The organism is Thalassovita mangrovi (assembly GCF_009857745.1).
In the GTDB taxonomy this organism is placed as follows: Bacteria; Pseudomonadota; Alphaproteobacteria; order Rhodobacterales; family Rhodobacteraceae; genus Thalassobius; species Thalassobius mangrovi.
Window position 1 is genome coordinate 1 of record NZ_WWEN01000008.1, and the last position, 57,671, is coordinate 57,671.

49 protein-coding genes and 3 pseudogenes (1 of these 52 running past the window's edge) are annotated in these 57,671 nt (G+C 62.9%); 33 read left to right on the forward strand and 19 right to left on the reverse strand.

The annotated features are described in order from the left end of the window. Positions 1 to 194: 194 nt before the first annotated feature. Both GR167_RS16020 and GR167_RS16025 read right to left on the reverse strand, forming a co-directional pair. Positions 195 to 2,510 (reverse strand): penicillin acylase family protein, encoded by a 2,316-nt coding sequence (locus GR167_RS16020; protein ID WP_160974737.1) that lies wholly within the window; start codon positions 2,508 to 2,510, stop codon positions 195 to 197. Between the two features lie 16 nt (positions 2,511 to 2,526). Beyond that, on the reverse strand, positions 2,527 to 3,339 hold the full coding sequence (locus tag GR167_RS16025; RefSeq protein ID WP_160974738.1) for an IclR family transcriptional regulator: 813 nt from the start codon (positions 3,337 to 3,339) through the stop codon (positions 2,527 to 2,529). Positions 3,340 to 3,462: 123 nt separating this feature from the next. Between GR167_RS16025 and GR167_RS16030 the strand changes: the two genes are divergently transcribed. The 8 genes from GR167_RS16030 to GR167_RS16065 all read left to right on the forward strand — a co-directional run bounded on the left by GR167_RS16030 (position 3,463) and on the right by GR167_RS16065 (position 14,004). Continuing rightward, positions 3,463 to 4,989 carry a M81 family metallopeptidase gene (locus GR167_RS16030; RefSeq protein ID WP_160974739.1) on the forward strand — a complete coding sequence of 509 codons (1,527 nt, stop codon included), beginning with the start codon at positions 3,463 to 3,465 and terminating at the stop codon, positions 4,987 to 4,989. Between the two features lie 144 nt (positions 4,990 to 5,133). After that, a complete protein-coding gene (locus GR167_RS16035; RefSeq protein ID WP_370741332.1) occupies positions 5,134 to 6,693 on the forward strand; it encodes an ABC transporter substrate-binding protein in 1,560 nt (519 codons plus the stop codon). Between the two features lie 113 nt (positions 6,694 to 6,806). After that, entirely contained in the window at positions 6,807 to 7,751 is a 945-nt protein-coding gene (locus tag GR167_RS16040; RefSeq protein WP_160974741.1) for an ABC transporter permease, read from the forward strand. Then, entirely contained in the window at positions 7,751 to 8,638 is an 888-nt protein-coding gene (locus GR167_RS16045; RefSeq protein WP_160974742.1) for an ABC transporter permease, read from the forward strand. The genes GR167_RS16040 and GR167_RS16045 overlap by 1 nt, the downstream gene beginning before the upstream one ends. 4 nt (positions 8,639 to 8,642) lie before the next feature. Further along, positions 8,643 to 10,304: an ABC transporter ATP-binding protein gene (locus tag GR167_RS16050; protein ID WP_160974743.1), complete on the forward strand. Its 1,662-nt coding sequence runs from the start codon at positions 8,643 to 8,645 to the stop codon at positions 10,302 to 10,304. A gap of 38 nt (positions 10,305 to 10,342) precedes the next feature. Further along, entirely contained in the window at positions 10,343 to 11,533 is a 1,191-nt protein-coding gene (locus tag GR167_RS16055) for a M20 aminoacylase family protein (RefSeq protein WP_160974744.1), read from the forward strand. Beyond that, positions 11,530 to 12,663, forward strand: a complete 1,134-nt coding sequence (locus GR167_RS16060) for a M20/M25/M40 family metallo-hydrolase (protein ID WP_160974745.1) — start codon at positions 11,530 to 11,532, stop codon at positions 12,661 to 12,663. Before GR167_RS16055 ends, GR167_RS16060 begins: the two co-directional genes overlap by 4 nt. Before the next feature lie 321 nt (positions 12,664 to 12,984). Next, on the forward strand, positions 12,985 to 14,004 hold the full coding sequence (locus GR167_RS16065; protein ID WP_160974746.1) for an alpha/beta fold hydrolase: 1,020 nt from the start codon (positions 12,985 to 12,987) through the stop codon (positions 14,002 to 14,004). Between the two features lie 220 nt (positions 14,005 to 14,224). Here the strand turns inward: GR167_RS16065 and GR167_RS16070 are convergent, their stop codons facing one another. From GR167_RS16070 to GR167_RS16085, 4 genes are all read right to left on the reverse strand, one after another. Continuing rightward, on the reverse strand, positions 14,225 to 14,983 hold the full coding sequence (locus GR167_RS16070; protein ID WP_160974747.1) for a DeoR/GlpR family DNA-binding transcription regulator: 759 nt from the start codon (positions 14,981 to 14,983) through the stop codon (positions 14,225 to 14,227). Between the two features lie 3 nt (positions 14,984 to 14,986). Next, complete coding sequence (locus GR167_RS16075; RefSeq protein WP_160974748.1) at positions 14,987 to 16,678, reverse strand: ABC transporter permease subunit; 1,692 nt, start codon at positions 16,676 to 16,678, stop codon at positions 14,987 to 14,989. Further along, positions 16,675 to 17,703: an ABC transporter ATP-binding protein gene (locus tag GR167_RS16080; protein WP_160974749.1), complete on the reverse strand. Its 1,029-nt coding sequence runs from the start codon at positions 17,701 to 17,703 to the stop codon at positions 16,675 to 16,677. Before GR167_RS16080 ends, GR167_RS16075 begins: the two co-directional genes overlap by 4 nt. A 111-nt stretch (positions 17,704 to 17,814) precedes the next feature. After that, positions 17,815 to 18,822, reverse strand: coding sequence for an ABC transporter substrate-binding protein (locus GR167_RS16085; RefSeq protein WP_212770010.1), 1,008 nt, complete (start codon positions 18,820 to 18,822; stop codon positions 17,815 to 17,817). A gap of 223 nt (positions 18,823 to 19,045) precedes the next feature. On the opposite strand from GR167_RS16085, the gene hisN reads away from it, so the two are divergent. Next, on the forward strand, positions 19,046 to 19,840 hold the full coding sequence (gene hisN, locus GR167_RS16090; protein ID WP_160974750.1) for a histidinol-phosphatase: 795 nt from the start codon (positions 19,046 to 19,048) through the stop codon (positions 19,838 to 19,840). Positions 19,841 to 19,921: 81 nt separating this feature from the next. On the opposite strand, the gene GR167_RS16095 is transcribed toward hisN, so the two are convergent. From GR167_RS16095 to GR167_RS16125, 7 genes and pseudogenes are all read right to left on the reverse strand, one after another. Further along, positions 19,922 to 20,749 carry an ABC transporter permease gene (locus GR167_RS16095; protein ID WP_160974751.1) on the reverse strand — a complete coding sequence of 276 codons (828 nt, stop codon included), beginning with the start codon at positions 20,747 to 20,749 and terminating at the stop codon, positions 19,922 to 19,924. Next, a complete protein-coding gene (locus GR167_RS16100; protein WP_160974752.1) occupies positions 20,742 to 21,509 on the reverse strand; it encodes an ABC transporter ATP-binding protein in 768 nt (255 codons plus the stop codon). The genes GR167_RS16095 and GR167_RS16100 overlap by 8 nt, the downstream gene beginning before the upstream one ends. 57 nt (positions 21,510 to 21,566) lie before the next feature. Continuing rightward, positions 21,567 to 22,574, reverse strand: a complete 1,008-nt coding sequence (locus GR167_RS16105) for an ABC transporter substrate-binding protein (RefSeq protein ID WP_160974753.1) — start codon at positions 22,572 to 22,574, stop codon at positions 21,567 to 21,569. Positions 22,575 to 22,595: 21 nt separating this feature from the next. Next, a complete protein-coding gene (locus tag GR167_RS16110; RefSeq protein WP_160974754.1) occupies positions 22,596 to 23,258 on the reverse strand; it encodes a GntR family transcriptional regulator in 663 nt (220 codons plus the stop codon). A 115-nt stretch (positions 23,259 to 23,373) separates the two neighbouring features. Beyond that, positions 23,374 to 23,475, reverse strand: a pseudogene (locus GR167_RS16115) (IS5/IS1182 family transposase); the annotation flags it as partial. Beyond that, positions 23,450 to 23,592 (reverse strand): annotated as a pseudogene (locus GR167_RS16120) (transposase); the annotation flags it as partial. The pseudogenes GR167_RS16120 and GR167_RS16115, both read right to left, overlap by 26 nt. A gap of 120 nt (positions 23,593 to 23,712) precedes the next feature. Next, positions 23,713 to 29,175, reverse strand: coding sequence for a S8 family serine peptidase (locus GR167_RS16125; protein ID WP_160974755.1), 5,463 nt, complete (start codon positions 29,173 to 29,175; stop codon positions 23,713 to 23,715). 344 nt (positions 29,176 to 29,519) lie between these two features. On the opposite strand from GR167_RS16125, the gene GR167_RS16130 reads away from it, so the two are divergent. Both GR167_RS16130 and GR167_RS16135 read left to right on the forward strand, forming a co-directional pair. Continuing rightward, positions 29,520 to 29,720, forward strand: coding sequence for a DUF5818 domain-containing protein (locus tag GR167_RS16130; RefSeq protein ID WP_160974756.1), 201 nt, complete (start codon positions 29,520 to 29,522; stop codon positions 29,718 to 29,720). Positions 29,721 to 29,880: 160 nt separating this feature from the next. Then, positions 29,881 to 30,030: pseudogene (locus tag GR167_RS16135) on the forward strand (IS3 family transposase); the annotation flags it as partial. Between the two features lie 181 nt (positions 30,031 to 30,211). Here GR167_RS16135 and GR167_RS16140 read toward each other — a convergent pair. Further along, the gene (locus tag GR167_RS16140) at positions 30,212 to 31,003 is read right to left on the reverse strand and encodes a crotonase/enoyl-CoA hydratase family protein (protein WP_160974757.1); all 792 of its coding nucleotides are present in this window, start codon (positions 31,001 to 31,003) and stop codon (positions 30,212 to 30,214) included. 76 nt (positions 31,004 to 31,079) lie between these two features. Between GR167_RS16140 and GR167_RS16145 the strand changes: the two genes are divergently transcribed. Next, positions 31,080 to 31,679, forward strand: a complete 600-nt coding sequence (locus GR167_RS16145) for a TetR/AcrR family transcriptional regulator (RefSeq protein ID WP_160974758.1) — start codon at positions 31,080 to 31,082, stop codon at positions 31,677 to 31,679. Between the two features lie 309 nt (positions 31,680 to 31,988). On the opposite strand, the gene GR167_RS16150 is transcribed toward GR167_RS16145, so the two are convergent. Both GR167_RS16150 and GR167_RS16155 read right to left on the reverse strand, forming a co-directional pair. Next, a complete protein-coding gene (locus tag GR167_RS16150; RefSeq protein ID WP_160974759.1) occupies positions 31,989 to 32,648 on the reverse strand; it encodes a pyroglutamyl-peptidase I in 660 nt (219 codons plus the stop codon). Between the two features lie 106 nt (positions 32,649 to 32,754). Beyond that, complete coding sequence (locus GR167_RS16155) at positions 32,755 to 33,708, reverse strand: helix-turn-helix domain-containing protein (protein WP_160974760.1); 954 nt, start codon at positions 33,706 to 33,708, stop codon at positions 32,755 to 32,757. A gap of 672 nt (positions 33,709 to 34,380) precedes the next feature. Here GR167_RS16155 and GR167_RS16160 point away from each other — a divergent pair. The 11 genes from GR167_RS16160 (at position 34,381) to GR167_RS16210 (ending at position 45,120) form a co-directional block, all read left to right on the forward strand. After that, entirely contained in the window at positions 34,381 to 35,571 is a 1,191-nt protein-coding gene (locus GR167_RS16160; protein WP_235915993.1) for an urea ABC transporter substrate-binding protein, read from the forward strand. A 10-nt stretch (positions 35,572 to 35,581) separates the two neighbouring features. Continuing rightward, positions 35,582 to 36,448: a branched-chain amino acid ABC transporter permease gene (locus GR167_RS16165; protein WP_160974762.1), complete on the forward strand. Its 867-nt coding sequence runs from the start codon at positions 35,582 to 35,584 to the stop codon at positions 36,446 to 36,448. Then, on the forward strand, positions 36,448 to 37,479 hold the full coding sequence (locus GR167_RS16170; RefSeq protein WP_160974763.1) for a branched-chain amino acid ABC transporter permease: 1,032 nt from the start codon (positions 36,448 to 36,450) through the stop codon (positions 37,477 to 37,479). Before GR167_RS16165 ends, GR167_RS16170 begins: the two co-directional genes overlap by 1 nt. Continuing rightward, positions 37,476 to 38,201 (forward strand): ATP-binding cassette domain-containing protein, encoded by a 726-nt coding sequence (locus tag GR167_RS16175; RefSeq protein WP_160974764.1) that lies wholly within the window; start codon positions 37,476 to 37,478, stop codon positions 38,199 to 38,201. The genes GR167_RS16170 and GR167_RS16175 overlap by 4 nt, the downstream gene beginning before the upstream one ends. Next, positions 38,198 to 38,905 carry an ABC transporter ATP-binding protein gene (locus tag GR167_RS20320; protein ID WP_160974765.1) on the forward strand — a complete coding sequence of 236 codons (708 nt, stop codon included), beginning with the start codon at positions 38,198 to 38,200 and terminating at the stop codon, positions 38,903 to 38,905. Before GR167_RS16175 ends, GR167_RS20320 begins: the two co-directional genes overlap by 4 nt. An 82-nt stretch (positions 38,906 to 38,987) precedes the next feature. Further along, positions 38,988 to 40,535, forward strand: coding sequence for an amidase (locus tag GR167_RS16185; protein ID WP_160974766.1), 1,548 nt, complete (start codon positions 38,988 to 38,990; stop codon positions 40,533 to 40,535). 67 nt (positions 40,536 to 40,602) lie between these two features. Continuing rightward, complete coding sequence (locus GR167_RS16190; RefSeq protein ID WP_160974767.1) at positions 40,603 to 40,899, forward strand: putative quinol monooxygenase; 297 nt, start codon at positions 40,603 to 40,605, stop codon at positions 40,897 to 40,899. A gap of 391 nt (positions 40,900 to 41,290) precedes the next feature. After that, the gene (locus tag GR167_RS16195) at positions 41,291 to 42,157 is read left to right on the forward strand and encodes an FAD binding domain-containing protein (RefSeq protein ID WP_160974768.1); all 867 of its coding nucleotides are present in this window, start codon (positions 41,291 to 41,293) and stop codon (positions 42,155 to 42,157) included. Then, positions 42,154 to 42,633, forward strand: coding sequence for a (2Fe-2S)-binding protein (locus GR167_RS16200; protein ID WP_160974769.1), 480 nt, complete (start codon positions 42,154 to 42,156; stop codon positions 42,631 to 42,633). Before GR167_RS16195 ends, GR167_RS16200 begins: the two co-directional genes overlap by 4 nt. Further along, entirely contained in the window at positions 42,633 to 44,882 is a 2,250-nt protein-coding gene (locus GR167_RS16205) for a xanthine dehydrogenase family protein molybdopterin-binding subunit (RefSeq protein WP_160974770.1), read from the forward strand. The genes GR167_RS16200 and GR167_RS16205 overlap by 1 nt, the downstream gene beginning before the upstream one ends. Next, positions 44,875 to 45,120, forward strand: coding sequence for a MoaD/ThiS family protein (locus GR167_RS16210; RefSeq protein WP_160974771.1), 246 nt, complete (start codon positions 44,875 to 44,877; stop codon positions 45,118 to 45,120). The genes GR167_RS16205 and GR167_RS16210 overlap by 8 nt, the downstream gene beginning before the upstream one ends. A 27-nt stretch (positions 45,121 to 45,147) precedes the next feature. Here the strand turns inward: GR167_RS16210 and speB are convergent, their stop codons facing one another. Both speB and GR167_RS16220 read right to left on the reverse strand, forming a co-directional pair. Continuing rightward, positions 45,148 to 46,095: an agmatinase gene (gene speB, locus GR167_RS16215; RefSeq protein ID WP_160974772.1), complete on the reverse strand. Its 948-nt coding sequence runs from the start codon at positions 46,093 to 46,095 to the stop codon at positions 45,148 to 45,150. Next, positions 46,092 to 46,724, reverse strand: a complete 633-nt coding sequence (locus tag GR167_RS16220) for a TetR/AcrR family transcriptional regulator (protein WP_306419576.1) — start codon at positions 46,722 to 46,724, stop codon at positions 46,092 to 46,094. The genes speB and GR167_RS16220 overlap by 4 nt, the downstream gene beginning before the upstream one ends. A 122-nt stretch (positions 46,725 to 46,846) precedes the next feature. On the opposite strand from GR167_RS16220, the gene GR167_RS16225 reads away from it, so the two are divergent. From GR167_RS16225 to glpD, 10 genes are all read left to right on the forward strand, one after another. Next, entirely contained in the window at positions 46,847 to 47,902 is a 1,056-nt protein-coding gene (locus GR167_RS16225) for a polyamine ABC transporter substrate-binding protein (protein WP_160974773.1), read from the forward strand. Continuing rightward, complete coding sequence (locus tag GR167_RS16230) at positions 47,899 to 48,750, forward strand: ABC transporter permease (RefSeq protein ID WP_160974774.1); 852 nt, start codon at positions 47,899 to 47,901, stop codon at positions 48,748 to 48,750. The genes GR167_RS16225 and GR167_RS16230 overlap by 4 nt, the downstream gene beginning before the upstream one ends. After that, positions 48,747 to 49,517, forward strand: coding sequence for an ABC transporter permease (locus GR167_RS16235; protein WP_160974775.1), 771 nt, complete (start codon positions 48,747 to 48,749; stop codon positions 49,515 to 49,517). Before GR167_RS16230 ends, GR167_RS16235 begins: the two co-directional genes overlap by 4 nt. Further along, positions 49,514 to 50,554, forward strand: coding sequence for an ABC transporter ATP-binding protein (locus GR167_RS16240; protein ID WP_160974776.1), 1,041 nt, complete (start codon positions 49,514 to 49,516; stop codon positions 50,552 to 50,554). Before GR167_RS16235 ends, GR167_RS16240 begins: the two co-directional genes overlap by 4 nt. A gap of 2 nt (positions 50,555 to 50,556) precedes the next feature. Then, positions 50,557 to 51,288 (forward strand): MBL fold metallo-hydrolase, encoded by a 732-nt coding sequence (locus tag GR167_RS16245; RefSeq protein WP_160974777.1) that lies wholly within the window; start codon positions 50,557 to 50,559, stop codon positions 51,286 to 51,288. Between the two features lie 390 nt (positions 51,289 to 51,678). Next, positions 51,679 to 52,758 (forward strand): extracellular solute-binding protein, encoded by a 1,080-nt coding sequence (locus GR167_RS16250; RefSeq protein WP_160974778.1) that lies wholly within the window; start codon positions 51,679 to 51,681, stop codon positions 52,756 to 52,758. 79 nt (positions 52,759 to 52,837) lie between these two features. Further along, positions 52,838 to 53,956, forward strand: a complete 1,119-nt coding sequence (locus tag GR167_RS16255; protein WP_160974779.1) for an ABC transporter ATP-binding protein — start codon at positions 52,838 to 52,840, stop codon at positions 53,954 to 53,956. Then, positions 53,956 to 54,813, forward strand: a complete 858-nt coding sequence (locus GR167_RS16260) for an ABC transporter permease (protein WP_160974780.1) — start codon at positions 53,956 to 53,958, stop codon at positions 54,811 to 54,813. The genes GR167_RS16255 and GR167_RS16260 overlap by 1 nt, the downstream gene beginning before the upstream one ends. 3 nt (positions 54,814 to 54,816) lie before the next feature. Continuing rightward, entirely contained in the window at positions 54,817 to 55,668 is an 852-nt protein-coding gene (locus GR167_RS16265) for an ABC transporter permease (RefSeq protein ID WP_160974781.1), read from the forward strand. Between the two features lie 111 nt (positions 55,669 to 55,779). Then, positions 55,780 to 57,381 carry a glycerol-3-phosphate dehydrogenase gene (gene glpD, locus GR167_RS16270; RefSeq protein WP_160974782.1) on the forward strand — a complete coding sequence of 534 codons (1,602 nt, stop codon included), beginning with the start codon at positions 55,780 to 55,782 and terminating at the stop codon, positions 57,379 to 57,381. 15 nt (positions 57,382 to 57,396) lie between these two features. Here the strand turns inward: glpD and GR167_RS16275 are convergent, their stop codons facing one another. Next, positions 57,397 to 57,671: the final stretch of an ABC transporter permease gene (locus GR167_RS16275; protein WP_160974783.1), read on the reverse strand. Its footprint extends 838 nt past the window's final position; only the last 275 of its 1,113 coding nucleotides appear in the window; the start codon falls outside the window, past its right edge; the stop codon is at positions 57,397 to 57,399.

The following is a 57,671-nucleotide window of genomic DNA, read 5'->3' on the forward strand; positions in this document are numbered from 1 at the left end:
GAGCAGCCCGGTAGCTCGTCAGGCTCATAACCTGAAGGTCGCAGGTTCAAATCCTGCCCCCGCAACCAAAACTGTCGAACAAGCCGCCTCAGGGCGGCTTTCGTCGTTTTTAGAGCCACTTTGGCGCCGATCCCGTCCACTGAATTGGCTTTCCCGAATAGTAAAAAAACGGAGAATAAAGCGACACGGGGTGATTAGTTTTGAGCAGGCCTTAAAACAACGGTTCTTACGGTAACTTCGTTGATCACATTTTCGGAATAGGCCAGCGGAACATAATCCCCTTTGGCCCAAAGTGGGGCAAGATCCTGCACATGCTGTGAGGCCTGCATTCCCGATTGCCCAGGCGCGTTGATCCATACGCTTTTGTCCCAATCGCCCACGTCGATCACCATCCGTACGGAGGCCCCGATCTTCACGCGGTAATCCGAAGCCTCGTGGTGAGCCAGCATGATCGACGTATTGCCGCCCCCCTTGGCCCACGGCCCAAGGTCAAACCCGGCCTTCACCGGGGTAAGTGCATGATCGAACCAGCCGTGATGAAGATCGCCCCAGTGCCAGTTTTCAGGTGCACCGAAACGGTCTGTCGCTTCCTGCAAGGCGGCGGCCAGCGTGTCGCGCATAAGCGCGTCTCGCGCGCCCTGTTTGTCGAGCTGAGCGCGGTGGCTCAGCGCCGGGTGCAAGCCTTCGAGAATCTCGGTCACGACGGGAATATTGCCCGGCGCCAGGAAGCGCCGCAAATCCGGATCGGGCGCGATCAAGGCCAGCAGGGCGGGGCGCAGGTGCGACGACAGCCAGAGTTCGTACAGCAGGGCAGGGGCCGATTCCGCATCTGAACGGCAATCCCACAGGCGCAGAAGGTCGGCCCCCGGCACATCCTCCGGAAGCAGGGCAATCAAACGCGGCGCAAAGGGCGAAAACGTATCGGTCTGAAGCGCGGTCGAACTGTCCAGATCGTGGTCGTCCCGGGCAGCCAGAGCGTCTGCGATCCGCGCGGCGCGCTGATCCTCGAACCATTCGTGGCCGATGGCGGGACCGGTCTGTGCCTCGGGAGGAAGGTTCATTTCATTGGCGGAATGGACGTAGCCCTGCGCCGGGTTGTCCAGATAGGGCAAGTCGCGCGAGGTCAGGTAGCCTTGCCATTCGAACCGCCCGTCCCCCGCGACCGGGACCAGCCCGCGCCAGCCGTCGCGGCGCGGTACGTAGCCCGCCGCTTGCCAGCCGAAATCGCCCGTCACATCGCCGTAAACCAGGTTGACCGAAGGCGCGCCCCATGTCCCAGCGTCTTGCCGGAACGCGGCAAAGCTGGTGGCGCGCATGGTTTTCAGGCTGGTCATGTAGGGGGCGGTGCCGGGGTTGGTGAACACGGTGCGCAGCGCCAGCGCGCGGTTGCTGTCGGCATCCTGCCAGACGACGGGGCCATGACGGGTGAAATGCAGGTCCAAGTCCTGATCGGGATGACCGCGCACGGCGAACCGTTCGGAAACGGTTTCCATTTCTTCCCAGCCGTCCTTGTAGCGGTAGCGCAGGGCGTCGGCGGGATCTGTGTCATAGACCATGACGTCTTCCTGATCCGCACAGAAAATTGTCAGGCTGAAGGCCGCGTGGCCGTTATGCCCCGCCATGATGCCGGGGCTGCTGGGTTCGCCCGCGCCGATCACGTTGAGCCCCGGTGCGGTCAGGTGTACCATGTAGCGCAGCGACGGCGCTGCGTGGGCGCGATGCGGGTCGCTGGCCATGATGGGCCGGCCCGACGCGGTGCGCTGGCCGGAAACGACCCAGTTGTTCGATCCCTCCATCGACGGGGCCTGCACCACGGTCTTGGCCTTATCGACGCGCGACCAGCATGCGGCATCTTCCAGCGTGACCGATAGACGCTCGGGCGAGAAAGTGACCGGCGCCGTTGCCAGTTCAAACACCGAAAGCGCATGGGCAGGCAGCCCTGCACCCGCGTTCACCGCCCACTCTGAGGCATCCACCGGTGGATTCAGCGGCGCGCGCAAAAGGTCGGTTTCCGGATCGGCCAGCGCCAGGACCTGCGCCCGGGCGAGTTCCGAACCCGCATTGCGCGTCAGGCAATGGGTGCGAATGCGCACCACGTCTTCGGGGTGCCAATGGGCCGGGGTGGTTCCGAGAACGGAAAATTCTTCTGGCATGGGCATGTTCCCCGCCAGAACCTGGTCCACAGCGGCATTGATCCCGTTGGCGAAGGCGGTACAGATCATTTCCGCGTCGTCGCCATAGGCGGCCCATTCCGGTTCCATGTCGCCGCGATACAGGAACAGCCGCGCGGCGCGGTCCTGCATCAGGTAGCCGGGGCCGAAATCGGCGGCCAGCAGGCCCAGTCCCCGTTTGCGCCACAGATCGATTTGCCACAGCCTGTCCCGGGCGGCGTTGAAACCCTGGGCAAAGAACAGATCGGGCAGGTTTTCCGCCTTGATGTGGGGCAGGCCCCAGCGGTCGATCTTCATGGTGACGGGGGCAGACAGGCCGGGCAGTTCATATTCAGTCATGATGAAACGTCTCGGGTCAGTAATGATTGATCGCACGGGCCGCTTCCAAGGCCAGGGGCGCCATGCGGGTGCTGAATTCTTCGGGGGTCCATTCAGACAAGGAGCCTGCCACGTGGATCGCCCCCAATGGCCGACCTTGCGGGTTGGTGATCGCGACGCCGATCGCGACCTCTCCGAGCAGGATCTGTTCGACGGCAAGGCTATAGCCGCGCGCGCGGGTCCGGCGCACTTCTTCGATAATTTCGCCGGGGTCAGTCAGAGTGCGCGGGGTGAAGGGGCTGCGGTCCGAATTTTCGATGATATCCATCGCTTCTTCATCGCTCAGCCGCGCCATGATCGCCCATCCCCCGGAAGAGCTGAAGGTGGGGACGCTGTGCCCCACCAGCGTGGCATAAAAGGATTCCCGCTTGCTTTGCATGCGGGCCGCGTAGACGACTCGCTGCCCGTCGAACAGCGACAAGTCCACCCGTTCCTGCACGTTGCGGCGCAGTTCGAGCAGCACCGGAGTTGCGCGCTGGATCAACGGGTTCAGCCGCAGGTAATCCAAAGTGTGATCCATGATGCGGATACCGGGCAGGAAACCGCGGTCTTCGGCATCGCGCTGGATATAGCCAAGGCTGCGCAGCGTGTGAACGATACGCTGCGCGCCGCTGCGGTCTACTCCGGCGCGCTCCGCAATGTCTGACAGAGATAACGGGCGGTCCGCATCGTGGAATGCAGCCAATACCTGCATCGCCCGTGCAATGGAGTTGATGAACAAAGGGTCGGCCCGTTGCTCACTGCTTAAAAAAGGGACGCCGGATTCAGCACGAAGAGTGTTTCGGAGCATTATTCTCGCAATCCTTGTTGACCCAGCGGAAAGCATTCGCCTACGCTTATAATACGATGCAAGTGTATTGCAATGCAATACATTGAAATCGGGAAAAGAAGCGTGGATGGGGTGATCTGGACTATGGCGAAACGTGTGGCTTTGGCCGGTTTCCTTCACGAAACGAATACTTTTGCGCCCAGTCCGGCGACTTTTGACAGCTTCGTTCAGGGTGGCGGTTACATGCCTTTGGCGCGCGGGCCGCTGATGATGGAATCGGCGCGCGGCATCAATCTGGGCATCGGTGGCGCGGTTGCATTCGGCGAGGATGCGGGTTGGGACATGGTTCCGGTCATGTGGTGCGGCGCGATCCCGTCGGCTGCGGTCGAGCGGGATGCCTATACCCGGATCACCGACGAAATCGTTGAAGGAATCCGCGCGGCCTTGCCCCTGGATGGCGTGTTCCTTGACCTGCACGGCGCTATGGTCGCCGAACATGTCGAAGATGGCGAAGGCGAATTGCTGGCCCGGGTGCGGCAGGTCGTCGGGCCGGACGTGTTTATTGCCGCAGCTTTGGACCTGCATGGAAATATCACCGACCAAATGGTTCAGGCCGCCGATGTGCTGGTCGGGTTCCGCACCTATCCGCATGTCGACATGGCCGAGACCGGATACCGCGCGGCGGAGCAGCTGGACCGGTTGATGTCGCGCGGCACCCCATTCGCCAAGGCGTTCCGCCGGCTGGATTTCCTGATCCCGATTGCATGGCAAAGCACCGTGACCGAACCGGCGCAGGGCATTTATGCCCGAGCGGCCGGCCGCGAAGGCGGCGACCTGTCCAGCCTTTCCTTCTTCTTCGGCTTTCCGGCGGCGGATTTCCCGGAATGCGGACCGACTGTGGTGTCCTATGGCGCGACCCAGGCGGCGGCGGATGCCGCGGCCGACGCCGTGTTGGAAGATGTTTGTGCGGCCGAGCCAGCATTCGCAGGTATCTCCTACGATCCCGACGCGGGGGTGGCCGAGGCCGTTCGACTGGCCGCCGCGGCCACCAGACCCATCGTGATCGCGGATACGCAGGACAATCCCGGGGCGGGGGGCGATTCCAATACGACCGGCATGTTGCGTGCGCTGGTGAAGGCCGGTGCGCAACGCGCCGCTTTGGGCCTGATGGTCGATCCCGCCGCGGCCGCTGCGGCGCATGCGGCTGGGCAAGGGGCCGAGATCGACATCGAATTGGGCGGGTTTTCAAATCTGCCCGGCGACAGCCCGTTCGCGGGACGGTTCGTGGTGGAAACGCTCGCGGACGGAAAATTTGTGGCGTCCGGTCCCTATTACGGTGGTGCTCCGATGGATCTCGGGCCGTCGGCGTGTTTGCGGATCGGCGATGTGCGGGTGGTTGTCACCACCAACAAGGCGCAGATGGCCGACCAGGAAATGTACCGTTTCGTCGGGATCGAACCCACCGAGCAGGACATTCTGGTCAACAAAAGCTCGGTCCATTTCCGTGCGGATTTCGATCCGATCGCGGAAACCATTCTGGTGTGTACGGCCCCCGGTCCGATGCCGCTCAGCCCTGCCAGCCTGCCGTGGACGCGGCTGGCGGCGGGCATGAAGCTGGAACCGATGGGCGTACGCTTTGACCCGCCACTGACAACACAGGAGGAAAGCTGACCCCGATCAGGCGTGACCATTTACCACCGAAGAACCTGCGAAAAACGCAGGCCTGCAGAACAACCAACAAAGATACAACAGAGAGAGAAGAATATGAGTTTTCATTCCTTCCGATCCCGGAGTACTTCAAGCATCCGCAGCCTGGTGGCTGGTGCGCTGCTGGCGACCACCGCAATGGCGACTGCCGGTGCCGCATGGGCTGAAACGACCATCACCGCAGTGATGCATTCGGGTCTGCGGGTTCTGGATCCGGTGATTACCACGGCCCACATCACGCGGAACCACGCCTACATGATCTATGATGTGCTGGTTGCCGTGGATGGCGATTTTAAACCGCAGCCGCAAATGGCGGATTGGACCGTTTCGGACGATGGTCTGACCTATACGTTTACCCTGCGCGACGGTTTGAAATTCCACGATGGTGCCCCGGTCACCATGGCAGATGCAGAAGCCTCGCTGAAGCGTTGGGCCAAGCGCGATGCGGGTGGCCAACTGATCATGGATGTCACCGAAAGCCTGACCGCGACCGATGACAAGACGCTGGTTTGGAAGCTGACCAAACCGTTCGGCCCGCTGTTGGATACCATCGGCAAGCAGTCCGCGCTGCCGCCCTTCATCATGCCGGCGCGGATTGCCGCAACCCCTTCGGATACGGCGATCACCGAACATATCGGTTCCGGCCCTTTCAAGTTCGTCGTGGATGAATTCCAGCCCGGCGTCAGCGTGACCTACGTGAAGAACGAGGATTACCTTCCCCGTTCCGAACCGGCCGACAACATGGCGGGTGGTAAGGTCGTCAACGTGGACAAGGTCGTCTGGACCACCATGCCCGATGTGCAGACGTCCATGAACGCGCTTCTGGCCGGTGAAATCGACTATATCGAGGCGCTGCAGGTCGACCTGCTGCCGCTGCTGGACGGTGACCCGGACGTTGTCTACGAAAAACGCGAACCGATGGGCTATCAGACCATTGGCCGGATGAACTTCAAGTATCCGCCGTTCAACGACATCAAGGTGCGTCAGGCCGCACAAATGGCCCTTTCGCAGGAGGCCGTTCTTGCCACGCTGGTCGGCAACCCCGACTACTACGAAGTCTGCGGCGCCATTTTCGGCTGCGGCACGCCGCTGGCCGATGCCACGGGTTCGGAAACGCTGACCTCGGGCGGCGATATCGAAGGTGCCAAGAAACTGCTGGCTGAAAGCAGCTATGACGGCACTCCGCTGGTTCTGATGGCACCGACCGACGTTGTCACGCTGGCCGCCCAGCCGGTCGTCGCCGCGCAGGCCCTGCGCAACGCCGGCTTCAACGTGGACATGCAGCCGATGGACTGGCAGACGCTGGTGACCCGCCGCGCCAGCCAGAACCCGCCCGCAGAAGGGGGCTGGAACCTGTTCTTCACCAACTGGCTGGTGCCCGAAATCAGCAGCCCGCTGGTGTCGCCGATGCTGAATGGCCGCGGCGACAAGGCATGGTTCGGCTGGCCGGATGATCCGGTTGTCGAAGAGCTGAAAGCGGCCTTCGTCGATGCCGGTTCGCTGGAAGAACAGCAGGCAATCGCCAAGAAAATCCAGGCCCATACGCTGGAGCAAGTCCTGTACATCCCGCTGGGCCAGTACATCAACCCGCAGGCGCGGCGCAGCAATATCGTGGATATGCTGCCCTCGCCCGTCCCGGTGTTCTGGAACATCAAGAAGGAAGGCTGATTTCAGCCTGACGTGCTCGGCGCTTGATCTCCCGGCGCCGGGCACGAATTGGTGGCATCGCTTTTTGCCGTCTGAATATCCCGAGACTTCCCCAACGAAAGGCTTCCTTGTCGATGCTGGGCTACATTATCCGACGCATTCTGGCGATCATTCCCGTCATGCTGATCGTCGCCATTTTCGTCTTCCTGCTGCTGCGGCTGACGCCCGGCGATCCCGCCGCGATCATCGCCGGCGATATGGCGACCCCCGAACAACTGGACCGTATCCGCGAGGCGATGGGATTGAACGATCCGCTGCTGACGCAGTTCATGACGTGGATCGGGCAGCTGTTGAAGGGTGACCTAGGCGTGTCCCTGATCTCTGGCACCGAGGTGACGGAAATGATCGGGCAACGCATCTTCCCTACGCTCAACATGGCGCTTCTGACCATCGTGATCGCCGTTCTGATCGCCGTGCCGATGGGGGTAATCGCCGCGTGGAGGCATCGTTCCTGGATCGATTACGCGGTGATGAGCTTTTCCGTCCTGGGGTTTTCGGTGCCGGTATTCGTCATCGGCTACCTGTTCATACTGGTCTTTTCCATCACGCTGGGCTGGCTGCCGGTGCAGGGCTATGCCTCTCCCAGCGAAAAGGGAATGCTGGCTTTCCTTGACCGGGCGATCCTGCCCGCACTGACGCTGGCCACGATCTACGTGGCCCTGATCGCGCGGATGACGCGGGCCTCGATGCTCGAGGTGCTGGGCGAGGATTATATCCGCACCGCCCGCGCCAAGGGCGTCCGCGAAAGCAAGGTGTTGTTCCGGCACGCATTGCGCAATGCATCGGTGCCGATCCTGACCGTGATCGGCACCGGCTTTGCCTTGCTCATTTCCGGCGTGGTTGTCACCGAGAGCGTGTTCAATATCCCCGGTATCGGGCGATTGACCGTCGATGCCATCCTGGCCCGTGATTACCCGGTCATCCAGGCGATGATCCTGATCACAAGCGGCACCTATGTCGTCGTGAACCTGCTGATCGACATTTCCTACACGATTTTCGACCCGAGGATACGCTACTGATGTCTGAGAATAATGTACCCCCGGCGGCGGCCACGCAATCGGTGCTGCGGTTGTTTTCCATCCCCGGTTTGGCAAAGCTGGGCGTGGGGCCGTTGATCGCCGGTGTAATCCTGTTGGCGATTGTCGTGGTGACCCTGCTCTCGCCCTGGCTGGCGCCGCATGACCCGCTGGAAATGCAGCCCATGCTGCGCCTGAAAGGGCCGATGCCGGATTACCCTCTGGGAACCGACCCTTATGGCCGCGACCTTTATTCGCGTGTGCTGATCGGGGGGCGGGTATCGCTTTTCATCGGCATCGGGGCTGCCATCGTATCGGTGCTGATCGGTCTGGTGATCGGTCTGATTGCCGGTTTCTTCCGCATGATGGACACGGTGATCATGCGCGTAATGGATAGTCTGATGGCGATCCCGTCGATCCTTCTGGCGATTGCGCTGGTCGCGCTCAACGGTCCCTCGATCACCTCGGTGATCATGGCGATCACCATCCCTGAAATCCCGCGGGTGGTGCGTCTGGTCCGTTCGGTCGTGCTGAGTGCGCGCGAAGAACCCTATGTCGAGGCCGCTATCGCACTGGGGTCTTCGATGCCGAAGATCCTGTTCCGGCACCTGATGCCCAACACCATGGCGCCGCTGATCGTGCAGGGCACCTATATCGTGGCGTCCGCAATCCTGACCGAGGCGATCCTGTCCTTCCTGGGTGCGGGCGTGTCCACCGAAATCCCGACCTGGGGGAACATCATGGCCGAGGGGCGGCAATATTTCCGGATCAAACCGGAACTGATCCTGTGGCCGGGCCTGATGCTGTCGCTGTGCATCCTGTCCATCAACCTTCTGGGCGACGCCGCGCGCGACATGCTGGACCCACGCCTTAAGAAACGGGGGGAATAATCCGATGCTCTTCAAATCACGCAATTTCGATGAGGCGAAAACAGTGCTCCGGATCGAGGATCTGGTTGTCAGCCTGCCCCCCGCCGCCAAGGTCAAACCGGTCCTGAACGGCATCAGCCTGAACATCCGGCAGGGGGAAACCGTCTGTCTGGTGGGCGAAAGCGGGTCGGGGAAATCGGTGACATCGCTGGCGGTGATGGGGCTTCTGCCCAAGAACGCGCTGATGGTCACCGGCGGCAGCATCACCCTGTCGGACACGGACCTTCTGGCGCAATCGGCCGGCGCGATGCAGGATATTCGCGCCCGCCGCGTCGCGATGATCTTCCAGGAACCGATGACGGCGCTGAATCCCGTGCTGCGGGTGGGCGACCAGATCGAGGAAGTTCTGGAAAGCCATACCAAGCTGCCGGCTGACGAACGCCGCCGACGGGTCATCGACATCATGGAACAGGTCCATCTGCCGGATGTGGAGCGGATTTATCGCAGCTATCCGCACCAATTGTCCGGCGGGCAGCGGCAGCGGATCATGATCGCCATGGCGCTGGTTCTGGAACCGGAACTGCTGATCGCCGACGAACCGACCACGGCTCTCGACGTCACCACGCAAAAGCAGATCCTGTCGCTGATCGCGGAACTGCAGGAAAAGCATGGCACCGCGGTTCTGTTCATCACCCACGACATGGGCGTCGTCGCGGAAATCGCGGATACGGTTTACGTGATGAATCACGGCGACATGGTGGAAAGCGCCCCGATCGAAACCCTGCTGAGCAATCCGCAAGAGGACTATTCCCGCAAACTGCTGGCGGCCGTGCCCAGCCTGACCCCGCGCGTCCCGCGCCCGGCCCCGGAAGGTGCCCCGGTGCTGAAGGTGAGAAGGCTGAACAAGATTTATGGCGGCGGGGGCTTGTTCGTGCGTCGCCCGGACACCCACGCCGCCAAGGAGGTCAGCTTTGACGTGGCGCGCGGGCGTACCTTGGGGATCGTCGGCGAAAGCGGCTCGGGCAAGTCCACCGTGGCGCGCTGCATCATGCGGCTGATCGAGCCGACCAATGGCACGATCCGCCTGCGGGACGCCAATATCGCGCATCTGAGCCGGAAGGAGCTGAAGCCGCACCGCAAGCATTTGCAGGTGGTGTTTCAGGATCCGTTCCGGTCGCTCAACCCGCGCTGGACCGTGGGGCGCAGCCTGATCGAGGGGCCGGTGAACTATGGCCAGTCGCCGAAGCAGGCGCTGAAACGCGCCGCCGAACTGATGGAAATCGTCGGCCTGCCGCGCGACAGTCTGGACCGCTACCCGCACCAGTTCTCGGGCGGGCAGCGTCAGCGGATCGCGATCGCCCGCGCCGTGGCTATGCAGCCCGATGTCTTGGTCGCGGACGAAGCGGTGTCGGCACTGGATGTGTCGGTGCAGGCGCAGGTTCTCGAGCTTTTGGATGACCTGCAGGAAAAGCTGGGCATCACCATCGTGTTCATCACCCATGATTTGCGCGTGGCCGCTCAAATCTGTGACGACGTTCTGGTGATGCAGCGTGGCGAGGTGGTGGAACACGGTCCCGCCGGCGAAGTCCTGGGCAACCCGCAACACGCCTATACCCGATCCCTGATCGAGGCCGCTCCGGGCCGAAGCTGGGATTTCGCGAATTTCAGGGCACTCGGTGCGGCCTGAGCGCCGACCATTGCCGACAGACACTTGGGAGACAGAGAATGAATATCCTACCCGTGATCGAGGCCAGCACCGACGAGCTGACCGATATTTTCAAGGACCTGCATACCTTTCCCGAGATCGGGATGGAGGAGGAACGCACCAGCGCCATCGTCGCTGAGAAGCTGAAGGCCTATGGCGTGGACGAAGTGCATACCGGCATCGGCAATACCGGCGTCGTCGGCATCGTCCACGGCAAGGGCAAGGGCGGCAAGCGCATCGGCCTGCGGGCCGATATGGACGCGCTGCCGATCGACGAGCAGACCAACCTGCCGTATTCCTCGAAAAATTCGGGGAAAATGCATGCCTGCGGCCATGACGGCCACACCACGATGCTGCTGGGCGCGGCCAAGCACCTTGCCGAGACCCGCAATTTCGACGGCACCGCGGTTCTGATCTTCCAGCCCGCCGAAGAAGGCTTGGGCGGTGCGCGCGGGATGCTGGCGGACGGGCTTTTCGACCGCTTCCCTTGCGACGAGGTCTACGGGATGCACAATTCGCCCAATGGCGAACCGGGCACCGTGGGCATCTGCAAGGGCGCGGCGATGGCGGGGGCGTCGTTCTTCGACATCACCGTGACCGGGCGCGGCAGCCATGCCGCGATGCCGCAGCAATCGCGTGATGCGCTGGTGATCGCCTCGTCCCTTGTCGGGCAGCTGCAGACCATCGTCAGCCGCAATGTCGCGCCGCTGGATTCCTGCGTGTTGTCGGTGACCCAGATCCATGCGGGCAGCGCCTATAACGTAGTGCCGGAAACCGCGCATCTGTGCGGCACGATCCGCTATTTCAAGGACGAGGTCTATGAGACCGCCGAACGCCGCGTGAAGGAACTCTGCGAAGGCATGGCGCATGCCTACGGGGTGGAAATCACCGCCGATCTGCGCAACGTCTTCGACGTGCTGATGAACGACGCGGACCTGTCGGACGCCTATATGGACGCCGCCCGCGATATCGTGGGCGACGAGATGATCAGCCGCAACGACGAGCCCGCCACCGGGTCCGAGGATTTCGCCGACATGCTGAAGGTCGTCCCCGGCGCCTATTGCCGGGTGGGCCATACCGGCACCGTGCCGTTGCACAATCCCGGTTTCGTGCTGGGGACCGAAATCCTGCCCGTCGGTGCCTCGATCATGGCACGGGTGGTGGAACGGCGGATGCCGCTGTCAGACAACGTGGCGGAGGCCGCCGGATGAACCCACTGGACCTGAAATTCGACACCGACGATATGCTGGAGCGCCTGCGCCCCTGGATCGAATGCGAAAGCCCCACCTATGACGCGGCGGCGGTCGACCGGATGATGGATATCGCCGCCTATGACCTGACCGTGGCCGGGGCCATCGTCGACCGCATCCCGGGCCGGATGGGCTTTGGCGGTTCGGTTCGGGCGCGTTTCCCGCATCCCGATTTCGGCAAACCGGGCATCCTGATTTCCGGCCACCTGGACACGGTGCATCCGATCGGAACGCTGGAAAAGCTTCCCTTCAAACGCGAAGGCGACATCTGCTACGGCCCCGGCATCATGGACATGAAGGGCGGCAATTTCGTCAGCCTCGAAGCCATCAAGGCGCTGGCCGCTGCAGGGATGCAATCGCCTCTGCCGGTCACGGTACTGTTTACCCCGGACGAAGAGGTGGGCACCCCTTCGACCCGTGACCTGATCGAGGCGGAGGCGGCGAAGAACAAATACGTGCTGGTCCCCGAACCTGCCCGGCCCGATGGCGGCGCGGTGATCGGGCGCTATGCGATCGCGCGTTTCAACCTGACCACGCGCGGCAAGCCTTCCCATGCCGGTTGGGCCCTATCCGAAGGCCGTTCGGCCATCGCGGCCATGTCCCGCAAGATCCTCGAGATCGAGGCGATGACATCCGATGACTGCACCTTCTCGGTCGGCGTCATCCATGCCGGCCAATGGGTGAACTGCGTGTCTTCGAGCTGCGAGGCGCAGGCGCTGACCATGGCCAAGACGCAGGAAGATCTGGACAAGGGTGTCGCCGCCATGATGGCCCTGCAGGGCGAAGAAAATGGCGTGATCTTCGAGGTGACGCGCGGGGTGACCCGCCCGGTCTGGGAACCCGATCAACCCGGCACCATGGCGATGTTCGACCTGGCCAAGGAGCTGTGTTCGGAACTCGGATTCGAACTGACCGGGGAAAGTTCCGGTGGCGGTTCGGACGGCAATTTCACCGGGTACATGGGGATTCCCACGCTGGATTCCATCGGTGTGCGCGGCAAGGGGTTGCATACGCTTGGCGAACATATCGAAGTGGCCAGCCTTGCGGAGCGCGCGAAGCTGATAGCCGGTCTTCTGATGCGGCTGGAATGATCAACGCGTGCCCTTAGGGTGAAAAGAAAGACGTGCTAAACGGGAACGGTTGCCGCTGGTGAATGAAACCTGATCGGCGATCCGTTCCCGGAACGCATGCCGCCCTGGCAAAGGAAAGCATGATTAAGAATATCGTCGTGACAGGCGGCAGCGGCAAAGCGGGGCGCAACGCTGATGGCCGAGGTGATCCCCGGTATCGAAATCCGTTCCATGCTTTGCGAACACGAAACCCTGCTGTCGATTGACTAGCCCCGCAATATGCAGGGCTTCGATCCGGAATTTTCCTGGCGCAAGGGCAGGTAACCAGCCTCAGGAGGCAACATGACAACTTCTGACTATAACGTCTTCGAAATCGAGAACTTCAGGCTTCAGCGCGGGATCACCCTGCCAAGCGCCAAGCTGGCCTACAAGACATATGGGCGCCTTGCGGAGGACAAGTCCAATGTCATCCTCTACCCGACATCCTACGGGGCGCAGCATTACGATACCGAGTGGCTGATCGGTCCGGGTAAGATTCTCGACCCGAGCGAGTGGTTCATCGTCGTCCCGAACATGTTCGGCAATGGCCTGTCATCGTCCCCTTCGAACCTCGACGCGCCCTTCGGCACGGACCGCTATCCGGTCTTCACGCATTGGGACAACGTCCACGCGCAGCGCCGCCTGCTGAACGAAGTCTTCGGGGTCGACCGTCTGGCTATGGCCTATGGCTGGTCGATGGGGGCGCAGCAGGCGCTGCATTGGGGTGCGATCTTTCCCGATAAGGTCGCCCGCATCTGTGCCGTCTGCGGGTCTGCACGCACGTCGATCCACAACCGGGTATTCCTCGAAGGTGTGCGCGTGACGCTGACTGGCGACCCGCACTGGCAAGGCGATCATTTCGCCGACCACCCCAAGCGCGGTTTGCGCGCGATGGGGCGTGTCTACGCGGGCTGGGCCATGTCGCAGGCCTTCTATCGTGAAAAGCTCTACGAACAGGTGGGGTATTCGTCGCTCGAAGACTTCCTCGTGCGGTCGTGGGAAGCGAACTTCCTGCGCCGCGATGCGCATGATCTTCTGGCAGGCCTCGACACGTGGATGGCGTCGGACATTTCCGACAATGAAATCTATCAGGGAGATCTGCCCCGAGCGCTGGGGGCGATTTCCGCCCGTTCCTTCATCATGCCATCGCGCACAGATCTTTATTTCACGCCGGAAGACAGCAGGCTGGAAGCGGAGATGATGCAGAACGCCGAATTCCGTCCGATTGAATCGATCTGGGGGCACAGGGCAGGCAATCCGGCGCTCAGCCCCGCTGACGCGGCATTTCTGCGCGAGGCGGTCTCCGATCTGCTCGGTCGATAGGTGGCTGAATGCCCGCGAGGGCTATGTATGCCGCATCAGTTGTTTTGACATAGCCTGGGGCCTGCAGGGATCAAATAGTGTCCAAATCCTGCCCCCACAACCAATAAACACAAACATAACAGTATGTTACAAGCCGCCTAAGGGCGGTTGTTTGCGTTGGTAAATCCGCACTGGAAGCAGCGTGGAAGCAATAGGTGCAAGTTGAAGTCGCGCCCTCGGCTCAGGCAATGATCCTCATGTCGGTTTCGCGAAATGGCTGCAGGGCGTCGGGTGGGGCGTTCTTGTCGGTGACAAGGGTATCGATCTTTGATGCTTCGCAGGACAGAACGCGGCTGGTTTCGCCCAGCTTGGTGTGATCGACCAGGATCACGGTCTCTCCCGCCTGTTCGACCATTGCCGAGGCGATTTCCGCCTCTTGCAGGTCGAAGGAAAAGGCGCCTTTTTCGGGGTGCAGCGCAACCGGCGCGATGAAGGCCATGTCGACGTTGAAGCGGCGAATTTCGGCAAGGGTCAATTCGCCCAGCGTGGCGGGCACGTCGGACACCACGCGGCCGCCCAGAAGCAGCAGCTCGATATCGGCGCCGGCGCCCTGAATCGTCGTTGCGATGTCGATCGAATTGGTGATCACCATGATGCCCGACAGCTTCGCCAGTTCCTGGGCGAAGATCGACGTGGTGGTCCCGGCATCGACCAGGATCGACTGGCCGGGGCGCAGCAGCGACGCGGCCTTTCGGGCGATGTCGCGCTTGGCCCGGATCTGTTCGCCCATCCGTTTCTGGAACGGTTCCTCGCCGCGGGGCTGGGGCAGGACCGCGCCGCCATGCACCCGGTCCACCCGGCCGTCGCGTTCCAGATCGACAAGATCGCGGCGCACGGTTTCGCGCGACACGCCCAGCAGTTCCGCCACGTCGTTGGCGCTGACCTGCCCGTTCGCTTCCAGCATGGACAGGATGCGCTGATGCCGTTCCTTGGACCACATGGCTTAGTCTGCCCTTCCCCTTGCGCTGCGCCGGCTCAGATAGGCGAGGACCGCCTTCATCCCCAGCAGGGCTATGCAGACCACAGCCATGACGCAAGTGGAAAAGGCCGCCGCCTGCGATGTCAGCCCGGCATCGTCCAGCCGCATGATGGTGACGGCGGCGACGCTCAGATGCGGCGTGGTCAGGAACACCACCGCCGACAGGGTCACCATCGAGCGCATGAACAGGAAGAAGAACACCGACACCAGCATCGGCGCGACGAAAGGCGCGATGATGTTGACCGCGATCCGGCCCATCCCCGCGCCAAGGCTGCCCGCCGCTTCCTCGAGCGCGGGGGGCAGTTGCCGGAACCCGGTCATCACGGTCAGGAAGGACTGGGTGTGATAGTGGTAGAAATTGACGATCGCGATCAGCGCCGCCGTGCCGTAGAGCAGGTAAAGCGGCGTCGCGGTGGAATTGAAGGTCAGGATATAGGCGAGGCCCAGAACCATGCCCGGCACCGCGGCGGGCATCGCCGCCAACAGCTGGATCGGCTGCATCAGCGCCTTCGGCAGCCGGCGCAGCCCGATCCCCAGCAGGAACACCGCCAGGGTGCCCCCCGCCGCCGCCATCAGTGAAATCACGATGGTGATCCAGAGCGACGAATACCCCCCCGCCAGTGTGATGTCGTAATGGCGCGGGGTCAGCGACAGGTTGTAGGGCCACAGCCGCACGAAGCTGGCATAGACCACGATGCCGATGACCGCGACGATCATCGCGCAGATGGCAAGGCAGAGCGCCGCCATCGGCAGATCGCGCAGCGCGGTGAATTGCGGCACGAAGGGCTGGGCGTTGGTGGCCTGCTGGCCCTGCTGGCGCTTCATCGCCTGCCGTTCGATGTAATAGGACAGCACGGTCGGAAGCAGCAGCATGATGCCGACAACCGCGCCCATGTTGAAATTGCGCAGCCCGATGACCTGGGAATAGATTTCGGTGGCGAGAACCGAATAATCGCCGCCGATCACCGCGGCGTTGCCGAAATCGGTGATGGTGATGGTGAAGGTGACGAAGGCGGCGTTCAGGATGCCGAACCGCGCCGCGGGCAGTGTCAGGTCGCGGAACTGCCGCGCGGGCGATGCGCCCATGACCTCGGCCGCCTCGTAGGTTCGGGCATCCAGCAGGACCAGCGCCGCGCCGATGATCATCACCGCCTGCGGCAGCGCGTAAAGCGTGTTGGCGATCAGCAGACCCCAGAACCCGTAGATGTCGATTTCCAGCCCGAAGAAGCGGTTCAGCAGCCCGTTGCGCCCCAGCAGGAAGATCAGCCCAAGCGCCTGCACCAGCGACGGCGCCAGCAGCGGCAGCACGATCACCGCGCGGATCAGCCATTTGCCGCGAAAGGCGCAGCGGTACAGCCCATGCGCGATGACGAAGCCCAGCACCACGCTCAGAACCGTGGTGGCGCCGCCCATGAGCAGCGAATGCCGCGTGGCGCGCCAGAACCCGGTAGAGCCCAGAACCTCGGCATAGTTGCCCAGCCCGTAAGACCCGTCCGCCGTGGTCAGCGACCGCAGGAACACGATCGCCATCGGGTAGAGGAAGAACAGCAACAGCCCGATCAGCGGCAGGCCGACGCAGACAAGCGTCAGCAGCTTGTCGCTGTCGATGCCCTGCCGGGTGGACGCGGCGCGCGCGGGCTGGGCGGCCCCGGTCATACCGCGCCCTCCGCCGTGTCATTGGCGACCCAGGTGCAGGCCTCGGGCGTGATCGTCAGCTGCACGGACTGGCCTTCGCGGCAATCGATGGCGCCGTGGGTTTCGACGACAAGCGGGCCGAAGGGGCTGTCCAGCTCGATCCGCCGCAGATTGCCGAGGAAGCCGATCGTGCGCACGGTGGCAGGGCCATCCTCGGCCGGGGTCAGGGCGATCTGTTCGGGGCGGATACAGGCGATATAGGCGTCGTCCGCGCCCTCGGGGCGGTGGGTCAGCAGGTCGGGCTGCACGTCCCGGATGGTCCCAGTGTCGATCAGGTTGCTGATGCCCATGAAATCCGCCACGAAGCGCGTGGCGGGCTTGTGATAAAGCTCTTCCGGGCTGCCTGCCTGCACCACGGTGCCGTGGTTCATGCAGATAATCTTGTCGGCCAGCGCCAGCGCCTCTTCCTGGTCGTGGGTCACCATCAGCGTGGGGATGCCAAGGCTTCTTTGCAGCTGGCGGATTTCGCTGCGCAGGTCGGCGCGGACCTTCGCATCCAGCGCCGAAAGCGGTTCATCGAGCAGAAGGACACGCGGGTCCACTGCGATGGCGCGGGCCAGCGCGATGCGCTGCTGCTGCCCGCCCGACAGTTGCCCGGGGAAATTGTCGGCCAGATGCGGCAGCTTGATGAGGTCCAGAAGTTCCCGAACACGTGCCGCGATATCCCCGGCCGGAACATTGCGGATCTTCAGCCCGTAACCGATGTTTTCGGCCACCGTCATGTTGGGGAACAGCGAATAGGACTGGAACACGATGCCGAAGCCGCGCTTGCGGGCGGGCAGGGCGGACAGCGGTTCGTTTTCCAGCAGGATTTCGCCCGCGTCGAGATCGGTCAGCCCCGCGATCAGCCGCAACAGCGTGGTCTTGCCACAGCCCGACGGCCCCAGAAGGCAGACGAATTCGCCCTGTTCGATCGAGATGGACACATCGTCCAGCGCGGTGAAGGTTCCGTAAGTCTTGGTTGCGTTGCGGACGGTCAGATACATGTGGCGGTGTCTCGGTTGGGCGCAGTATTCAAGGACCGCGGCGACCCGAAGGCCGCCGCGGGGGGAGGCGGCGATGGTGCCGAGGGGACCATCGCCGCACCGGGCCGGCAATCAACGGCCCAGCTTATCCTTCCAGGTTTGCTTGACGGCGATCTGGTTCTGGGCGGATTTGGCGAAATCGACCTTTGCCAGGACGGTGCTGATATCCGACGGCAGACCAGCCTTTTCGGACGCGGCCGAGGCTTTCACGCCCGGTACGGTGATCAGCGCCTTGTACTGGCCGTAAAGCGCGATCGCCTCGTCCGACATCGTCCAGTCGAGGAACTTCTTCGCGTCGTCCTTGTTGCCGCTGCTGGCCATCAGGCCGGAGGCTTCCAGTTCATAGCCGACGCCGCCTTCGGGGAAGACCATCGCCAGCGGGTAGCCTTCCTCGATCGAGGACATCGCGGTGAAGGCCAGCGAGATGCCCACCGTGTATTCGCCGACGCGCGCCGCCTTGCAGGGTTTCGACCCCGAGGAGGTATATTGCGCCATGTTGGGATCGACCGCTTCCAGCTGGGCCCAGCCGGCCTCTTCGCCCATGTTCTGCAGCACGGCGTTCACGTGCAGGTAGCCGGTGCCCGAGGAATTCGGATCGGGCATCAGCACCTCGCCCTTGAAGGCGGGGTCTTCCAGGTCCTTCCAGCTTTTCGGCATCGGCAGACCCTTCTGTTCCAGCCGCGCGGTGTTCACGCAGAACGCGCCCATGTACCCGATCGGCGCGAACCAGCGGTCATCGGGATCACGGAAGGAATCGGCCAGCACGTCGACGCCCTTGGCCTTGTAGGGTTCCAGCATGCCGAGGATGCGCGGGTCCATCATCGCGGTGACGGCCCAGCCCCAGATCACGTCGGCCTGCGGGTTGTCCGCTTCGGCCAGGATGCGGGCGCCCAGCTTGCCGGTGGACAGCCGCAAAACGTTGATGTCGAGATCGGGCATCGACGCTTCGGCAGCGGCGATGTATCCGGCGATTTCTTCCTCTTCCAGGGCGGTATAGACGGTGATCGATCCCGCCGAGGCCGCCGTCGCCGCGCCGAGCGCAAGAAGGGAAGTGGTTAATTTCGAAATCCAGCTTTTCAAAGTTCGTCTCCTTGTTGGCAGGTGCCCCGGCGCGCCGGTATTTGCGGTGCTGGGGCAGGGTGGGTTTGTTTTTTGACCCGTTTTGTTGCCTCCCCCGTACTGGCCGCAATTCCGCCCGGATGAGGATATTTGTGTAGTCTTGCATTTTTTTGCGTTTTGTCTACTGCTATTTCTCAAACGCGGTCCGCAGCGGCGTGACCAGTCATTCAATTGAGGAAAATCTATGCACAGTCTGAAGGAAACGCCGGAAGCCGAGGCCCTGGTCGCGTTCGCATGTGGTCTTGCCGACCTGGCCGCTCCGATGTCGCTGGACTATTTCCGCACGCCGCTGGACGTTGAAAGAAAGGCGGACCTGTCGCCGGTGACCCTCGCCGACAGGGCGGTCGAGGCGGCGATGCGCGAGAGAATTGGCGCAACCTATCCCGGCCACGGGATCTATGGCGAAGAGCACGGCAACGCCAATATCGACAGCGCCCATGTCTGGGTTCTCGACCCGATTGACGGCACCAAGAGCTTCGTCACGGGGATGCCGACCTTCGGCACTCTGATCGCCCATCTTGAAGACGGCGTTCCGACGCTCGGCATCATTTCCATTCCCGCCACCGCCGAACGCTGGGTGGGGCGCGCGGGGGCTGCGACGCAATTTGGCGGCGCGGCCTGCCGGGCCAGCGGTTGCACCCGGTTAAGCGATGCCAATGTCTACACCACCTCGCCCGACATCTTCGACGAACATGGGCTGCGGGTTTTCGAAAATGTCACCGCCGGGGCGGCGATGCGCCGCTTCGGCGGCGATTGCTACAGCTACGGTCTGCTTGCTTCCGGCCATGTGGACGCGGTGATCGAGATGAGCCTGCAACCCTACGACTTCCTGGCACTGGTTCCGGTCATCGAGGGCGCCGGCGGCGTCATCACCGATTGGGAAGGCCGGCCACTGGGCCTTGGCTCCGACGGGCGTGTCATCGCCGCGGCGACGGCGGAATTGCATGCCGAAATACTCGAGATCATCGCCCGGACGTGAGGCTTGGCGGCCGGTGGGCGCCGACACCGCCTGCACCGCCGCCCGCGACGATCACGTCATAGGCGCTGTCGGGTTTGCGGCTCATGACCGCCAACCCAGCAGCCGCCGTTCGATCAGACCGATGACGCCCGAGGTAATCACGCCGAGAAGCGACAGGATCACGACGCCGGCAAAGAGCCGTTCCAGATCGTAGAGCGACCCGGCTTCGAGGATGTAGGCACCGATCCCGTATTCCGCGCCCAGCATTTCGGCGGCGACCAGCAGGATGATCGCGATGGCCAGCGAAATGCGCATGCCCGACAGGATGCCCGGCATCGCGCCGGGCAGGACGATCTTGCGCACGATGGAAAACCAGGACAGGCCGAAGCTCTGGCCCATGCGGATAAGCGAACGGTCCACGTTGTCCACCGCCCCATAGGTTGCCACGACCGTCGGGGTGAAGGTGCCGAAGGCAATCAGCGCGTATTTCGACCCTTCGCCGATGCCGAACCAGATCACGAACAGCGGCAGAAGCGCGATTTTCGGGATCGGGAAGATCGCTGCCACAAGCGGCACGAGGCCGGAGCGGATATAGGAAAACAGCCCGATCAGGATACCGACGGAGATGCCCAGGCTGACCCCGATGATGGCGCCGATCGCGAGCCGCGACAGCGACGGCCCAAGGTGTTTGAACAGAAGCCCGCTGGTATAGAGTTCCTTAAAGGTTTCGAGCACGTCAGAAGGCTTGGGCAGGGTCAGGGATGAAATCCAGCCCGTCCGCGTGCCCCATTCGGCGATGAGGATCAGGAACACGAAAACCGCGGCGCCGACCCATCGGTGCGATTTCGGCGCGAAGCCGCCGCCTCGGAAGGCGACCGTCCGGCCCTTGCCGGCGGTTTCGGCGGGGGTGGAGATGGTGGTGTCAGACATTGATCAGCTCCGCATCGGCCGCACGCGCTTCGTCGCGCATCAATTCCCACAGGTGTTTTTGCTGTGCGTCCAGTTCCGGGTCGCCGAAATTCCTTTCCTGCAAGGGCTTGTCGATTTCCACGACTTCGCGGATTTGCCCCGGACGCCGCGACAACACGACGACCTTGTGTCCGAGCCGCACCGCCTCGGCGAGGTTGTGGGTCACGTAGACCGCGGTGAACGGTTGGCGTACCCAAAGATCCACCAGGTCGTCCATGAGAAGTTCGCGGGTCTGCGCGTCGAGTGCCGAAAGCGGTTCGTCCATCAGCATCACCGCCGGATTGACGGCAAGCGCGCGGGCGATGGCGACACGTTGCTTCATGCCGCCCGAAAGCTGCTTGGGCAGGGCATTGCCGAATTCGGAAAGCTTGGTCCGCGCCAGAACATCGTCGATGATGCCCTTGGCCCTGGCGCCGCGAATGCCGTGGTCTTCCAAGACGAGAGAGATGTTGCCCGCCACGCTGCGCCACGGCAGCAGGGCGAAATCCTGAAAGATATAAGTCAGCGGGTTCAGGCAGCCCTCGGGCGGTTCGCCAAGCTGGTACACACGCCCCTTGGACGGGCGTTCCAACCCGCCGATGAAGCGCAGCAGCGTGGATTTGCCGCATCCGGAAGGCCCGACGATACAGACGATCTGCCCGCTTTCGATGTGGAGCGAAATGTCCCGCATCACTTCGAAATCGTCATAGGAATGGCTGATGCCATCAAGACGGATGTCCATGAATCCCCCTGCTGCCGTAAGGGCGGGATGGGGGTGCCCCATCCCGCCAAGGTCTCGTTAACCGCCGATGGTTTCGACGTAGGAACTGTCGACCAGTTGCTCGATCTTGATGTCGGCATCCACCAGCCCTTCGGACTGGAACCAGCTCAGCTGATCCTGGACCGACGCCATGTTGAGCGCCGCGTTCTTGTTGAGCCGCATCGTGCCGTTGATGATCGACGGCGCCGCCTTTTCGAGCGGGCGGTCGTTGTAGACGTATTTGTGGATCAGACCGACCATCGCATCCTGATCGGCCGTCTTGTCGATCATCGCCGCCGCGTAATCGTCGACGCCTTTCGAATACCCTTGCAGGAAGCTTTCGGTCAGGCCGCGTTCGTCAGCGGCGTTTTTCGACGACGTGAAGACCGTGGTGACCTGATAGTCGGGGATGTAATCCGAGACATTGCCGATGATATGCACCGCGCCCGAACCCGCCAGCGGCTTGGCGATATGCGGCACGATGGACCAGCCGTCGACCTGACCGGATTTCATCGCCCCGATGATCGCGCCCACCTTCTGCAGCGGCGTGAAGTGCATCTCGATGCCCTCGGCCGCCGCCATCTTCGCCCCCATGTAGTGGAACGACGAACCCGCCTGGGTGATGGCGAATTTCTTGCCAGCCAGACCCTTGGGCGTTTTGACACCCGCCTGGAAGGCCGCGTCCGATGCCAGGAATTTCTGGCCGTCGATGCCGTCCTCTTCGGACAGGGCACCGCCGATCACCTTGATCGCGCCCTTCTGGGCAAGGCTGATCAGGCCGCCGGAAATCGCGGTCACGGCGAAGTCGACATCCCCCGACGCGATGGCCACGGCCATGGGTTGCGCGGCCTGGAAGAATTCGAATTCCACGTCTAGCCCGGCTTCGGCGAAATAGCCACGTTCAAAGGCAACGAAGCTGCCCGAATGCGAGGTGAAGCGCAGCGCCCCCACCTTGATTTTCCTGTTCGCGGCGATCGCGGGCGCTGCCAGCCCCGAGGCCGCCGCCGCGCCCATAAGGGCCAGTGTTTGGCGTCTGTTGAGTTTCATGTCTTCCTCCCTTGGTTTAATTCAGGTCAAGTCCGCCCGGATATCCTCCTCCAGCAGCTTGAGCGCTGCTTGTTCGTCGCGGGCGACAGTTGCGTTTTTAAGGTTCTCCCGGCGCGCGGCCCGTGCGGCGAAATCGATCCGTCCCTCGCGCAGTTGCGCCAGCCTGAAGCGGCGCGACTGGTCGTAAAAGCGGCCGGCCATCTCGATCAGCCGGGGCGATCCGCATGCGCTGATCAACGTGATCGCGAACATCCGGCAGGCCTCATCCCATTGCAGGGCCGTCACATCGTCCGGGTTGGTCTGAACGGCCGCCTCCGCATGGGCAAGCTGGTGCTGCGCGGCAATCACCGAGGCTTCCCACTCGACCCCGCCCTGCGTCAGAGACCACGCCAGACCCAGCTTTTCGATCTCCATCCGCATCGACAGGATGTCGCGCAGGTCCTCTTCGGTGGCCGAGGTCACGCGGAAGCCGCGCTGGTTCGTCGCCTCGACCATGCCTTCGGCGACCAGCGTCCGCAGGGTTTCCCGCATCGAATGGTTGGAACCGCCATAGCGCTGGCGCAATGCTTCGATCTTGAGCTTCTCATCGGGGCGCAGCACACCAAACGAGATGTCGCGTCGGAGGGCGGAGGCCAGCATTTCGACCACCGTATCGTCTTCGGCTTGTTTCCGAGGGAAGAGCATTTGATCCCTGATTTTTCAAAATGTTGGATATTTTTAATTTTCGTTGCATGATTTCGTCAACGACCAATTTCTTAAAACGGGACCTGCCCAGGCAAGTCACTGGGCTCAAGACACATCACCAGAACATGACGGTTGCGGCGAGAGCGCCGACAGAGAGGAAGGCTTCTGGGCTGCGGTCGTATCGTGTGGCAATCCGTCGCCAGCCCTTCGAAGATCCGGGCGAACCTGCCGATCTCACTCCAACGCCCCATTGATTGAAGAACGTCTCCGGCTGGCCGTATTCCTTCGGTGCATCACACCGGCGCAAGCCAATGCGATTGATGAAGACGATACCTTCAGCCGATGGCATCGCTGAACTGCCCCCTCCCGTTGTCTCGCAAAGCTCTTGGAGCCCGGAAATTGTGAGGTGCTACCCAACGTACCCTCGGCCTTTGTCAGAGCTTCCGCATTTTGATCAGGCCAGCAGATCGTATTCGATGCCTCCAACCCTCAGGCTGATGTGCTCTTGGGCTTCGCCATCGACCAGGGCCCACAGGACTTGGCCGGTCGGACGATAGATCACGAAAGCTTCCGCGACACCGGCCTCGCCCGCATTAGCGGTATCTGCAAAGTTTACTTGGAACTGATCCCGCGTCGCCGCGCCACCAAAGACCAAAACGTCACCTTCGGCGGCATCGTAATCCTGCACCCAGTCCAAGCCATGCCCTTCGACCCCATGGTGATAGAACCGATCCGCCCCGGCCCCACCGTTCACACGGTCATTGCCGAAACCGCCGTTGATGAAGTCGTTGCCGTCCCCGCCAAACAGCATGTCGCTCCATGCCTGTCCCGTCAGAACATCGTCACCATCACCGCCAATGAGAGTATCGGCGCCATAGCCGCCAATCAGGGTATCGTTTCCGGAATCCCCACGCAGCTCATCGTTGCCATAGCCGCCATCAGCCGAGTCGTTGCCATTCCCGCCATAGATCACATCGCGCAGGTCGTCCTCGCTATCGCCGCCGGACAGGCTGTCGTCTCCATCGTCTCCAATCAGGGTGTCCTGCCCATCACCGGCGCGCAGGGTGTCATTGCCGGTATAGCCACGCAGTATATCGTCGCCAGGGGTGCCGAACAGCTCGAGGTCAGCAGGCTCAACCTCTTCTGTGGCATCCGAGGTGATGCTTTCATCGGTCCCATAGGCGTCGGTGTAGCTAACGGTAACACTGATCACGGCCCCTACATCATCCCGGCCCAGGGTGTAGATCGATTCCATAGCTTCAGAGATTTCAGCCCCATCCCGCAGCCATTGGTAGCTAAACTCACCCAGACCATCTTCGTCGGACAAACCAGAGATGTCTGCCGTCAAGATTTGATCTTCACTGGCCGTGCCGGTGACAACGACGGAGCCCACAGGATCATCATTAACGTTGGCCACGGCACCGGTCGCACCACTGGTCACGCTTTCCATGGTCCCCTGGCCATCGATGTAGGACGCCCGAACCGTGATCGCGGCCCCGACGTCGGCCTGGGTCAGGGTATAGGTCGCACTGGTGGCACCGGAAATGTTCCCGCCATCGCGCTGCCACTGATAGCTGACAGTGCCGAGGCCATCCTCGTCGGCGAGCGTGTTGCTCGCGGTCAGCACCTGGTCCTCAGTCGCGATGCCGGAGATGCTGACCGATCCGGTGGGCGCATCGTTGACGTTGGTGACCGCTGCCGTCGCCGCGCTGGTCACGCTCTCCGCGGTGCCGCCGCCGTCGGTATAGCTGGTGGTGACGGTGATCGCGGCCCCGACGTCGGCCTGGGTCAGGGTATAGCTCGCACTGGTGGCGCCGGAAATGTTCACGCCATCGCGCTGCCATTGATAGCTGATGGTGCCGAGGCCATCCTCGTCGGCGAGCGTGTTGCTCGCGGTCAGCATCCCACCCTCGGTCACGCTGCCGGAGATGGTGACCACGCCAGTGGGCGCATCGTTGACGTTGGTGACCGCTGCCGTCGCCGCGCTGGTCACGCTCTCCGCGGTGCCCTGACCATCGATGTAGGACGCCCGAACCGTGATCGCGGCTCCGACATCGGCCTGGGTCAGGGTATAGGTTCCCCCCGTGGCACCGGAAATGTTCCCGCCATCGCGCTGCCATTGATAGCTGATGGTGCCGAGACCATCCTCATCGGCGAGCGTGTTGCTCGCGGTCAGCATCCCGCCCTCGGTCACGCTGCCGGAGATGCTGACCACGCCGGTGGGCGCATCGTTGACGTTGGTGACCGCTGCGGTTGCCGCGCTGGTCACGCTCTCCGCGGTGCCCTGACCATCGGTGTAGGACGCCCGAACCGTGATCGCGGCGCCGACGTCAGCCTGGGTCAGGGTATAGGTCGCACTGGTGGCGCCGGAAATGTTCCCGCCATCGCGCTGCCACTGATAGCTGACAGTGCCGAGGCCATCCTCGTCGGCGAGCGTGTTGCTCGCGGTCAGCACCTGGTCCTCAGTCGCGATGCCGGAGATGCTGACCGATCCGGTGGGCGCATCGTTGACGTTGGTGACCGCTGCCGTCGCCGCGCTGGTCACGCTCTCCGCGGTGCCGCCGCCGTCGGTATAGCTGGCGGTGACGGTGATCGCGGCCCCAACGTCGGCCTGGGTCAGGGTATAGGTCGCACTGGTGGCGCCGGAAATGTTCCCGCCATCGCGCTGCCACTGATAGCTGACAGTGCCGAGGCCATCCTCGTCGGCGAGCGTGTTGCTCGCGGTCAGTACCTGATCCTCTGTCGCGGTGCCGGAGATGGTGACCGATCCGGTGGGCGCGCGATTGACGATCGCAGCGGCGATTTCATCGGAATTCATCGTGCCGCCGCCAAGGAAGACGATCGTTTCGAGCCCGCCGCCGTCCAGCTGCGCGTCAACCGAAATCATTGCGTCGTCGGACAGAAGAATTTCGAGCGTGCCGCCATGGCGGTAAAAGGTCACGTCCTCGCGCGCGAGGTCTTCGAACCGCAACACATCGGTGCCGGCCGCGCCGATAGCTTCGACTATCCGGTCGCTGCCGTCGCCGAAACGATAGCGGTAGCTGTCCCCGCCGTCGCCGCCGGTAAGGGTGTCGTCACCGGCCGCGCCATCGACGGTATCGTCGCCCCCACCGCCCTCGATTGCATCGCTCACGGAGGAACCGATCAGATTCTGCGCGGCTGCACCGCCGACCAGTTCCAGCCCATGATCCGCCGGCCGCCAGTTCCGGAAGGTCAGGCCCGCCAGCGTGGCATCGCCAGTGGCGAGGAACCGCACGACATTCGCCAGACCGGACGTTTCGTAGGCATCGATCACGAGCGCATTGGCGACAAGGCCGGTCGAGGCAACCGAGGCAGCAAAACTCGCCACCTGGTCGTTGGCGGTGTTGAACCTGATCTCCTCTATGCCGGTGACCGTCGAGCTGGAGAAATCAAAGCTGCCGCCACCGTTGATCTGCAGGATATCGCCGGTCCCGTCGCCGCCATCATAGGTCTCGCCCGAAACGACGTGTCCCTGATCGCTCACGCGAAGCGTGTCGTTGTCGGCACCGCCACGTACCTCGTCAAGGCCCGCGCCACCCTCGAGCGTATCGCCGCCCGAACCACCGAGCAGCGTTTCATTTCCAGAGCCGCCGGTGATGGCGTCATTCCCGCGCATCCCGCTCAGCAACTCGGTTTCCGCGTTCCCGATGATCGAGTCGGCCCCATCACCGCCATAGACAATCGTGAAATTCGCAAGCGTAACGCCCACCCCGTCTATGATTCCGTTCCCGGCAGACAGGTCGATTGTCGAATCCGAGGTCACCGCAGCGGCGTTGAGTGTCCCTCTGTTGATGCCGGCGTCGAGTGCGGTGGAGTGGCTCGAGGCGCCGGCGTAATCCGAGAATTCATCGGTGAGAATGAAGCGGTTGTCGGCATCGTTGCCGGTGGAGCTGTCGCCCCAGACATTGACCTGGAGATCCGTGACCGTCCAGGTGTCATTGGTGTAATCATCGGTCAACGTAACCGTCCAGGTGCCGCTGGTGCTTTCTCCCCAGAATGCATTCGTCGACCATGTATAGGTCTCGTTGGTCAGGGTGGTGCTGCCGCCGTACCCGCTCTTGATCAAGTGGATCGAGGTTCCCGTCGGCGAGGTCAGAACGATGTCCATGTCGCCGATCCAGGTGTGGGAATATGTCAGCTGCACTTCGACCGTTTCGGCGAGGAAATCGTTCGGCGTGAAGTTGTAGCTGGCAGAGGTCCCCAACAGTTCGACCGTCGAATTGATCAGATCGACGGTATAGAGCGCGTCATTGGCGCTGGTCTGCGCGGTCCCGCCCCAGGTTTCCGCCAGCCGCACCGCGGCATGGGCATCGACCAGGCCGAAGCCGTAATCCCTGGAGAAATGGAGCCCGCCGCCGTTCCAGTTCTCGGCGCCGTTGAAGAACCAGGCATTTTCTTCCGCACCCGCCAAACCGGCCCCGACTGCGGAACCGACATGTCGGGCGGAGTAGGCCAGGATGTCCTGCACGTCGCGCCAGCCGAGGTTCGGGTTGGCTTCGAGTATCAGTGCGATCACCCCCGACACCATCGGCGCCGCTGCGGAGGTGCCGTTGAAGCCGAACGTGTAGTCGGGATTTGTGCCGCTGTTATAGCCCTCGGCGCCAAGCCGGTCGGTTGTTACCACTTCGCCTGGCGTCCCGAACGCAGAGACGAACAGGTTCGCGCCCTCGGTGGAATAAGAGGAGACGAACCCGTTCTGGTCGACCGCGGCGACCGATATCGTGTAGCGTGACGCGTTCCACGCCGAGCCATTGGCATCATGATCCAACCCGCGGCCATTGCCGGCAGATTTGACAAAGATCGTGCCGAGCCCGCCACGGCCGTTTTCCGCCCCGTACTCGAACGCGGACACCAGGCTGTCGGGCAGTGTCTGTGTCGGAACGTCTTTGTCGTAGTAATTGGAGCCGATCTGTGTGCCGAGCGACATGTTGACCACGTCGGCCGTACGGTCGATCCCTCCGGCCTGGGCCTCGCCGCTGGCATTCTGCACTGCCGCGCGCAACTGACCCAGGAATGCGTCGTAAAGTGCAGGAAGCGTCCCTGATGTCTGGACTCGGAAGCCGAAAATCGTCGCGCCATATGCCACGCCCACGGTCCCGGTGCCGTCGTTTTCTGAGGCGATGATGCCGGCCACGGCGGTCCCGTGGTTGTTGCCGTCCACGCCCCCGGCATCGGCGTCGTTATCGAAGAAATCCCAATCAAGCGCCGTGCTGTAATTGCCGTCCAGATCGTGATGGGATCCGACGACCGCATCATCGATCACCGCCACTGCGACGCCGGCGCCGGTATAGGTCTGTCCGGTGCCGTCCCAAACTTCGGTCACGTTCAGGTCAAGCAGCCCGGCGGTATTGTTCTGCAGGTGCCATTGTTGCGAGAACAGATCATCAGTCGGCAGTGCCATGCTGAGCGAGATGGCCTCGTCGCCATATTCGAAGGGCACCGTTTCGGTGCGGTCGCGTTCAGCAGGAGGAGTACTGATCCCCGAGAGCAGGGCCTCTAGCGACGTGCTGCCGAAAAGCTGGGCGAAAATGGTTCCTGTGCGCAGAGCCATTTCAGGCAAGCTGAATTGTGTTTCGGGCGTCGCGGCTTGTGCTGCCTCAGAGACCGCTGCGATCTGTCGCCCGCTCCCCGGTTTCTGGAAGCTCTGGAAGGTATGGGGCGTTTCGGGTGCGGCCTCTGCGGTATCGATCTCCGTCAACGGCGCTTCGCCGACCAGCTCATGTCCGGCGCCCGGGGCTCCAGTGCCAATATCCGGGTATGCAGCAGAGCCGTCAGAGGAAGCTTGGAATCCGAAATCCGGCGTGTGGTCCGAAATCCTTGTTCGCAAATCGATGAAACCTTCGCTGTCGAAGGTGTTCAGGTTCCAAATTGAGTTCAGGTCGAAAAAAGCTTTCATAACATCAAATCTCTTACTCTGGCACTCGACCTGCGTCAGAAGATCAAGACCTTAACGGAAGCAAAGAAAACGGAGAATTCGAACATTGGTTTCAATAAGAAACGTTGCCTGGATGGTAGTGTCTCCGAACCGTAGTCTGCAAGAATTATGTGGAAAAGTTGGACCTTGCATCCTTGGAAAGGGGATGCCAGCCTTTGGAAAAGGCCAAATGTAAACGCTTTGAGCACCTCTTTGGGAGAGGTTGGATGGATCGCCGCGATGATCGAGCATGGGGGAATAGACGGCGCTCAAGGCCCCGCTCCGCTGCAACTGGCAGCGTTTTGGTGCTTTCCATGTGCGCTGTGATGCTGACCGGAACATTGGTGCCCGGCGTGGAGTGCCCCACCTTGCGAACCGATGATGGCAAGACCATTGCCTTGTCTCACCTTCCCGGCGCGGCGTTCGCAATCGGCGATCGTGTCACCGTGACTGGTTCAGGGTATGGCGCCTCTATGTCCTGCCAACAGGAAGTGCTTCTGGTGACGAAAGTCGAAGCTGCGAAGTAAGCGCATTGGTGGGCTCGCGCCAGCGTGCGGTTTGGGCGCAGGACCCGTTAATCGGCTTGCGGCTGGCTTGGTCGCGTGATTCACGTGCCTCCCAAAAATTGGGGCATCATGAGCAATCCATTCTGGTTGAGCGATGCCCTGAAGGGCAAGGGGATCAGGCCCTGCATCCCGGGCCGACGAAGCGCGGCTGGTCGCGGACATGATTGAGCTGGCACGCCGGTTCGGCCGTTGCGGCCATCGTCGCTTCGCGGCTTTACTGAGTGATGCGGGCTGGGAAGTGAACGACAAGCGCGTCGAGCGCCTCCCCCGCAGCGCAGCCCGTCGAAGGAGACATTAGCCGCAACTGCGAACGCCTTGGGTCCGGATGACCGATGCGCCGAAAGGGGGGCCTTGTGTGCCGCAAGGCAGATGTGGCCTTGCGGCAAGTCGCAGCCGCCTGATCACTTGGCATGACAATCCGAATACAAGGTCAGGTGGCTGCGCCGGGGCGATCACGTGCCGGTATAGACAGGAGTACGCCTGTCGATCCATGCCGACAGGCCCTCGCCGATGTCACGGGTGGCAGCCATGCGGCCAAACTGTTCGCGTTCAATTGCAAGGCCCTCCGTGATGGAGGCGTTCAGACCGCGCGTCACGGCGGTGATGATCCGTGCGGCCGCCAAGGGCGAATGACGCAAAATACGCTCGGCCAACCCAAATGCGGCGGGCATGAGATCGTCGTGCGGAACGACCCGGTTGACCAGGCCAAGCTCGTAGGCACGATCCGGCCCGAACGGATCCCCCGTAAGCAGAAGCTCAAGCGCACGCTTGCGCCCGGCAAGCCGCGGCAGACGTTGGGTTCCTCCAAAGGTCGGCGGGATGCCGATATTGATCTCGGGCTTTGCGAACATGGCCTTGTCGGAGCTCACGGCAAGATGAACCGCCTCGGTGATTTCACAGCCGCCACCGAAGGCGATCCCGTTCACGGCAGCGATGATCGGTTTACCGAAGGCCTCCAGACGCCGCGTCATGCTCTGCCCCCGGCGCACGAACTGCTTGATCGCGATATCCGGACCCATCTTCACGCTTCCGGTAAATTCATGGATATCCCCGCCGGCCGAGAAAGCGCGATCCCCTGCGCCGGTCAGAATGACAGCGCGCACAGTGCTGTCGTCCTCGATCACGTCCAGAAGTTCGATCAGCCGATCATTCATCTGATAGTTCAGCGCGTTGAGCTTGTCGGGCCTGTTGAGCGTCAGGACGGCGATCGCGCCCTCGCGTTCCATCAATACAGTTTCAGTCATGATGCTACCTCCATCGATTGCATTGACAGAACTCTGCGAACCGGGGATGTCTAAGTAAACTCACTGGGTAGTATACATGGCACGACCATCTGCCGAGACCACGCGCGACAGGATTCTTACAGCGGCCAACAAGCTGTTTTACGGCGAAGGCATTCGCGCGGTGAGCGTCGATGCCATCGCGGAAAAGGCCGGGCTGACCAAGCGCTCGCTCTACTATCATTTCCGCAGCAAGGATGAGCTGATCGAGGCCTATCTTGTGTCCCGGGACCAGCCGAATCTCGCTGCATTCGAGGGATGGTTCGACGCCGCGGAAGGGTCGGTGGCCGACAAGACGTCAGCCATCTTTTTGAACGTCGCACGGAACGCCCGGCATCCCAAATGGAAGGGCTGCGGTTTCCTGCGAACCGTAGCGGAGCTTGCGAACATGCCGGGGCATCCGGCGGTGGCGGTGGGGGCCGCCCACAAGAAGAAGTTCGAGGCCTGGTTGGCGGGGCGGTTTTCCGCGGCCGGCATCGGCGGCTCCGATGTCCTGGCCCGGCAGGTGTCCGTGCTGATGGACGGGGCGTTCGCGGCCATGCTGACGCATCGCGATCCCGGCTATGCCGAGGCCGCCGCGACGGCTGCGCGAGAACTCGTTCATCACAGGCTCGGAACTGCTGACAGCAGTCATTCCTGATCTTCGCAACACCGGTCAGTCCGGAATCGGAACCGACCTGGGATGCAGCGCGGCATGGAGCATTGAGCCGACCTTCGCTGCGCCAACCATGGGTGACCGTGATGCGCAGTTAGCGACCTTTGCAAAATCACGGTATCGAGCGGCGCTGACCGGCAAGTTCCCCTACCAGTTCTATCGCCAGATCAACCGTCTTCGGGGAGAAGCCGGATCTCCGACAACAGGCTGCGAATGATGGACGTCGCCTTGGCCCTGATTGCTGGATCGTGCAAGGCAATAGACAGGTTCACGACGCCCGATTGAGGATCAGCGTCATGTCGTTTCGGCCTCGATAACGGTTTCGGTGATCACGCTTTGAATGGCGGCGATCATCATGTCCAGTGACATCGAGGCCAGGTCGGCGCGTTGGTGCAGTTCCAACCGCGCTTCATCGGCCAGCGATGTCAGCAGTTCGGCCACCTGTTCGGGCAGGTAGGGCAGGTGGACGAAGCCGCAGCGTGTCGTCGCGCCGGTCCGGGCGCAATGATCCAGCGCGGTGAACAACAGGGCGTTGCACAGAAATGCCCCCGCCGTGTCCGAGATCCGGGACGGAATGCCCTCGGCGCGCAGCGCATCGCGGATTTTCGGCAGCGGCAGGCCACTGCGATGGGCTGCCGGGGCATCGGGATCGATGACGCCACTCAGCAGGTTGCCGACCTGGTCGGCGATTTCGAAATCGAGCGTGTTGGCACCCATCCGTTCCAGCCGGATCACCGCTTCGCCCGGCCAGAGGCCGAGAGAGATCATGGCCACCGGCGCATACGTGTCGATCAGCGCGGGGACACGTTTGCGGACCTCGGCATAATCCACCGGCAGCACGACGCCGCGGACCTCGTGCCCGGCGATCGTCGTGCCGTCCAGCGCCTGTGCCACCTGCTGGGATGGATTGGCGCCGCGCCCGCCATAGCCTTCGTATCCGGTAATCAGAATCATCGCCAAACCAGTCTTCTGTTTCGTTTCGTATCGGGTTTTCCAAACCGCACCGGCGGTTCTGGAAATGTGCGACCTGCCGGCGCCTTGCGATCGATTGAACGCTCCATCATTTTCGCAGCAGCACCGCGCTTGGAGACCGCCCGAATTCCCGTTTGAAGGCCCGGCTGAAATGGGAAACATCCCTGAAACCGTAATCAAAGGCGATGTTTGTAATGGAAACGGGCTGTCCTTGGGCGATCACCTTGTAGGAGGCTTCCAGCCTTTGCTTCCACAGCCACCGCATCGGTGTCATTCCCTCGGAACTGAACAGGCGGTTCAACGATCTGGGCGACACGCCCTGCATTGCGCAGACCCGGTCGATGCTCAGATCGGTATCTTGGAGGTTGTCGAGCATATAGCGTTTGATCTTGTTCAGCTGTCCCTGCCTGTGCCCCTGGAACTGTGCGGCGTCGGGAAGGAAACACTGTTCGACGCTGCTGAACATCAGATCGAGCGCCGAGGATTCCAGCTTCGGTGAAAAATCGGCGGCATCCGCGTCTGCCGATGACTGCAGCTCCGACAGGATGGACCGGAAAAATCTGGCTGCATAGGACGCGCTCGGAAGGCGCCGGGCTGTGAAATCGGCCACCTGTTCAAGCCGCGAAACGGCTTGGTGTCTGGGGACCGCCACGATCAGGCTTCGGGCATTCCCCATGTAATTCACCGTGAAGGGGTTCGCCTGATCATACAGAACGATGTCCCCGGGTTTCGCCGTGGTATTCCGATCCGCCTGCAGGAAGCCTATTTCACCGCTCTGGATCAGTACCAGCATGATATGGTCGCGGGGATCGCGGCGGATATCCTGCGCGCTTCTGACCAGCGGCAAGTGTACGCCGCCTGTTCTGGCCGAGACATCGCCGAAATGAAGCGCCCCGAAGCTCCAGGACTTTACCTCTCCGTTAAAGTTCGGTTCGTTCGGGATGTCGCATTCGGTTGTCGAAAACTGCCGGCACGTCATGTCGTGCCAGTGTTCAAACCCCGCGCCGTAGTTCCCCCTGTTTATATAGCTCTGTTGTTGCATGGCTTCCCCTGAAACCCAAAGTCATCCCTCGCGACCAGAGTGATAGGTTTACGTTACGGCACAAGTTTTTTGACCAAAGCCGATAATGCCAGACCCCATCCCCCTTCTGGCAGTTTCAGCACATAAGCTGGCACGGACGATCAAGCGTATGTCCATTTGTGAATTCAATAATCCTTAAGAGTTCATGAAAAAGGAGCCGCTCCGCGAACCGATGAAACCCGCAGGTTTCCAGCCGTTCGCCGTTAAAAAAATGACAAACAGTCGCTCAACAAATAAGCACTCTGGGGGCATCTTCGAAGCGATCTGCGAAAAAGCGCAAAGCAAAATGCGCCTGCCTTCGATCGCTTTCGATACATCCCGGGGCAGCGTCTGCAGCCGCCCCCGGGGCAAGAGGCCCGGCCGGAAAGCCATGATACGACCTCATGTGCCGTGCCGTCATCCAAACATGACAAGACGTGCCAACCGGATCGGGACCTGCGGGTCCGGAGCGGCGCAGAGCAGCTAATTCACGACTTTCGACACCGTTCGAACCGGCCGGAACACGGCCATCAAAAGAAGTGATCCGAAGAGATCAACAACAAGTCCCGACCTACACGGGACATTCCAACAGAAAGGTAAATACCGATGACACTCTCACGTCGAAATTTTCTCCGGAATACCGCTGCCGGGGGCATGACGCTCGCGGCGCCTTCGCTGATCGGCACCATGGCCAAGGCCGCTGACGGCCCGATCAAGATCGGCAGCCTGCATGACCTCGCAGGACCGCTGGCCGCGACCGGCGAACCGATGGTCTATGCCATCCAGCTGGCGGTCGAGGAACTGAACGCCGCCGGTGGCCTGCTCGGCCGCGAACTTGAGTTGGTCAATTACGACACCCAGTCCAACATCCAGCTCTATTCGCAATATGCCCAGCAGCTGGCGGTCCGCGACAAGGTCGACGTGATCCACGGCGGCATCACCTCGGCGTCGCGCGAAGCGATCCGGCCGATCTTCGACCGGTTCCGCACGCTCTATTTCTACAACACCCTGTACGAAGGCGGCGTCTGCGACCGCAACACCTTCAACACCGGCACCACGCCCGCCCAGACGGTCGAGAAACTGGTGCCCTACGCGATGAACCTGTGGGGCAAGAAGGCCTATATCATCGCCGCCGACTACAACTACGGTCAGATCACCGCCAAGTGGATGAAGAAATACGTCCAGGACAATGGCGGCGAGGTGGTCGAGATCGACTTCTTCCCGCTGGATGTCACCAACTTCGGCCCGTCGATTTCGCGCATCCAGGCGGCCAAGCCCGACCTGCTGCTGTCGGCCATGGTGGGCGGCAACCACACCGCGTTCTATCGCCAATGGGCCGCCGCCGGTCTGAAGGGCGAGATTCCGATCGCCTCCACCACGTTCGGCCTGGTCAACGAACCGGCGACGCTGGAACCGGAGGAAAGCAACGGCGTCATCGGCAGCTACGGCTATTTCGAGGAACTGCAGACGCCCGCGAGCCTTGCCTTCGTCAAGGCGATCAAGGACCGGCACGGGGCGCAGACACCCTATATCAGCGAACTGGCCGCGGCGAGCTATGAGGGTGTGTACCTGTGGGCGGAAGGCGTCAAGCTGGCCGGCACGACCGAACGCATGGCGGTGATCGAGGCGCTTGAAACCGGTATCTCGGTCGATGGGCCCAGCGGCAAGGTGGTGATCGATCCCAAGACCCACCACGTGACCCGCAACGCCTTCCTCGCGGAAGTTGAGAACAAGTCCTGGAAAGTGCTGGAGACCTTCGAACAGCAGGCGCCGCTCGATACGGCGGCGGTCTGCGACCTCGAAGCGAACCCGAACGATACCACCCAGTACGAAATCAACATCTGAGGCTAGGCACATGGACATCGCGATCATCGTAGGTCTGGACGTCATCAGTGGTATCGCTTCACTCGTGCTGATCAGCGCCGGACTTGCGGTGATCTTCGGCATGATGAAGATCATCAACCTCGCGCATGGGGAATTCCTCATGCTCGGGGCCTATGCCACGGTGCTGTCCGTTTCGGCGGGGGTGAATATCTGGCTGGCCATGCTGGTCATCGCCCCCGTCTTCGTCGGGCTGGTCGGCGTCATCGTCGAACGTTGCCTGATCCAGTTCCTGTACGGCCGGCTGGTCGACACGATGCTGGCGACATGGGGTTTGAGCCTCGTGATCGTCGGCGGCACGACCATGCTGTTCGGCAACACCATCGTCGGGGTGGCGTCGCCGCTGGGCGGCTTCTCCGTCGGGGAATACCAATCGAGCCTCTACACGCCGTTCCTCGCGGTCATGGCAATCCTCGTCATGACGGGGGTGTGGGCGGTGATGCGTTACACCCGCGCTGGGCTGATCGCCCGTGCCGTGATGCAGAATCCGGACATGGCGGCGACGCTGGGGGTCAACCCGGCCAGGGTCTACATGGCCACCTTCGGCGCCGGGGCGGCCATTTCCGGGCTTGCCGGGGGGCTTCTGGCCCCGGTGGCGGGCGTCGTGCCGACAATGGGCGCGGCCTATATCGCCAAGGCCTTCATCACCGTCGTCGGTGGCGGCACCTCGATCCTGTGGGGGCTGATCACGGCCTCGGGGCTGTTCGGTTTCATCAATCAGATCGCCGCCTTCTTTACCACGCCGGTCTTCGGTGAGGTGATCCTGTTCATCGCGGCCGTGGTTCTGATCCGCATGCTGCCGACCGGGATTTCCGGCAAGTTTTTCAAAGGACGTCTCTGATGCAGAAACTCAATGAAATGCGCGTGGCGCTGATCTGTGCGGTCATCGCAGCGGCAGGTGTCATCGCGGCCCCTTACTATATCGACCTGTTCCAGATCATGCAGCTGACGGTCTTCGCCGCGATGGCGGTGCTGGCGCTGAGCCTCGGGTTCATCTGGGGCTATGGCGGCATCCTCAGCTTCGGGCAGACCTCGTTCTTCGGCCTCGGCGCCTATGCCTATGCCGTCGCCGCGATCAACTTCGGCGACAGCACCGGGGCGATTGTCATGGCGATCCTGATCCCGGTGATCTTCGCCGCGCTGCTGGGGTATTTCATGATCTACGGCGGCGTCAGCGACGTCTATCTCGGGGTCATCACCCTGACGGTGTCGCTGATCCTGTTCAACCTGGTCAATTCGACCGCCGGGGATTTCTACAAGATCGGCGATGCCCGCTTGGGCGGGTTCAACGGGATGCCGGCGATACCGACCTTCAACATGCCGGGCGATCCCGGTTACATCCTGAGCCCGGAACAGGCCTGGACGGTGACCGGGCTGGCGCTGATCGTCGTCTATATCGGCCTGCGCGTCCTGATCGCCAGCACCTTCGGCCGGATCATCATCGCGATCCGCGAAAACGAAACCCGCGCCGCGCTGCTGGGCTACGACCCGCGCTTCTACAAGCTGCTCACCTTCATGATCGGCGGCGCCATCGCCGGTTTCGCCGGGGCGCTTTACGTGAACTGGGGCGCCTTCGTCAGCCCGACCATCTTCGCGCTCGGCCTGTCGGCGCAGATCATCATCTGGGTCATCATCGGCGGGCGCGGCACCCTGATCGGGCCGGTCATCGGTTGCCTGCTGATGCAGTGGATGGTCACCGCCATCGGCGGGCAGCAGGCGCTGGATGCCAATTTCATCCTGGGTGCGATCCTGATCGTCTTCGTCCTGCTGGTGCCCAAGGGCATCGCGCCGACGGTCGTCGACCTCGTGAAATCCCGCCTGCCGAAAGCGAAATCCGACACAGCCAACAGCAACGCAAAGGTGAAGGCATGACGACACCCCCGCTTCTGGAAACCAGCAACCTGACCATCCGTTTCGGCGGGGTCACCGCGGTCAACTCGGTCGATTTCAGCCTGAAGGAAACCGAACTGCGCTGCCTGATCGGGCCGAACGGCGCCGGGAAATCCACCTTCTTCAAGCTCCTGACCGGGCAGCTTCGGCCCTCCGAAGGCCATGTGAAACTGCGCGGCGAGGATATTTCCGGGTCGCTGCCGCACGAAATCGCCCGGCGCGGCGTGGGGATCAAGACCCAGGTGCCCAACGTGTTCAACGCGATGACGGTGGAGGAAAACCTCTGGATCGCGGCGCGCCACAAGCACACGCCGGCCTTTGCATCCGACCTGGCCGAGGAAATCCTGACGCAGCTGCGCCTGACCGGCATCGCGAAACGGGAAGTCGGCCAGCTTGCCCACGGGCAGCGGCAATGGGTCGAAATCGGAACCGTCCTGGCCGGAGAGCCGGAGTTGATCCTGCTCGACGAACCGGCCGCCGGGATGACCCATGAAGAGGTCGAACGGACGGCGGAGCTGATCCTTGAAATCAACCGCAAGCGCGCGCTGATCGTGGTCGAACACGACATGCAGTTCATCAAGATGATCGCCAAGACGGTCACAGTGCTGCACCAGGGGTCGGTTCTGATCGAAGAAGACGTGGCCACGGTTCTGCAGGACCCGCGGGTCCGCGATGTCTATCTCGGAAAGGGGCTGGCAGCATGATCCTCGAAGTTGACAATCTCCAGTCCGGCTATGGCCGGATCCCGATCCTGATGGGCGTGACGATGGGCGTGGCCGAAGGCGAATTCCTTGGCATTCTGGGCCATAACGGCATGGGTAAGACGACCCTGATGAACACGCTGATGGGGCATCTGCCGACCACCGGCGGGTCCATCCGGTTCGATGGGCAGGACATCGCGCAACTGCCGCCGCACAAGCGGTCGCGCGCCGGGCTCGGGCTGGTGCCGCAGGGGCGGCAGATCTTCCCCGATCTCAGCGTGCATGAAAACCTGCGCATGGGCATGGCGGGCGGATCGTCCGAGGACCTCGACTTCCTCGATGAAATCCTGACGCTGTTCCCGCGCCTGCAGCGCCTGCTGGACCGTCGCGGCGGCGCGCTGTCGGGTGGTGAACAGCAGCTTCTCGCGCTGGCGCGCTGCCTGTGCGGCCGTCCCAAGATGATGCTGCTGGACGAACCGACCGAAGGCATCCAGCCCTCGATCCTCGAGGAAATCGTCGACACGCTCAAGGTTCTCAGAACCCGTGGCCTGTCGCTGGTCCTGGTGGAACAGAACCTCGATTTCATCGCCGCGCTGTCCGACCGCGTGCTGACCATCCAGAAGGGGGTGATCACCGGGCAGATGGCGCCGGAAGACCTGAAGAACCCCGAATTGGTTTCCGAATTCGTCGGCATGACGACGGCCTGACCGGGCGGCCCTTCTGGGCCGGCCAGAACGCCCGGTGCAACGGGCGTCACACCAAATCCAACAGTCCCAGAGGAGTAGATCCATGACCATCACAAGACCCAGTGCAGACCAGCTGATCGAAATCGGCAAAGGTCTGGGGATGACCCTGAGCCCCGCGGAAGCGGCAGAATACCTGGAGCTGATGCAGCCCAATCTCGACGCCTATGACGTCGTCGATACCGAACCCGACTTCATGCCCGAGGTCAAATATCCCCGCACCACCGGCTACACCCCGGACCTGGCGGACAATCCCTACGGGGCATGGGCCCGCAAGGTCACGGTTCAGGGCGCGGCCGAGGGCAAGCTCAAGGGCAAGACCGTCGCGCTGAAGGATAACGTGGCGCTGGCCGGTGTGCCGATGTCCAACGGCGCATCGACGCTGGCCGGTTTCATCCCGGCGGCCGATGCGACCATCGTGACCCGGATGCTGGATGAGGGGGCGACGATCGAGGGCAAGGCGGTCTGCGAATATTTCTGCCTGTCGGGCGGCAGCCACACCTCGCAGCCGAACATGGTCCACAATCCGCGCAAGGCCGGCTATTCGGCGGGCGGATCGTCCTCGGGCTCCGCGGCGCTGGTCGGCGGCGGCCTCGTCGACATGGCGATCGGTGGCGACCAGGGCGGTTCGATCCGCATTCCCTCGGCCTTCTGCGGCACCGCCGGGATGAAGCCGACCCACGGTCTGGTGCCCTATACCGGCGTCATGCCGATCGAAAGCACCATCGACCATACCGGTCCGATCACCGCGACCGTGGCCGATAACGCGCTGCTGCTCGAAGTGCTGGCCGGGGCGGACGGGCTCGACCCGCGCCAATATGCGCCGAAGGTCGACGCCTATACCGAGGCGCTGGACAAGGGCGTGAAGGGCATGAAGATCGCCGTGGTGGAGGAAGGCTTCGCCGCCGCCAACCTGATGCCCGGCGTGGCCGACGCGGTGAAGGAAGCCGCGGAAGCCTATCGCAGCCTCGGCGCCATCGTCGAAGAGGTGTCGATCCCCGATCACTTGCTGGCCGCCGCCGTTTGGGGCCCGGTCGCCATCGAGGGCCTGCAGTGGCAGATGATGCAGGGCAACGGCATGGGCATGAACTGGAAAGGCGCCTATGACGTGGGTCTTCTCGATTACCACGCTGGCTGGCGCGAAAAGGCCGACGATCTGTCCGAAAGTCTCAAGATCTGCATGCTGCTGGGGCAATATGCGATCGACCACTATAACGGCCGCTACTACGCCAAGGCGCAGAACCTCGCGCGCAAGGTCAAGGCAAGCTACGACGCGGCCTTCGCCACCTACGATCTGCTGCTGATGCCGACCCTGCCGATCACCGCATCGAAGCTGCCGGAACCCGGCGCGTCCATCACCGAAGTCATCACCCGCGCCTTCGAGATGATCGCCAACACCTCGCAATTCGACGTGACCGGCCATCCCTCGATGTCGATCCCGTGCGGCGAGGTGGACGGGCTTCCGGTCGGCCTGATGCTGACCGGCGCGGATTATTCGGAAAGCACGATCTATGCCGCCGCAGCGGCTTATGAGGCCACTGTGGGCACTGCGTCCCCGGCCAAGGCGAGCGCCGATCTGACGCCGGCACAGTAACCGGCAACACAGCAGGCCGGCCGCGTTCGGGCCGGCCTGCACATCCAACCGGGCAGGGGAAAGCTTCATGATCACGATTACGGCCGTCATCCGGGCCAAACCCGCTCAGGCGGACGCCCTTCAAGAGGCGCTTTGCGCCGTTGCGGACTATGTCGCGGCAAATGAACCGGGCACTGTCGGGTTTCATATCTCGCAAGACCTGTCGGACCCATCCGTTTTCACGACATTCGAACGGTTCACCTCCGAAGACGCGAAAGACAGGCATAATTCCTCGCCCGCCGTTGCCGCGTTTTTCGGAAAGGCCGACGCCCTGATCGACGGGCCGGTTATCCTGCATACCTGCAGAGAAGTCTCTGAGAAATAGTCGTTATTCTTGTGCGCTGATCCTCGTCATCTGTCATCAGACGGTTTGTGTGGGATGCGGTGTTCTCAACATATCGATGACTTTTGGGGCGCAAAACGGAGCCAATTGCGATGTCCTTTCGGCGCTGGAAGCCATAGGGGCGAATGGCAAAGCCCTCCGTGCGGAGGGCATGTTCGCGTCGATGCATTAGATGGGAAATTGGGCGTTCGGAGCGTAGTTCCGGATGATGTTCGGATGATGCCGCCCCCATCTCTTGACATCGGTTTGCAGATGGTGCCGGACGCTTCCAGCAATAAAGGCAGTGATGAAAAAGGCGGTTCAGAATGCCGCCATCGACTTGTGAGCGGCAGCCGTTACTGCTTTCATGGCGACAAACAAACAAGGAAGCATGATGCACTATCATACACCTGCGACATTCGAAGATGCCGTGAAAATCGCTGCGGCTTGCGGTGGCGTGACGCGTTTCCTGGCGGGCGGCACCGACGTCCTGGTTCAGATGCGCGCGGGCGCGGTGATCCCCGATGACCTGATCGATCTCAAACATATCCCGGGCGTGCGCGACATCACCCGCACGCCGGAGGGCGGCTGGCGCATCGGCATTGCCGTTGCGGGGGCCGAACTGGGCGCACATGACGCGCTGTGCCGCGACTGGCCGGGCGTGGTCGAAGGCATGGAACTGGTCGGATCGACCCAGGTGCAGGGGCGCGCGACCCTCGTGGGCAACCTGTGCAACGGATCGCCCGCGGCCGACAGCGTGCCGGGGCTGGTCGCGGCAGGTGCAACCGTGACGGTGACCGGCGTGAATGGCAGCCGCGAGGTTCCGGTGGCCGAAATTCCGGCCGGGCCGGGCCGCACGGTTCTGCAGCCGGGCGAAGTGATTTCCGCCATTTCCCTGCCGCCGCGCGGGGAAAACGGCGGCGATGCCTATCTGCGTTTCATCCCGCGCACGGAAATGGATATCGCCGTGGTGGGCTGCGCAGTGAACCTGCGCCTGGACGGCGACACGATCAGCGAAGCGCGCGTCGCGCTTGGCGCGGTCGCCCCCACGGTGATCACGGTGCAGGCGGCGGCGGATGCCATCATCGGCACCACGCTGGACGACGCCGCGCTCGAGGCGCTGGCCGATGCCGCCCGCGCGGCGGCCACCCCGATCAGCGACAAACGAGGTACGGCAGAGTTCCGCACCCATGTTTCAGGCGTGATGGCGCAACGAGTTGCGCGCCTCGCCTATACCCGCGCGAAAGGAGCCGGGAAATGAGCAAGATCCACGTCACCACCACCGTGAACGGCGACACGGTCGAATTCCTCGCCGATCCGCGCGAAACGCTGCTGGATTGCCTGCGCGACCGCCTTGGTCTGACCGGGTCGAAGGAAGGCTGCGGCACCGGCGATTGCGGCGCCTGTTCGGTCATGCTCGACGGGCGGCTGGTCAGTTCCTGCCTCGTGCTCGGGGTCGAAGCCGAGGGCAAGACCGTCGACACCATCGAAGGGATGGCCCGCGGCGACGACCTGCATCCGCTGCAGCGCAAGTTCATCGAACATGCGGCGCTGCAATGCGGGTTCTGCACCCCCGGCATCCTGGTCGCGGCCAAGGCGTTGCTGGACCAGAACCCGGATCCGAGCGAAAGCGAGGTGCGCTACTGGCTGGCGGGCAATCTGTGCCGCTGCACCGGCTATGACAAGATCGTAAACGCCGTGATGGACGCGGCGGCGGAAATGCGGGGGGCGGCCTGATGGCGAAGGACGAGTTCAACACCGAATTCAAACTGGTCGGCACCCGGCCCAACCGTCCCGACGGGCTCGACAAGGTCACCGGGCGGGCGCGCTATGGCGCGGATATGACGATGCCGGGGATGCTGTGGGGGGCGGTGGTCCGTTCGCCCCACGCCCATGCGCGGATCAAGAAGATCGATGCCTCCAAGGCGCTGGCGCTCGAAGGGGTCAAGGCGGTGGTCACCCGGGCAGATTTCCCGACCGGGCTGACCGGCGAGGACTGGAACCTGCAGGAAAACAGCATGGCGGGGGACGTGGCGCTCTATGACGGCCATGCGGTCGCCGCCGTCGCCGCGACTTCGGCGTTGCTGGCGCAGGACGCCGCCGCGCTGATCGAGGTCGAATACGAACTCCTGCCGCATGTCATCGACGTGGATGACGCGATCAAGCCTGATGCCCCGGCGATCCGCCCGGGATCGGCCGATCATTCGGTGCCCGAAGGCTTCCCGCCCAACGTAGTGCGCTATATCGATTACGGCCACGGCGATCTCGACGCCGGGTTCGCCGCCGCCGATCTGGTGATGGAAAAGACCTACCTCACCGAGGCCACCCACCAGGGCTATATCGAACCGCAGGCCTGCGTCGGCCAGCTGGGCGCCGACGGCAAGGGCGAGATGTGGGTCTGCACCCAGGGGCATTGGTTCATCCGCCAGATGTGTTCGGCCGTGCTGGGGCTTGAGGTCGCGCAGCTGCGCGTAACCGCGTCGGAAATCGGTGGCGGTTTCGGCGGCAAGACCATGGTGTTCATGGAACCGCTGTCGCTGGCGCTGAGCAAGAAGGCAGGGGGACGTCCGGTCAAGCTGGTGATGAACCGCGCCGAGGTTCTGCGCGCCACCGGGCCGACCGCCTCGGCCTCGATGGATGTGAAAATCGGCATGACCAAAGACGGGAAAATGACCGCGGGCAAGGCGGTGTTCCGGATGCAGGGCGGGGCCTTCCCCGGCGCGCCGGTGGATTCGGCGCTTGATTGCGCCTTCGCCAATTACGATATGCCCGCGGTTTATCACGAAGGCTTCGACGTGCTGGCCAACCGGCCGAAAGCCGCGGCCTACCGCGCGCCCGGGTCGCCGATGGCGGCCTTCGCGGTGGAAAGCCTGGTCGATGAAATGTGCCGCGAACTGGGGCTCGACCCGGTCGAGGTGAGGCTGAAGAACGCCGCCCGCGAGGGCACCAAGGCCAGCTACGGCCCGACCTACAACAAGATCGGCCTGGTCGAGACGCTGGAAGCGGTGAAGGCGCACCCGAACTATGCGGTGCCCTTGGGGCCGAACCAGGGGCGCGGCGTCGCTTCGGGGTTCTGGTTCAACTATAACGGCGACACCGCGGTTTCGATGGCGATCGCCGAAGACGGCACCGCGCAGGTGTCGGTCGGCACGCCGGATATCGGCGGCAGCCGTGCCTCCTTGGCGATGATGGTGGGTGAAACGCTGGGCGTTCCTTACGAACATGTCCGCGTGAACGTGGTCGAAACCGGCGCGCTTGGCATCAACGAACCCACCCACGGCAGCCGGGCGACCTTCGCCACCGGAAAGGCGGCGGTGATCGCCACCGAACAGGCCATCGCCGAAATGTGCCGACGCGCGGCGGTGGAATGGGATATCGATCCGGACGCGGTCGAATGGATCGATGGCGCGGCCCAGCCCGCCGGTCCCAATGCCGGGAAGTTCCCGCCGATGAAAATCGGCGAGATCGCCGGCAAGATGAGCACCACCGGCGGGCCGATCGCCGGCCATTACGAAGGCTTCCCCGACGGTGTCGGTGTCAGCTTCGGCACCCATGTCGTCGATGTCGAGGTCGATCCGGAAACCGGGCATACCAAGATCCTGCGCTACCTGGTGGCGCAGGACGCGGGCCGGGCGATCCATCCCGCCTATGTCGAAGGCCAGTTCCAGGGCGGTGCCGTCCAGGGCATCGGCTGGGCGCTGAACGAGGAATATGTCTATGGCGAGGACGGGCGGCTGCAAAACGCCACCTTCCTCGATTACCGGGTGCCTGTCGCGTCGGACCTGCCGAAGATCGACACGGTGATCGTCGAAGTGCCCAATCCCGGCCATCCTTACGGTGTGCGTGGTGTCGGTGAAACCGGCATCGCCCCGCCGCTTCCGGCCATCGCCAACGCGGTGGCGGCGGCGACGGGGCAGCGGTTGCGCCACCTGCCGATGACGCCGGTCAAGGTGCTGGCGGCGATCCAGGCGGGGCAGGATGGTTGAGATCAACCTCTGGTCCGGCCTGCGCCGGTTCACCGATGGCGAACTGGTGGTGGAGGTCGAGGCCGACACCATCGGCAAGGCCCTGGATGCCCTGATCGAGAAATATCCCGGGCTTGCCCCGGTGATCGAGGCGGGCATATCGGTGGCGGTGGACGGTGAAATCACCACCGCCGGCCGCAACATCCCGGTGCGGCCGGACAGTGAGGTCTATCTCATGCGGCGGCTGAAGGGCGGCTAGGGGCCGCCCCTAAGCCAGCCTTTTGCCTTAAGCGTGCGAAACGCCAGGTAGCACGCACAGCATTTCGAACAGCAGGTTAGCGGCAATCAGGGCGGTATTGCCGGTCGCGTCATAGGGCGGCGACACCTCAACCAGGTCGGCCCCCACCAGGTTCAGTCCGGCGCAACCGCGCACGATTTCCAGCGCCTGCCACGTGGTCAGCCCGCCCGGTTCCACTGTTCCGGTGCCCGGCGCAAAGGCGGGGTCGAGACTGTCGATGTCGTAGCTCAGGTAAACCGGCGCATCGCCGATGGTGTCGCGCACCTGTTCCATCAGCGGCACAAGCGACCGGTGCCAGCATTCTTCGGCCTGCACCACGGTCCAGCCCTTGTCGCGGCCCCAGTCGAAATCCTCGGGCGCGTAACCGGTGCCGCGCAGACCGATCTGGAACACCTTGTCGTTTTGCAGGCAGCCATCTTCCCACGCGCGGCGGAACGGGCAGCCATGGGCGACCTTTTCGCCGAACATCTCGTCGTTGATGTCGGCATGGGCGTCGATATGGATCAGCGCGACGGGACCGTGCTTTTCCTTGATCGCGCGCAGGATCGGCCAGGTCAGCGTGTGATCGCCGCCAAGCGTCAGCGGGATCGTCCCGTGGGACAGGATATCACGGTAATGATCGGTGATGATGTCGACGGATTTCTTCAGGTCGAACGTGTTGATCGGCACATCGCCGATATCCGCGACCTGCAAACTGTCGAAGGGCGCGGCGCGGGTGGCCATGTTATAGGGGCGCAGCATCCGGCTTTCGTCGCGGATCTGGCGCGGGCCTAGCCGGGTACCGGGCCGGTTCGAGGTGCCGATATCCATCGGGATGCCGACGAAACAGGCGTCCAGCCCTTCGGCGCTGTCCTGGCTGGGCAGCCGCATCATGGTGGCGGGGCCGCCGAAACGCGGCATGTCGTTGCCGCCAAGCGGTTGGTTGAAACGTGTCATGCGGCACCCCCTTTGCCGATCAGGCGGGCGAGGGGGCGGGTTTGCGCCGTGACATGGTCGAACAGGGTATCAAGTGTCATCTCGTCATCCTTCACGAATTCGATGAACATCTGGTTCAGGTTGTTGAAGATCAACTGGCCCAAAGGGGCCGGGTCAAGATCAGGCCGCACTTCGCCCCGGTCCTGCAGGGCGCGGATCATCTCGGTCACCTGTCCGGCCAGTTGCTGGTCCAGTTCGCTGTAGCGCTGGCCGTTCGGCGTGTCGGGGCTTTCGATCGACAGCGCCATGGCGGTGCGCCACATTTCCTTGGTCAGGTAGATCAGCGAATGGTCGTAATACTGATGAATCAGCGACAGGATCGCGTCATCGACGCCCCGGGGCGGGTTGGCGATGATTTCCGCGCCCGAGGCCAGAACCTCTTCGACCTCCATCGCCACCGTCGCGATCAGGATGTCGCCCTTGGTGCGGTAGTAGTTATAGACCGTTCCCACCGATACTTCGGCCATCTCGGCAAGGTCTTCGATCCGGACCGCGCGATACCCTTCTGCCCGAAATTTCGTCACCGCCGCTTCGAGAATGCGTCTTTCGCGGGCACGTTTCTGTTTGTTGCGCAATCCGGGCATCGGCATCCGCCATCCTGTTGGGGTTCGTATAAAATTATTGTTGACTACAAAAATGAATGAGTTCAACTTTTTTCTTCAAGAACCGCACTCAAAGCGGCCGACCTGTCCAACAACCGGGAGAATCCCTAATGAACCGCCTGCAGAAGATCCTTCATAGTACCACGATCCTGACCGCCGCGGCGGGTGCCGCTTCGGCGCAGGAAGAACTCAACGCGCTTGTCTGGTGCGACCATACCGACCCGGCGCTGATCGAACCGTTCGAAGCCGCCCATGGCGTCAAGGTAAACCTGCGCGAATACGAAGGCACCGGCGCGGCGCTGGCGCTGCTGGAACAATCGCGCCCCGGCGACTGGGACGTTCTGGTCATCGACGGCATCGACGTGTTCCGCGCGGTCGAGGCGGGCATCCTTGCCCCGCTGCCCACAGACCAGCTGCCGACCGGCGATTTCTTCCCCGAAGTGGTGATGGCCGACAATAACAGCGTCGATGGCGTGACCTACGCGGTGACCGAAAAATTCGGCTACAACACGATTTCCTACAATTCCAGCAAGGTCGATCCGGTCGACATGGAAAGCCTTTCCACCGCCTGGTCGGAAAAATACGACGGCCGCATTTCGATCTATGACTATTACCTGCCGGTGATGGGCATGGCGGCGATCGCCAAGGGCATCAAGACCGCCGAGATCGGGTCGGATGACCTCGCCGCGATCGGCAGCGAATTGTCCACCATGCGCTCGCACGCGGCCTCGGTCGCCGGTGTCGTCGCGGCGCAGACCGCGCTGGCCACCGGCGAGGTCGATATCGTGGTGGGCGGCGGCGAGTGGCTGACCGCGGTTCTGGCCGAAGAACAGCCCGAACTGACCTGGACCATCCCCAAGGAAGGCGCGGTTCGCTGGGCGCAATCCATCGGCGTGGTCGCCGGGACGGAAAAGCCCGACCTGGCGCTGGAGTTCGTCAAATACATCGCCAGCCCGGAAGGGCAGGCGCGTCTGGCCACCTCGTCCTGCTTCTGGGGGATGCCCGCCAACGCCAAGGCCGGTGAGGTTCTGAGCGACGATCAGAAAGCGATCCTTCGCTGGGACCAGCAGCCCGATTACCTGGCGCTGACGCAGCTTTACCCCGCGCCTGACGCCGATCTCGATATCGAGATGCAGGACCTGTGGCTGGAAACGCTGCAGCAATGACCCGGATGCGCGACCGCATAACGGGCTGGGGCTTCGTCGCCCCGGCCCTTTTGTGGACGATTGCCTTTTTCGTCGTGCCCTTCGTCGTGATGGGCGCGATGAGCCTTGCCACGATGAAGGGCAGGACCCTGATCTGGGGCTTTTCCTTTGAAAACTACGCCGAGCTGGCCGAGAAGGCCTATCTCTGGCGCGCCATCCTTGTGTCGCTGGAAATCACCCTGACCGTCACGGTGGTGTCGGTGCTGCTGGCCTATCCGCTGGCCTGGATCATCGCCTTCCGCGTGCCCGAACGCTGGCGGCGGCTGGCGCTGTTGCTGTCGATCCTGCCGTTCTGGACCTCTTACGTGGTGCGGTCCTACGCCTGGCTGTTGGTGCTGGCGCGCGAAGGCGTGGTGAACAAGGCGCTGATCGGGCTGGGGCTGATTTCCGAGCCGGTCACGCTGGCCAATACGCGCTTTGCCACCGTCACCGGCTTTGTCCATTTCTTCGTGATGCTGCTGACGCTGACGATCTATGCCAACCTGATCCAGCTGTCGCCCAATTACCGCCGCGCGGCGATGGATCTGGGCGCCAACGCGCTGCAGACCTTCCGCCACGTGATCCTGCCGCTGACCCTGCCGGGGATCGTGACCGGGGCGTTCCTGACCTTCGTGTTGTGCATCGGCGATTACGTGACGCCGCAGATCCTGGGCGGCAATACCGAACTGACGGTGCCGCAGGTGATCATGGTGCAGCTGGGCCGGAGGGCCGATTTCCCGCTCGCCTCGGCGTTGGCCATCGTGCTGATGGGGATCGTGACGCTGGCCTATCTGGCATCGGCCCGCTGGTTGAGGCTGGACCGGATATGATGCGCGCGCTGCCCTGGGCCTATCTTCTGGCCGCCTTTGTCTTCATCTACCTGCCGGTGGGCGCGCTGGTGCTGTTTTCGTTCCAGTCCGGCAGCTTGCCGGTGCCGCCCTTCAACGGCCCGTCGCTGCGCTGGTACGGCGAAATCCTGGGCGACGCCGACCTGATGGAGGCGCTTCGCAATTCGCTGTTCGTGGCCTTCGGGTCCTCCTCCGTGGCGGTGTCGCTGGGCTTTCTGGCCGCCTACGGATTGGCCCGCCATGTGCTGCCCGGGTCGGTTTTCGCCCGCGGGCTGCTGATCGCGCCGCTGACGGTCAGTTACCTGATCGTGGGGCTGGGTCTGCTGATCGTGCTGACCCGCAGCGGGCTGGGGCTGTCGCTGTGGACAGCGGGGATCGGCCACGTGGTGATCAACCTGCCGCTGGCCTTCGCGATCATCTACGCCTCGATGGGGGCGCAGCAGCAGAACGCCGAACGCGCCGCGCGCGATCTTGGCGCGAACGAGGCGCAGGTGATCGGGCTGATCACCGTGCCGATCCTGCTGCCGTCCATCGCCGCCGCCTTCTTCCTGTCGGTGACGCTGAGCTGGGACGAATTCATCATCTCCTTCCTGCTGACCCGGTTCGACGTGACCCTGCCGGTGGAAATCTGGTCGCTGCTGCGCTCGGGCCTGTCGCCGCGCCTGAACGCGATCGGCAGCCTTGTTTTCCTGATCTCGATCACCGTCGTTCTGTTCCTTGAAATCCTCGTCTTCCGGAGACGCAAATGACCGCGCCTGTCACCCTGTCCGACCTCAATCACTGGTTCGGCACCTACCACGCCTTGCGTGACGTTTCGCTGGAGATCGAGGCGGGCGAATACGTCACCCTGCTGGGGCCCTCGGGCTGCGGCAAGACCACGCTCCTGTCGGTGCTCGGCGGTTTTGTCGAACCGACCCAGGGCAAGGTGCTGATCGGCGGGCGCGATATGACCCGGGTGGCCCCGGCGAAACGTCCCACTACGACGATGTTCCAGGACTACGCGCTGTTCCCGCATATGAGCCTGCGCGACAATGTTGCCTTCGGGCTGCGCATGGCCGGGGCAGGGCGGAAGGAACGCCATGCCCGGGCCGAGGCGATGCTGGACCTGGTGGGGCTGCGCGCCGAGGCGGGCAAGCGTCCGCACGAACTGTCGGGCGGCCAGCGCCAGCGCGTCGCGCTGGCCCGGGCATTGGCGGTGGAACCCGATGTTCTGCTGCTTGATGAGCCGCTGGGCGCGCTGGACCTGAAGCTGCGCCGCGCCATGCAGGACGAATTGAAGGCGATCCAGCGGCAGGTCGGCACCACCTTCGTCCACGTCACCCACGATCAGGAAGAAGCGATGGCAATCGCCGACCGGATCGTGGTGATGAATGCGGGCCGGATCGAAGACCACGGCGCGCCCGCGCGGATCTACAACGAACCGGCGACCCTGTTCGCCGCCGATTTCATGGGCGAGATGAACCATATCCCCGGCCGCATCACCTCCCAAGGCATCGAAACCGCGTTCGGCCTGCTGCCGGTTGCCGCCGGGGGGAGTGGCGAAGCGACCGTCTGCCTGCGGCCCGAGGCGATGGAGACCGGGCAGGGGGGCGTGACGCTCGGCCCGGCGCGGGTCCGCGATGCGGCCTTTTTCGGCACCCATTGCCGGGCGCATCTGGTGCCAGACGCCGCGCCGGACATGGTGCTGATCGCGCATCTGCCCGCCGGGGCCTTGCCCACGGCGGGTGAAACCCTGACACTGTCGGCGAAGCCCGGGGATTTCTTGGTCTTCCCGAAGGAGGCCTGAGAATGGAGCGCGCCCGCCCCGAAGACTGGTACAGGGTTCAGCGGCTGGGCGACGATGTCACTCTGATCGACGAACCCTTCATTCAGCCGTTCTACCGCTGCAACATGTGGCATGTGCGTGGGCGCGACCGGGACATGCTGGTGGACAGCGGCATGGGCGTTGTGTCGCTGCGCCAATGGGTGCCGCTGGTGACCGAGCGCAAGTTGACGGCCGTCGCCAGCCATACCCATTTCGACCATATCGGTTGCCATCACGAATTCGACGACCGCGCGGTGCATTGCGCCGAGGCCGATATCCTGGCCGATCCGACCCGGGCGGCAACGCTGGCCGATCCTTACGTCACCGACGAGATTTTCGATAAACTGCCGCCGTCCCCCTATCTGTCTCAGGACTACTCGGTGAAGGCCGCCGGGGCGACCCGTCTGCTGGAGGATGGCGACGTGATCGACCTGGGCGACCGGCATTTCGAGGTGATCCACACGCCGGGCCATTCCCCGGGCGGCATCGCCCTGTGGGAGGCGGCGACGGGGATCCTGTTTTCCGGCGATATCGTTTACGACGGCGAGTTGATCGAAGACACCTATCACGCCGATGCCGCGGATTATTACCGCTCGATGGTGCGGCTTTACGATTTGCCGGTGCGCCTGGTCCATGGCGGCCATTTCCCGAGCTACGATGCCGAGCGCCACCGGAAGATCATCCGTTCCTGGCTGGATGCGCGGGAGGCGAGCTGAGATCGTGGCGCCCGCGTTATCCGGCTTGGATCAATCCCTGTCCCGCTCTTGACCCCGCAAGCAATTGTTGCCCGTACATGACAGGCTGACGCCCCCCAAGACACGCCGCGGGCGTTTTGGGTATAGAGCTTGGGGCTGCTCAAGCAGGGCCGGGCGGTTTTTTCACGCGCCCCTGCAAGCGGCATCGGGGCAAGTGCTGCGTCACCGGGCAGGTGTTCCCGGTTCCCTCGCGGCAACCGCGCGGATCATGATGTTACACAATTGACATAGAAATCTGTCACCGGTTTAATTTGACTGGTTGGTCAATATCATTCGTAAGTCTTTGCGGTGTTTTTGGATTTGAATTTTCACAAGCCTGAAACAACGCAGGTAAATCACTTGGAGGTAACTATGAAATCCGTATTCCAGAGGGCGGCAACGCTTCTCTCCACTGCCAGTGTCGCCGCAATCGGCTTTGCCGGCATCGCAAATGCAGACACGCTGCGCCTGCTGACCTGGGGCGGTTATGCGCCCGAAGACGTGGTCGCGATGTTCGAGAAGGAAACCGGCCACACCGTCGAAGTGACCCTGTCCAATAACGAGGAAATGATCGCCAAGCTGCGCGCCACCCGTGGCGGCGGTTTCGACCTTGCCCAGCCCAGCCAGGACCGCATCGCCGGCCCGCAGGCGGAATTCGGCATCTACAAGCCGATCGACCTGAGCAAGATCGACGCCGGTCAGTTCATCGGTTCGATGCTGGAAGCGACCAAGACGAACACCACCGTCGACGGCGAAGTCTACGGCGTGCCGCATGTCTGGGGCACCTCGGGTCTGGTCGTCGATACCGCCAAGGCCGCCGGTGTGAAGGATTACACCGACCTGTGTAACGCCGACGCCGCGGGCAAGGTGTCCTATCGCCTGAAGCGCCCGACCCTGATCGGGTTCGGCTATGCCATGGGTCTGGACCCGTTCGCCGCCTATGGTGACGAAGCCGCCTATAAGGACATCATCGACCAGGTCGAAGCCAAGCTGATCGACTGCAAACCCAACGTCAAAACCTACTGGGGCGGCGGTGACGAACTGATGGGCCTGCTGCGTTCGGGCGAAGTCGTTGCCTCGATGGCCTGGGATACCGGCGGCTGGAAGCTGAACGCCGACAACCCCGACATCACCTTCGTGGCACCGGCCTCCGGCGCCCTGGGCTGGATCGACACTTTCGTTCTGCCCGCCAAGGGCAAGTCGGATGCCGCCGCCTATGACTGGATCAACTTCGTGATGCGTCCGGAAATCGCCGCCAAGATCACTGACGCGGCGGGCAACTTCACCGCTTCGAAGGGCGCGGACGAATTCGTTTCGGCCGACCTGAAAGCCCGCTACCAGGCGAGCTTCCCGCCCGAAGCCGTGGACAACATCAAGTGGTATCCGCCGGTTCCCGCCGGTCTGGAAATGATCGAAGGCGCCGCGCTTGACCGCGTGAAAGCCGCCAACTGATCCGTCCGTTTCCACGTTAACCACCAACGATCACCCCCGGACCTCAGGTTCGGGGGTGAGCAATTTGATCGAGTTTTGCATGACGCTCCAAGATCTTGAAATTCAGAATCTGACCAAGACATTCGACGCCTTCACTGCGGTGGACAATGTGTCCTTCTCGGTTCCCGCCGGGTCCTTCTTTTCCATTTTGGGCCCGTCGGGCTGCGGCAAGACCACCATCATGCGGATGGTTGCGGGCTTCATCGACCCGACTTCGGGGGATATCCGGATCAAGGGCCGTTCGGTGCTGGACGTGCCGCCCAACAAGCGCCCGGTGAACATGGTGTTTCAGCATCTGGCGCTGTTCCCGATGATGAATATCGCCGACAACATCGGCTACGGGTTGCGCCGCAAGGGCATCGCGCAGGACGAAATCACCCGCAAGGTGGGCGAGGTCCTGGAACGGATCGGCCTGCCGGGGATCGGCCAGCGCAAGGTCAACGAATTGTCGGGCGGCCAGAAACAGCGTGTGGCGATCGCCCGCTGCATGGTTCTGGAACCCGACGTTCTGCTGCTGGACGAACCGCTGGGCGCGCTGGACCTGAAGCTGCGCGAGCATATGAAGATCGAGCTCAAGTCGCTGCAGGCCGAGTTCGACACCACCTTTGTCTATATCACCCACGACCAGTCCGAAGCGCTGGTCATGTCCGACCAGATCGCCGTTATGAACAACGGGCGGTTCGAACAGGTCGGCACCGGGCAGGACCTTTATTACCGCCCCGAAACCGCCTTCGTCGCGGGCTTCGTGGGCGACAGCAACCGCTGGCGGGGCAAGGTGACCCGCGCCGAAGGTGGACAGCTGCAGATCACCACCGAGGCCGGGCTGACGATGACCGGCAGCGACCAGGGTCGCGGCCTGTCTGTCGGCGCCGCCGCTGATATCTATGTCCGGCCCGAAGCGATCCGCGTCGGCCGGAGCGCCGACGAACTGTCGCAATTCGAAAACACCATGCGCGGCACCGTGTCGTCGATCCTGTTCAACGGGGCGGCCAGCCGGTTGATCGTCAGGGCCGAAAACGGCCAGGAGATCGAGGCGACCCTGCCGCAATCGGGCGAATTTTCCGGTATCAGCCGGGGCGACGCGCTGCATCTGGGATGGTCGGGCGAACAGGCCAACGCCTTCGCCGCGTCGGACGATTTCACGAAGGTGTTTGAGTGATGCGCGCTGGATCGAAACTCGGATTTATCCTGCTGTTCTCGCCGCTGATCCTGTGGCTGGGGCTGCTGATCATCATCCCGCATATCGACATGTTCCTGATCTCGATCCGCGAACGTGTCGGCGTGGGCAAATACGACACCAGCCTTGCCAACTACCTGACGTTTTTCCGCGAACCGCTTTACATGCTGACCTTCGCGCGCACCGCGCTGATGTCGGTTCTGGCCACCGCCCTGACCCTGGTGATCGGGTTCCCGGTCGCCTTCTACATCGCCAAGATCGCCAAGGGACGTCTGCAATCGGCGCTGTTCCTGCTGTGCCTGGTGCCGTTCTGGGTGTCGGAACTGGTGCGGACCTTCGGCTGGATGATCCTGCTGCGCGAAACCGGCGTGTTTTCCAGCCTGCTGCAATGGGCCGGTTTGGCCGATCAGCCGGTCGAGATGCTGTATAACGACGTCTCCATGATGGTGGGGCTGGTCTATACCTCGATGCTGTTCATGGTGGTGCCGCTGATCACCACGATGGAAAGCCTCGACGACAGCGTGATCGAGGCCGGGTACGACCTTGGCGGCAACGGCATTTCGGTGATGCGCGAAATCGTCATCCCGCACGCGATGCCGGGCATCGTGTCGGGATCGATCGTGGTGTTCATGCTGTCGCTGGGCAATTACCTGACCCCCACCATGCTGGGCGGCAAGGACAGCCTGTGGTTCACCGAGCTGATCTATTCGCAGTTCATCGTACGCTTCAACTGGGAACTGGGCGCGGCCTTCGGCTTCATGCTGCTGCTGCTGTCTTCGATCATTGTCTGGGGCACGCTGAAACTGTCCGGCCAGACGCTTGAAAAGACGATGGGGTAACAGATGATCCCGACAATCCGCCAACCCCGCCTTGTCCGCTATGGCTACCGCGCCTACGTGGCGCTGTTCTTCCTCTATCTGGCGCTGCCTCTCGTGGTGGTGTCGGTGTTCGCCTTCAACAACAGCCAGTTTCCATCGCTGCCGTGGGAAGGCGGCACGCTGGCCTGGTTCTTCGGCAGCGAACGCCCGATGATCGGCGTGTTCCATGAACGGCCCATCCTGCGGGCGCTTGGCAATTCGGCCTTCATCGCGTTCTTCGTGTCGCTGATGGCCGTGGCCCTGGGGGCGACCAACGCCTTCCTGTTCAACCGCTACGATTTCCGGATGAAAAGCTTCTTCTACATGCTGATGCTGCTGCCGCTGGTCATCCCGGGTATCGTGCTGGGCATTTCCATCCTCGTCTTCTCCTCGACCGCGGCCAACGGGATCGAGGAAACGATCGGCTGGGATATCGAAGCTTTGCGTCCCGGTCTGCCGCTGGTCATCCTGGGGCAGTTTTCCTTCGTGACCACGATCGTGACACTGGTGATTTCCGCGCGGTTGCACAAGTTCGACCGGTCCTTGGAAGAGGCCGCGCTGAACCTCGGGGCAAGCCACCTGACCGCGGTGCGCACGGTGACGCTGCCCTTCCTGCTGCCGGCGCTGATCGGCGGGTTCGTGGTGGCCTTCCTGATGAGCTTCGAGAACTTCAACACGACCCTGATGCTGGTCGGGTCGGACGCGCCGCTGACCATCGCGATGTTCGACCGGATGAAAGAGGGTTCGACCCCGCTGCTGAACGCGGTGTCGCTGTTGCTGATGATCGGATCGTCGGCCCTGGCGCTGATGATGATCGCGCTGCAACGCAAGGAGTGACTTCGTTCCCGCCCGCCGGAGGCCCCCCTCAGGCGGGCGCTGGAAGGCGCGGGCGTCACGAATTCGGTGGCGGCCTGGCCCCTTTGAGGCGGGCGAGGAAAGGATAACAGGATGGAAAACGGCAATTCTGGCGATCACGCCGTCGATCTGTTCGTCATTGGCGGCGGCATCAACGGCTGCGGCATCGCGCGGGATGCGGCAGGGCGGGGGCTTTCCGTCACGCTGGCCGAAATGGGCGATCTGGCGCAGGCCACGTCTTCGTCCTCGACCAAGCTGTTTCATGGCGGGCTGCGTTACCTGGAATATTTCGAATTCCGGCTGGTGCGCGAGGCGCTGACCGAACGCGAGGTGCTGCTGCGCGCGATGCCGCATATCAGCTGGCCGATGCGCTTCGTGCTGCCCTATCACCGCGACATGCGGTTCGAGGCGGATACGCCGACATCGCGGCTTCTTGGCGTCTTCATGCCCTGGATGAAGGGGCGCCGCCCGGCCTGGCTGATCCGGCTGGGGCTGTTCCTGTATGACCACCTGGGCGGGCGCAAGATTCTGCCCGGTACGCGGACGGTCGACCTGACGCGGGATCCGGCCGGGTCGGTGCTGAAGGACAAGTTCCACAAGGCCTATGAATATTCCGACTGCTGGGTGGAGGATTCCCGGCTTGTCGTGCTGAACGCCCGCGATGCCGAAGCACATGGCGCGCGCATCATGACGCGGAGCAGGGTCGTGTCGGCCGTGGTCGAAGACGGGCTGTGGACGGTGCAGGTCGAAGACGCCGACAGCGGCGAAACGCGCGCGATCCGGGCCAAGATGCTGGTCAACGCGGCGGGGCCCTGGGTGGGCAAGGTGATCCGCGACACCGTGCATCTGGACAACGGCGCGGGGGTCCGGCTGGTGCGCGGCAGCCATATCGTGACGCGCCGCCTGTTCGATCACGACAAATGCTATTTCTTCCAGGGCACCGATGGCCGGATCATCTTCGCCATTCCCTATGAAACCGATTTCACCCTGATCGGCACCACCGATGCGGATCACGACGATCCCGACCGGTCGCCGGTCTGTACCGAGGCAGAACAGGACTACCTGATTTCCTTCGCCTCCGAATATTTCAAGACGCCGTTGTCGCGCGACGACGTGGTCTGGACCTATTCCGGCGTGCGGCCGCTTTACGATGACGGGGCCAGTTCGGCCACGGCGGCGACGCGCGATTACGTGCTCAAGCTTGACGAAAGCACCGGCGCCCCGGTGCTGAACGTGTTTGGCGGCAAGATCACCACCTATCGCCGGCTGGCGGAATCCGCGCTGGAAAAGATCGGCCCGTTCTTCCCCGGTACCGGCGGGCGCTGGACCGGGGGCGCGGCGCTGCCTGGCGGGGATTTCCCGGTGGATGGGGTGGACCGCCTGATCGCGGAGCTGCGGGCGGCCTATCCCTTCCTTGACGCGTTCTGGGCGCGGCGGCTGGTCCGGGCCTATGGCACCGAGGCGGCCGAGGTGCTGGGCGACGCGGGCAGCGCGGCCGATCTTGGCCGCGACTTCGGCGCGACCCTGACCGAACGCGAAGTCCGTTGGCTGATGGATCGAGAATATGCGGTCCGGGCCGAAGACGTGGTCTGGCGCCGCTCCAAGCTTGGCCTGCGGATGAGCGCCGAGCAGATCGCGGCGCTGGACGACTGGATGCAGGACGCCCGGAGCAACGGACAGGCCGCGGGGGAATAGGACCGCGAGGCGCTGCTAGCGCAGAAATGCCCGGAAACGGCCGAGCGCGAACCAGAAAAGCGTCATGCCGATGACGGTGAGCGCCAGAAACTGCGGCCAGACCACATCGAACCCGGCCCCCCGGAAAAGGATGCCTTGCGAGAGCAGGATGTAATGGGTGTTGGGCACGAAAAGCATGATGTCCTGGACCAGTTGGGGCATGCTTTCGCGCGGGGTCATGCCCCCCGACAGCATCTGGATCGGCAGCAGAACGAGCATGAGAAGAAGCCCGAAGCGCGGCATCGACCCGG

Excerpts from the sequence above, each read along its gene's own strand:
- GR167_RS16255 (WP_160974779.1), top strand. The coding sequence starts at position 52,838 with ATGACGCTCCAAGATCTTGAAATTCAGAATCTGACCAAGACATTCGAC.
- GR167_RS16025 (WP_160974738.1), bottom strand. The coding sequence starts at position 3,339 with ATGCTCCGAAACACTCTTCGTGCTGAATCCGGCGTCCCTTTTTTAAGC.
- GR167_RS16225 (WP_160974773.1), top strand. The coding sequence starts at position 46,847 with ATGAACCGCCTGCAGAAGATCCTTCATAGTACCACGATCCTGACCGCC.
- GR167_RS16235 (WP_160974775.1), top strand. The coding sequence starts at position 48,747 with ATGATGCGCGCGCTGCCCTGGGCCTATCTTCTGGCCGCCTTTGTCTTC.
- GR167_RS16240 (WP_160974776.1), top strand. The coding sequence starts at position 49,514 with ATGACCGCGCCTGTCACCCTGTCCGACCTCAATCACTGGTTCGGCACC.
- GR167_RS16105 (WP_160974753.1), bottom strand. The coding sequence starts at position 22,574 with ATGAAACTCAACAGACGCCAAACACTGGCCCTTATGGGCGCGGCGGCG.
- glpD (WP_160974782.1), top strand. The coding sequence starts at position 55,780 with ATGGAAAACGGCAATTCTGGCGATCACGCCGTCGATCTGTTCGTCATT.
- GR167_RS16140 (WP_160974757.1), bottom strand. The coding sequence starts at position 31,003 with ATGACTGAAACTGTATTGATGGAACGCGAGGGCGCGATCGCCGTCCTG.
- GR167_RS16100 (WP_160974752.1), bottom strand. The coding sequence starts at position 21,509 with ATGGACATCCGTCTTGATGGCATCAGCCATTCCTATGACGATTTCGAA.
- GR167_RS16260 (WP_160974780.1), top strand. The coding sequence starts at position 53,956 with ATGCGCGCTGGATCGAAACTCGGATTTATCCTGCTGTTCTCGCCGCTG.
- GR167_RS16210 (WP_160974771.1), top strand. The coding sequence starts at position 44,875 with ATGGTTGAGATCAACCTCTGGTCCGGCCTGCGCCGGTTCACCGATGGC.
- GR167_RS16075 (WP_160974748.1), bottom strand. The coding sequence starts at position 16,678 with ATGACCGGGGCCGCCCAGCCCGCGCGCGCCGCGTCCACCCGGCAGGGC.
- GR167_RS16070 (WP_160974747.1), bottom strand. The coding sequence starts at position 14,983 with ATGTGGTCCAAGGAACGGCATCAGCGCATCCTGTCCATGCTGGAAGCG.
- GR167_RS20320 (WP_160974765.1), top strand. The coding sequence starts at position 38,198 with ATGATCCTCGAAGTTGACAATCTCCAGTCCGGCTATGGCCGGATCCCG.
- GR167_RS16130 (WP_160974756.1), top strand. The coding sequence starts at position 29,520 with ATGCTGACCGGAACATTGGTGCCCGGCGTGGAGTGCCCCACCTTGCGA.
- GR167_RS16080 (WP_160974749.1), bottom strand. The coding sequence starts at position 17,703 with ATGTATCTGACCGTCCGCAACGCAACCAAGACTTACGGAACCTTCACC.
- GR167_RS16110 (WP_160974754.1), bottom strand. The coding sequence starts at position 23,258 with ATGCTCTTCCCTCGGAAACAAGCCGAAGACGATACGGTGGTCGAAATG.
- GR167_RS16170 (WP_160974763.1), top strand. The coding sequence starts at position 36,448 with ATGCAGAAACTCAATGAAATGCGCGTGGCGCTGATCTGTGCGGTCATC.
- GR167_RS16230 (WP_160974774.1), top strand. The coding sequence starts at position 47,899 with ATGACCCGGATGCGCGACCGCATAACGGGCTGGGGCTTCGTCGCCCCG.
- GR167_RS16265 (WP_160974781.1), top strand. The coding sequence starts at position 54,817 with ATGATCCCGACAATCCGCCAACCCCGCCTTGTCCGCTATGGCTACCGC.
- GR167_RS16040 (WP_160974741.1), top strand. The coding sequence starts at position 6,807 with ATGCTGGGCTACATTATCCGACGCATTCTGGCGATCATTCCCGTCATG.
- GR167_RS16160 (WP_235915993.1), top strand. The coding sequence starts at position 34,381 with ATGACGCTCGCGGCGCCTTCGCTGATCGGCACCATGGCCAAGGCCGCT.
- GR167_RS16030 (WP_160974739.1), top strand. The coding sequence starts at position 3,463 with ATGGCGAAACGTGTGGCTTTGGCCGGTTTCCTTCACGAAACGAATACT.
- GR167_RS16045 (WP_160974742.1), top strand. The coding sequence starts at position 7,751 with ATGTCTGAGAATAATGTACCCCCGGCGGCGGCCACGCAATCGGTGCTG.
- GR167_RS16250 (WP_160974778.1), top strand. The coding sequence starts at position 51,679 with ATGAAATCCGTATTCCAGAGGGCGGCAACGCTTCTCTCCACTGCCAGT.
- GR167_RS16150 (WP_160974759.1), bottom strand. The coding sequence starts at position 32,648 with ATGATTCTGATTACCGGATACGAAGGCTATGGCGGGCGCGGCGCCAAT.
- GR167_RS16095 (WP_160974751.1), bottom strand. The coding sequence starts at position 20,749 with ATGTCTGACACCACCATCTCCACCCCCGCCGAAACCGCCGGCAAGGGC.
- GR167_RS16245 (WP_160974777.1), top strand. The coding sequence starts at position 50,557 with ATGGAGCGCGCCCGCCCCGAAGACTGGTACAGGGTTCAGCGGCTGGGC.
- hisN (WP_160974750.1), top strand. The coding sequence starts at position 19,046 with ATGCACAGTCTGAAGGAAACGCCGGAAGCCGAGGCCCTGGTCGCGTTC.
- GR167_RS16175 (WP_160974764.1), top strand. The coding sequence starts at position 37,476 with ATGACGACACCCCCGCTTCTGGAAACCAGCAACCTGACCATCCGTTTC.
- GR167_RS16050 (WP_160974743.1), top strand. The coding sequence starts at position 8,643 with ATGCTCTTCAAATCACGCAATTTCGATGAGGCGAAAACAGTGCTCCGG.
- GR167_RS16205 (WP_160974770.1), top strand. The coding sequence starts at position 42,633 with ATGGCGAAGGACGAGTTCAACACCGAATTCAAACTGGTCGGCACCCGG.
- GR167_RS16060 (WP_160974745.1), top strand. The coding sequence starts at position 11,530 with ATGAACCCACTGGACCTGAAATTCGACACCGACGATATGCTGGAGCGC.
- GR167_RS16195 (WP_160974768.1), top strand. The coding sequence starts at position 41,291 with ATGCACTATCATACACCTGCGACATTCGAAGATGCCGTGAAAATCGCT.
- GR167_RS16220 (WP_306419576.1), bottom strand. The coding sequence starts at position 46,724 with ATGCCGATGCCCGGATTGCGCAACAAACAGAAACGTGCCCGCGAAAGA.
- GR167_RS16190 (WP_160974767.1), top strand. The coding sequence starts at position 40,603 with ATGATCACGATTACGGCCGTCATCCGGGCCAAACCCGCTCAGGCGGAC.
- GR167_RS16125 (WP_160974755.1), bottom strand. The coding sequence starts at position 29,175 with ATGAAAGCTTTTTTCGACCTGAACTCAATTTGGAACCTGAACACCTTC.
- GR167_RS16200 (WP_160974769.1), top strand. The coding sequence starts at position 42,154 with ATGAGCAAGATCCACGTCACCACCACCGTGAACGGCGACACGGTCGAA.
- GR167_RS16165 (WP_160974762.1), top strand. The coding sequence starts at position 35,582 with ATGGACATCGCGATCATCGTAGGTCTGGACGTCATCAGTGGTATCGCT.
- speB (WP_160974772.1), bottom strand. The coding sequence starts at position 46,095 with ATGACACGTTTCAACCAACCGCTTGGCGGCAACGACATGCCGCGTTTC.
- GR167_RS16145 (WP_160974758.1), top strand. The coding sequence starts at position 31,080 with ATGGCACGACCATCTGCCGAGACCACGCGCGACAGGATTCTTACAGCG.
- GR167_RS16155 (WP_160974760.1), bottom strand. The coding sequence starts at position 33,708 with ATGCAACAACAGAGCTATATAAACAGGGGGAACTACGGCGCGGGGTTT.
- GR167_RS16020 (WP_160974737.1), bottom strand. The coding sequence starts at position 2,510 with ATGACTGAATATGAACTGCCCGGCCTGTCTGCCCCCGTCACCATGAAG.
- GR167_RS16055 (WP_160974744.1), top strand. The coding sequence starts at position 10,343 with ATGAATATCCTACCCGTGATCGAGGCCAGCACCGACGAGCTGACCGAT.
- GR167_RS16185 (WP_160974766.1), top strand. The coding sequence starts at position 38,988 with ATGACCATCACAAGACCCAGTGCAGACCAGCTGATCGAAATCGGCAAA.
- GR167_RS16065 (WP_160974746.1), top strand. The coding sequence starts at position 12,985 with ATGACAACTTCTGACTATAACGTCTTCGAAATCGAGAACTTCAGGCTT.